This window comes from Enhygromyxa salina (genome assembly GCF_002994635.1).
Taxonomy (GTDB): Bacteria; Myxococcota_A; Polyangia; order Nannocystales; family Nannocystaceae; genus Plesiocystis; species Plesiocystis salina_B.
The window spans coordinates 1-57,671 of the sequence record NZ_PVNL01000101.1; the positions used below are offsets into that span (position 1 = coordinate 1).

The 57,671-nt window shown below is 68.4% G+C and carries 50 protein-coding genes and 1 tRNA gene (1 of these 51 running past the window's edge); 26 read left to right on the plus strand and 25 right to left on the minus strand.

Annotated features, from left to right (window positions below; all coding sequences use genetic code 11):
• From ENSA7_RS24960 to ENSA7_RS24970, 3 genes are all read right to left on the minus strand, one after another.
• Positions 1–539: hypothetical protein (locus ENSA7_RS24960; RefSeq protein WP_219908053.1), on the minus strand; the 539-nt coding region annotated here is incomplete at its 3' end.
• Entirely contained in the window at positions 536–1,630 is a 1,095-nt protein-coding gene (locus tag ENSA7_RS24965) for a hypothetical protein (RefSeq protein WP_106091853.1), read from the minus strand. The genes ENSA7_RS24965 and ENSA7_RS24960, both read right to left, overlap by 4 nt.
• A gap of 93 nt (positions 1,631–1,723) precedes the next feature.
• Complete coding sequence (locus ENSA7_RS24970; protein ID WP_106091854.1) at positions 1,724–2,683, minus strand: hypothetical protein; 960 nt, start codon at positions 2,681–2,683, stop codon at positions 1,724–1,726.
• A 161-nt stretch (positions 2,684–2,844) separates the two neighbouring features.
• Here ENSA7_RS24970 and ENSA7_RS24975 point away from each other — a divergent pair, with 161 nt between their 5' ends.
• The 3 genes from ENSA7_RS24975 to ENSA7_RS24985 all read left to right on the plus strand — a co-directional run bounded on the left by ENSA7_RS24975 (position 2,845) and on the right by ENSA7_RS24985 (position 5,603).
• Positions 2,845–4,593 carry a serine/threonine-protein kinase gene (locus tag ENSA7_RS24975; RefSeq protein ID WP_106091855.1) on the plus strand — a complete coding sequence of 583 codons (1,749 nt, stop codon included), beginning with the start codon at positions 2,845–2,847 and terminating at the stop codon, positions 4,591–4,593.
• A 16-nt stretch (positions 4,594–4,609) separates the two neighbouring features.
• Positions 4,610–5,107, plus strand: coding sequence for a hypothetical protein (locus ENSA7_RS24980; RefSeq protein ID WP_106091856.1), 498 nt, complete (start codon positions 4,610–4,612; stop codon positions 5,105–5,107).
• 136 nt (positions 5,108–5,243) lie between these two features.
• On the plus strand, positions 5,244–5,603 hold the full coding sequence (locus ENSA7_RS24985) for a hypothetical protein (protein ID WP_106091857.1): 360 nt from the start codon (positions 5,244–5,246) through the stop codon (positions 5,601–5,603).
• A gap of 15 nt (positions 5,604–5,618) precedes the next feature.
• On the opposite strand, the gene ENSA7_RS24990 is transcribed toward ENSA7_RS24985, so the two are convergent.
• The gene (locus ENSA7_RS24990) at positions 5,619–6,149 is read right to left on the minus strand and encodes a shikimate kinase (RefSeq protein ID WP_146158102.1); all 531 of its coding nucleotides are present in this window, start codon (positions 6,147–6,149) and stop codon (positions 5,619–5,621) included.
• Positions 6,150–6,173: 24 nt separating this feature from the next.
• On the opposite strand from ENSA7_RS24990, the gene ENSA7_RS24995 reads away from it, so the two are divergent.
• Positions 6,174–6,887 carry a hypothetical protein gene (locus tag ENSA7_RS24995; protein WP_146158103.1) on the plus strand — a complete coding sequence of 238 codons (714 nt, stop codon included), beginning with the start codon at positions 6,174–6,176 and terminating at the stop codon, positions 6,885–6,887.
• Positions 6,888–6,902: 15 nt separating this feature from the next.
• Here the strand turns inward: ENSA7_RS24995 and ENSA7_RS25000 are convergent, their stop codons facing one another.
• The 6 genes from ENSA7_RS25000 to ENSA7_RS25025 all read right to left on the minus strand — a co-directional run bounded on the left by ENSA7_RS25000 (position 6,903) and on the right by ENSA7_RS25025 (position 14,504).
• Positions 6,903–10,481, minus strand: a complete 3,579-nt coding sequence (locus ENSA7_RS25000) for a type IV pilus secretin family protein (protein WP_181234079.1) — start codon at positions 10,479–10,481, stop codon at positions 6,903–6,905.
• Positions 10,482–10,695: 214 nt separating this feature from the next.
• Positions 10,696–11,334 (minus strand): hypothetical protein, encoded by a 639-nt coding sequence (locus tag ENSA7_RS25005; protein WP_106091861.1) that lies wholly within the window; start codon positions 11,332–11,334, stop codon positions 10,696–10,698.
• The gene (locus tag ENSA7_RS25010; RefSeq protein WP_106091862.1) at positions 11,334–11,972 is read right to left on the minus strand and encodes a type IV pilus inner membrane component PilO; all 639 of its coding nucleotides are present in this window, start codon (positions 11,970–11,972) and stop codon (positions 11,334–11,336) included. The genes ENSA7_RS25005 and ENSA7_RS25010 overlap by 1 nt, the downstream gene beginning before the upstream one ends.
• Before the next feature lie 4 nt (positions 11,973–11,976).
• A complete protein-coding gene (locus ENSA7_RS25015; protein WP_181234080.1) occupies positions 11,977–12,711 on the minus strand; it encodes a PilN domain-containing protein in 735 nt (244 codons plus the stop codon).
• A 13-nt stretch (positions 12,712–12,724) separates the two neighbouring features.
• Entirely contained in the window at positions 12,725–13,780 is a 1,056-nt protein-coding gene (gene pilM, locus ENSA7_RS25020; RefSeq protein ID WP_106091864.1) for a type IV pilus assembly protein PilM, read from the minus strand.
• 202 nt (positions 13,781–13,982) lie between these two features.
• The gene (locus ENSA7_RS25025; RefSeq protein WP_244923903.1) at positions 13,983–14,504 is read right to left on the minus strand and encodes a helix-turn-helix transcriptional regulator; all 522 of its coding nucleotides are present in this window, start codon (positions 14,502–14,504) and stop codon (positions 13,983–13,985) included.
• 369 nt (positions 14,505–14,873) lie between these two features.
• On the opposite strand from ENSA7_RS25025, the gene ENSA7_RS25030 reads away from it, so the two are divergent.
• Positions 14,874–16,316, plus strand: a complete 1,443-nt coding sequence (locus ENSA7_RS25030; protein ID WP_280524036.1) for a sigma-54-dependent transcriptional regulator — start codon at positions 14,874–14,876, stop codon at positions 16,314–16,316.
• On the opposite strand, the gene ENSA7_RS25035 is transcribed toward ENSA7_RS25030, so the two are convergent.
• The 3 genes from ENSA7_RS25035 to ENSA7_RS25045 are packed head-to-tail and all read right to left on the minus strand — an operon-like array spanning position 16,313 to position 21,299.
• Complete coding sequence (locus ENSA7_RS25035; protein WP_106091866.1) at positions 16,313–17,854, minus strand: TolC family protein; 1,542 nt, start codon at positions 17,852–17,854, stop codon at positions 16,313–16,315. The two genes, ENSA7_RS25030 and ENSA7_RS25035, sit on opposite strands and share 4 nt — an antisense overlap.
• A complete protein-coding gene (locus tag ENSA7_RS25040) occupies positions 17,851–19,185 on the minus strand; it encodes an HlyD family secretion protein (RefSeq protein WP_106091867.1) in 1,335 nt (444 codons plus the stop codon). The genes ENSA7_RS25035 and ENSA7_RS25040 overlap by 4 nt, the downstream gene beginning before the upstream one ends.
• Entirely contained in the window at positions 19,182–21,299 is a 2,118-nt protein-coding gene (locus tag ENSA7_RS25045; RefSeq protein ID WP_146158104.1) for an ATP-binding cassette domain-containing protein, read from the minus strand. Before ENSA7_RS25045 ends, ENSA7_RS25040 begins: the two co-directional genes overlap by 4 nt.
• 113 nt (positions 21,300–21,412) lie before the next feature.
• Between ENSA7_RS25045 and nhaR the strand changes: the two genes are divergently transcribed.
• Entirely contained in the window at positions 21,413–22,312 is a 900-nt protein-coding gene (nhaR, locus tag ENSA7_RS25050) for a transcriptional activator NhaR (RefSeq protein ID WP_106091869.1), read from the plus strand.
• Positions 22,313–22,495: 183 nt separating this feature from the next.
• Here nhaR and ENSA7_RS25055 read toward each other — a convergent pair whose 3' ends face one another.
• The 3 genes from ENSA7_RS25055 to ENSA7_RS25065 form a co-directional block, all read right to left on the minus strand.
• Positions 22,496–24,220: an ATP-binding protein gene (locus ENSA7_RS25055; RefSeq protein WP_106091870.1), complete on the minus strand. Its 1,725-nt coding sequence runs from the start codon at positions 24,218–24,220 to the stop codon at positions 22,496–22,498.
• Between the two features lie 464 nt (positions 24,221–24,684).
• Positions 24,685–25,008, minus strand: a complete 324-nt coding sequence (locus ENSA7_RS25060; RefSeq protein WP_106091871.1) for a hypothetical protein — start codon at positions 25,006–25,008, stop codon at positions 24,685–24,687.
• A 55-nt stretch (positions 25,009–25,063) separates the two neighbouring features.
• Positions 25,064–26,383, minus strand: coding sequence for a UDP-glucose dehydrogenase family protein (locus ENSA7_RS25065; protein WP_106091872.1), 1,320 nt, complete (start codon positions 26,381–26,383; stop codon positions 25,064–25,066).
• A gap of 131 nt (positions 26,384–26,514) precedes the next feature.
• On the opposite strand from ENSA7_RS25065, the gene ENSA7_RS25070 reads away from it, so the two are divergent.
• From ENSA7_RS25070 to ENSA7_RS25095, 6 genes are all read left to right on the plus strand, one after another.
• A complete protein-coding gene (locus ENSA7_RS25070; RefSeq protein WP_106091873.1) occupies positions 26,515–28,470 on the plus strand; it encodes a hypothetical protein in 1,956 nt (651 codons plus the stop codon).
• Positions 28,471–29,173: 703 nt separating this feature from the next.
• The gene (locus ENSA7_RS44130) at positions 29,174–29,521 is read left to right on the plus strand and encodes a hypothetical protein (RefSeq protein WP_181234081.1); all 348 of its coding nucleotides are present in this window, start codon (positions 29,174–29,176) and stop codon (positions 29,519–29,521) included.
• A gap of 337 nt (positions 29,522–29,858) precedes the next feature.
• Entirely contained in the window at positions 29,859–30,845 is a 987-nt protein-coding gene (locus ENSA7_RS25080) for a nucleotidyltransferase family protein (protein WP_106091875.1), read from the plus strand.
• Positions 30,846–31,082: 237 nt separating this feature from the next.
• The gene (locus ENSA7_RS25085) at positions 31,083–31,508 is read left to right on the plus strand and encodes an Hsp20/alpha crystallin family protein (protein WP_106091876.1); all 426 of its coding nucleotides are present in this window, start codon (positions 31,083–31,085) and stop codon (positions 31,506–31,508) included.
• A 28-nt stretch (positions 31,509–31,536) separates the two neighbouring features.
• Positions 31,537–31,860 carry an Hsp20/alpha crystallin family protein gene (locus ENSA7_RS25090; protein WP_181234082.1) on the plus strand — a complete coding sequence of 108 codons (324 nt, stop codon included), beginning with the start codon at positions 31,537–31,539 and terminating at the stop codon, positions 31,858–31,860.
• Between the two features lie 1,057 nt (positions 31,861–32,917).
• A complete protein-coding gene (locus ENSA7_RS25095) occupies positions 32,918–33,790 on the plus strand; it encodes a response regulator (protein WP_181234083.1) in 873 nt (290 codons plus the stop codon).
• 9 nt (positions 33,791–33,799) lie between these two features.
• On the opposite strand, the gene ENSA7_RS25100 is transcribed toward ENSA7_RS25095, so the two are convergent.
• A complete protein-coding gene (locus ENSA7_RS25100; RefSeq protein ID WP_106091879.1) occupies positions 33,800–34,969 on the minus strand; it encodes a hypothetical protein in 1,170 nt (389 codons plus the stop codon).
• Between the two features lie 128 nt (positions 34,970–35,097).
• On the opposite strand from ENSA7_RS25100, the gene ENSA7_RS25105 reads away from it, so the two are divergent.
• Positions 35,098–35,487, plus strand: a complete 390-nt coding sequence (locus ENSA7_RS25105) for a DUF952 domain-containing protein (RefSeq protein WP_181234084.1) — start codon at positions 35,098–35,100, stop codon at positions 35,485–35,487.
• Positions 35,488–35,526: 39 nt separating this feature from the next.
• Here ENSA7_RS25105 and ENSA7_RS25110 read toward each other — a convergent pair whose 3' ends face one another.
• On the minus strand, positions 35,527–36,732 hold the full coding sequence (locus ENSA7_RS25110) for a class I SAM-dependent rRNA methyltransferase (protein WP_106091881.1): 1,206 nt from the start codon (positions 36,730–36,732) through the stop codon (positions 35,527–35,529).
• A gap of 67 nt (positions 36,733–36,799) precedes the next feature.
• On the opposite strand from ENSA7_RS25110, the gene lysS reads away from it, so the two are divergent.
• Positions 36,800–38,419 (plus strand): lysine--tRNA ligase, encoded by a 1,620-nt coding sequence (gene lysS / locus ENSA7_RS25115; protein WP_181234085.1) that lies wholly within the window; start codon positions 36,800–36,802, stop codon positions 38,417–38,419.
• A gap of 10 nt (positions 38,420–38,429) precedes the next feature.
• On the opposite strand, the gene ENSA7_RS25120 is transcribed toward lysS, so the two are convergent.
• Positions 38,430–39,572, minus strand: coding sequence for an LbetaH domain-containing protein (locus tag ENSA7_RS25120; protein ID WP_106091883.1), 1,143 nt, complete (start codon positions 39,570–39,572; stop codon positions 38,430–38,432).
• Positions 39,573–39,645: 73 nt separating this feature from the next.
• On the opposite strand from ENSA7_RS25120, the gene ENSA7_RS25125 reads away from it, so the two are divergent.
• Complete coding sequence (locus tag ENSA7_RS25125; protein ID WP_106091884.1) at positions 39,646–40,422, plus strand: hypothetical protein; 777 nt, start codon at positions 39,646–39,648, stop codon at positions 40,420–40,422.
• A gap of 119 nt (positions 40,423–40,541) precedes the next feature.
• Entirely contained in the window at positions 40,542–41,144 is a 603-nt protein-coding gene (locus ENSA7_RS25130; protein ID WP_146158105.1) for a hypothetical protein, read from the plus strand.
• 7 nt (positions 41,145–41,151) lie between these two features.
• On the opposite strand, the gene ENSA7_RS44135 is transcribed toward ENSA7_RS25130, so the two are convergent.
• Positions 41,152–42,360, minus strand: a complete 1,209-nt coding sequence (locus tag ENSA7_RS44135; protein ID WP_181234086.1) for a hypothetical protein — start codon at positions 42,358–42,360, stop codon at positions 41,152–41,154.
• 162 nt (positions 42,361–42,522) lie between these two features.
• On the opposite strand from ENSA7_RS44135, the gene moaB reads away from it, so the two are divergent.
• A complete protein-coding gene (gene moaB, locus ENSA7_RS25145) occupies positions 42,523–43,026 on the plus strand; it encodes a molybdenum cofactor biosynthesis protein B (RefSeq protein WP_106091888.1) in 504 nt (167 codons plus the stop codon).
• On the opposite strand, the gene ENSA7_RS25150 is transcribed toward moaB, so the two are convergent.
• The 3 genes from ENSA7_RS25150 to ENSA7_RS25160 all read right to left on the minus strand — a co-directional run bounded on the left by ENSA7_RS25150 (position 43,023) and on the right by ENSA7_RS25160 (position 48,718).
• The gene (locus ENSA7_RS25150; RefSeq protein WP_146158106.1) at positions 43,023–43,892 is read right to left on the minus strand and encodes an MBL fold metallo-hydrolase; all 870 of its coding nucleotides are present in this window, start codon (positions 43,890–43,892) and stop codon (positions 43,023–43,025) included. The two genes, moaB and ENSA7_RS25150, sit on opposite strands and share 4 nt — an antisense overlap.
• Positions 43,893–43,976: 84 nt before the next feature.
• On the minus strand, positions 43,977–45,443 hold the full coding sequence (locus ENSA7_RS25155) for a hypothetical protein (RefSeq protein ID WP_106091890.1): 1,467 nt from the start codon (positions 45,441–45,443) through the stop codon (positions 43,977–43,979).
• A gap of 98 nt (positions 45,444–45,541) precedes the next feature.
• On the minus strand, positions 45,542–48,718 hold the full coding sequence (locus ENSA7_RS25160; protein ID WP_106091891.1) for an MXAN_5808 family serine peptidase: 3,177 nt from the start codon (positions 48,716–48,718) through the stop codon (positions 45,542–45,544).
• Between the two features lie 221 nt (positions 48,719–48,939).
• On the opposite strand from ENSA7_RS25160, the gene ENSA7_RS25165 reads away from it, so the two are divergent.
• The 4 genes from ENSA7_RS25165 (at position 48,940) to ENSA7_RS25180 (ending at position 52,223) form a co-directional block, all read left to right on the plus strand.
• Positions 48,940–49,569 (plus strand): hypothetical protein, encoded by a 630-nt coding sequence (locus ENSA7_RS25165; RefSeq protein WP_146158107.1) that lies wholly within the window; start codon positions 48,940–48,942, stop codon positions 49,567–49,569.
• Between the two features lie 155 nt (positions 49,570–49,724).
• Positions 49,725–50,114: a hypothetical protein gene (locus tag ENSA7_RS25170; protein ID WP_106091893.1), complete on the plus strand. Its 390-nt coding sequence runs from the start codon at positions 49,725–49,727 to the stop codon at positions 50,112–50,114.
• A gap of 88 nt (positions 50,115–50,202) precedes the next feature.
• Positions 50,203–51,450 carry an SPFH domain-containing protein gene (locus tag ENSA7_RS25175; protein ID WP_106091894.1) on the plus strand — a complete coding sequence of 416 codons (1,248 nt, stop codon included), beginning with the start codon at positions 50,203–50,205 and terminating at the stop codon, positions 51,448–51,450.
• Positions 51,451–51,509: 59 nt separating this feature from the next.
• Positions 51,510–52,223 (plus strand): AgmX/PglI C-terminal domain-containing protein, encoded by a 714-nt coding sequence (locus ENSA7_RS25180; RefSeq protein ID WP_146158108.1) that lies wholly within the window; start codon positions 51,510–51,512, stop codon positions 52,221–52,223.
• A 22-nt stretch (positions 52,224–52,245) separates the two neighbouring features.
• Here ENSA7_RS25180 and ENSA7_RS25185 read toward each other — a convergent pair whose 3' ends face one another.
• A complete protein-coding gene (locus ENSA7_RS25185; protein WP_106091896.1) occupies positions 52,246–52,821 on the minus strand; it encodes a Uma2 family endonuclease in 576 nt (191 codons plus the stop codon).
• A gap of 29 nt (positions 52,822–52,850) precedes the next feature.
• Positions 52,851–54,587, minus strand: coding sequence for an alpha/beta hydrolase family protein (locus ENSA7_RS25190; RefSeq protein ID WP_146158109.1), 1,737 nt, complete (start codon positions 54,585–54,587; stop codon positions 52,851–52,853).
• Between the two features lie 22 nt (positions 54,588–54,609).
• Between ENSA7_RS25190 and ENSA7_RS25195 the strand changes: the two genes are divergently transcribed.
• The 5 genes from ENSA7_RS25195 to mrdA all read left to right on the plus strand — a co-directional run.
• Positions 54,610–55,266, plus strand: coding sequence for a 3-oxoacid CoA-transferase subunit B (locus ENSA7_RS25195; RefSeq protein WP_106091898.1), 657 nt, complete (start codon positions 54,610–54,612; stop codon positions 55,264–55,266).
• A gap of 61 nt (positions 55,267–55,327) precedes the next feature.
• A tRNA-Lys gene (locus ENSA7_RS25200) sits at positions 55,328–55,400 on the plus strand.
• 159 nt (positions 55,401–55,559) lie between these two features.
• Positions 55,560–56,639, plus strand: a complete 1,080-nt coding sequence (locus tag ENSA7_RS25205) for a DNA adenine methylase (RefSeq protein WP_106091951.1) — start codon at positions 55,560–55,562, stop codon at positions 56,637–56,639.
• Positions 56,640–56,802: 163 nt separating this feature from the next.
• Complete coding sequence (locus ENSA7_RS25210) at positions 56,803–57,351, plus strand: hypothetical protein (RefSeq protein WP_106091899.1); 549 nt, start codon at positions 56,803–56,805, stop codon at positions 57,349–57,351.
• Positions 57,348–57,671, plus strand: the 5' end (the start) of a protein-coding gene (gene mrdA, locus ENSA7_RS25215) for a penicillin-binding protein 2 (protein ID WP_106091900.1). Its footprint extends 1,932 nt past the window's final position; 324 of the gene's 2,256 nt are visible here — the first part of the coding sequence; it begins with the start codon at positions 57,348–57,350; its stop codon lies off the right edge, out of view. Before ENSA7_RS25210 ends, mrdA begins: the two co-directional genes overlap by 4 nt.

The window sequence follows — 57,671 nt, forward strand, 5'->3', positions numbered from 1 at the left end:
CCACCAACAATCGCCCCCATCCCAGCAAACCCAACCGGCCCGAGGTCCAGCCTCACCCGCGGTCCCATCTGATCCACGACCACCTCCGGCTCAGGCGGCGGCACCACCACCACCGGATCGGGCACCCGCGTCAGCGCGTCGGGCAGCTTCGCCAGGGCCAGCTCGACCACCTGCGTCTCCGTGCAGGTGTCGCACGGCTCGGCGTCGGCCACCAGCTCGCTCTCACCATTGACGATCACCTCCACGGTGACCACATAATCTCGCAGCTCGACGTTCGGCATCTCCACGCGCACCGCGATCATCGACTCCATCGCGTCATCGACCACGACCACCCCCTCCTCGCGCAGTCCATCGCGCAGCTGCTCGTCCAGCGCGACACTCAAGCGCTGCGCCAGCACGACCTCGAGCGCCCCAACATCCACGACCAACCTGACCTGCCTGCCCGTCGCCTCTGGCGACGCAGCCCGTGCTCGCGTCGCCGCACCAATCAGCAACACCGCAGCCAACAACGCCGGGTACCAACGCAGGCAGCGTTTCATCTTTGAGCGAGTGTGCATCGTTTCCTCAATGTGACGATCCTCGGGTGACTGCTCCCCTGCCCCACCTTTACGCACTCCCCCGACCGCTGCAGCTCAAACAGCGCAATCATGCGCGCGGCCTGAAGGTCGACCTTATCCGCCTTCGACCAACACTTGCTCTTGCTGGTCAGCGTCATGACGAGATTCCAGTCTCCAGCGGTCGTCGCGTTCACGGTCTGCTCGCGCGTGTCCACGCACTGCTTGCCCTCGTGGGGCTGCGCCTTGCGCTCGCGCGCGACCACAGGCGCCGGCTCTTCAACGACTTGCTCGGGCTCGATCTGCTCAGCAGGCGGCGGCTCGACCTGAAGCACCTCGACGAGCTCGCTCGGCGCGACCCGCTCCGGTGGAGCCGGAGACGGCTGCGACTCCTCGCTCACAGCAACTGGCTCCTGAACAACCACAGCAGCCGGCTCCGGCTCCCCGCGCCCTGCAACCCAACCAACCCCGACCAACACCAATCCAAGCACCAAACCAACGCCAACCGCCCACTTCTTGCGTGAAGCCGGCTGCGGCTGCTCATCGACCTGCTCTGCCGAGTCCTCGCGCTCGCGCACGGCAACCGGCGCCGCGAGCTCGCGGCCCGGCAACCCAAGCGTCGCCGTCGGCATCTCCACGTCGCTCGATTCAGGCGCAGCGGCGCCATACGCCAGCGTCGGCGCCCACTCCAGCTCGCCAACCCGCGCGACCGGAACCCCGTCGTCATCCACCCCAGGAGCCGGCGGCCCCCAGCCCTCGGTACCCAATCCCTCAGCCTGCGGGCTCACAATCGGCGCCCCCGACAACGACCGCGACGGCGCGCGCAACAACGCCCGCTCGGGCACCCCCTCCACGCCGGCCCCACAGCTGCCAACCACCGACGCCGAGCTTCGACACGTGATCATCCCCGCCGGGGTCCCAGCCTCACCAAAGTGGGCAAACCGCTCGAGGTTCACTTTGAACTCCCGCCGCGGCACTGGACCGCTGCCGCCCTGCCGCCCGCTGGCGACGAGCTTGCGCATGTCGTCGATCTGCGCGTGCGTGTATGGCCGCGTCGACTCATCGAGGTCGTCCACGCGAAACGATGGAAGGGGGTGCGACATGCGAAGGTGCGTTCGTGACAGTCAGTCGCTGGCCACCGCGCTGCGTTCACGCCGGGCACGAAGGTCTCAGCTCGGGTCACGGCTGCGCGTGCACAACCTCATCCACTTCTTGATCTCGGGGTGACTCGAGCCCGCGCCCACCCGCACACACTCGTCAGTTCGACCAAGCTCGAACAGCGCGTTCATCCGCAGCACCTTCGCTTTGCGACTTGGCCTCCAGCACTTCGACTCGCGGCTCAGCTCCTCGAGCCGATCCCATTCGCCCTTGCGCAGGGCGTCGTCGGCGTGCTCACGCTGGGTCGCACAGCGCTCGGTCTTCCACGGCTTGATCTGTTCGATCTCGGAGGGGCCCTCCACGCTGACGCGACCCACGACAGTCTCCACATTCTCAGTAGGTTCGGGCGGCTCTGCGTCAAACTCGTCCTCTTCGTAGTTGGTCACGACAGCGGCGATGAGCTCGGGCGGCTCCGGGGGCGGCGCGCGCTCGGGCAGAATCACCCACCACACAATCGAGCCAAGACCGCAGGCCAACAGCAGCGCGAGCCCAGCAACGAGCCCGGTCCGACTTCGCAACCCAGCCCTGCGCAGATCCTCCTGCCCCGCGTCATCCCGATCAATTGACGCGACCGCGGCGACTGGCGGGGTGACCGGTTCGGGCAAGCTCCACGGAACCGGCGCTTCACTCACCGCCTCCGGTGCGCCGCCGAGCTCGGCTGGCGCGGGGCCCCATGGATAGAGATCGAGGTCGGCCAGGATCGACGCCTGCGGGGCCCGTGCCTCCACGCGTGGCGGCCGAGGTCGATCACCACAAAACCCGGAGACCGCCGGCCCCCCATGATTCGCGTGACTCCCGATCATTCCGGTGGGGGTCCCAGCGTCGCCAAACCCCAGAAAATAGTCGAGATCAACCGGGTACTCCCGCTGAACGGGCGGGCGCTCGGCCTCGTTGAGCATCTCGCCGATCTGCGCGTGCGTCAATGGCTTCGTTGAATCGTCGAGGTCGTCCTCTGCGTCGGTCTCTTTCATGATCAGCCTGTCGGCAGCGTTTGCGCGCTGACGATGGTCGACGCTGAGTCGCCGACCCCAGCGCTGTGTTCAGCGCCAAGCCTTGGCCGTCAAACGAACACTCGGCCCCGCGCCGCGACTGTCCCCGCGAGCACGCAAGCGCGTGATTACGTCGGGAGCAAATGTCTGAGTTCAACAAACAGCTGGGCGACTACACGCTGAGCCACAAGATCGGCTCGGGCGGCATGGCCGAGGTCTGGATGGCCCAGCGCCACGCAATGGGGGCGTCCAAGACGGTGGCGATCAAGCTGCTCAACGGGGCGTCACGCGAGAAGCCCGAGTACCGCCAGATGTTCCTCGACGAGGCGCGGCTGTCGATGTCGCTCAACAATTCCTCGATTGTGCAGGTCTTTGACGCGGGTGAGTGGGAGGGCGAGTGCTTCATGGCGATGGAGTGGGTCGACGGGATCAACCTGTCGCAGCTCAACCAGACGCTGTGGGACCACGGCGAGTGGCTGCCGCTGGACGTGGTCGCGTACATCGTTGGCGAGGTCCTGCGGGCCCTCGATCACGCCCACAACGTTCGCACCCCCGAGTCTGCGTCGATCGTTCATCGTGATGTGTCACCGCAAAACGTGATGGTGTCGGTCGCTGGCGAGGTCAAGCTGATGGACTTTGGGGTCGCGCGATTCTCGACCGAAGAGACCGCGGGTACCAACGTCAAGGGCAAGCTGCGCTACATGCCACCCGAGCAGCTGCAGGGGATGTCGCGCGAGCCCACCGTCGATCTATTCGCGGTCGGGGCGGTGTTTCACGAGATGCTCGAGGGTCGCCGGTTCCGCGATGACTGGGATGATCTGCAGCTGCTCACGATGATCATGAACGGCGCGATCCCGCCGCTCACGAACGCACAGAACCTGCCACCGGAGCTGGTGAAGCTCATGCACGGGCTGCTGGAGCCCAACGCACATCTGCGGATTGGCACGGCCCGCGGGGCCCTGCGCATGCTGACCGAGTGGCCAGGCTATCGAAACGCTGCCATCACGCTCGAGTCCTACGTGACGCGCGTGCGTGACCTCGTCCCTCCGCTCGCGCCAGCCATGAGTCCCGGATCGGGCGGGGACGCGCAAGCACGGATCGCGGCGCGGGCTGCCGCCTACGCGGCCGCCCACGCAAGCTCGGGGAGCCAGCGGAGTCAGCGAAGCCAGCGCGGGGTCAACCCCTCGACCGACACCACCCACGATCACCTCGAGGGCGAGGCGGTCGACGACACCAACGTCGGGAGCCTGTGGCCGGAGCGGACACCACAGCTCACGCGCGCGCTGGCGGCTTCGATCGCCGCGCTGGCCCTCTCGCTCGGCGGCATGACTGTCTATTTCGCAATGGACAGGTCCCCCGCGGACGCCGACGCTGACTCCGACCCCGCGCCGGACCTGGTGGCCGAGGCCACTTCACCGCCCGCAAGACCGAGCCCGCAGCTCGACCACGAGCCCGAGCCCGAGCCCGAGCCCGAGCCCGAGCCCGAGCCCGAGCCCGAGCCCGAGCCCGAACTCGAGCTCGAGCCAACCCCGCCGCCACCTGAGCCGGACCCGCCACCCGAGCCACCCGAGCCGCTCGTGCCACCCACGCCAGTCGAGCCCGAGTCGCCCGAACCGACCGAGCACACCGAGGTTCAAGCACCCAAGCAGAAGGTCAAGGTCCTGTTCTTGGCCAACGCCTTCACCTTCGTCTACCTCAAGGTTGGGCGGACAGAGCTGGTGCTCGAGCCAAGGCGGGAGCTCGAGCTGCGCGAGGGCAGCCACACGATCTCCATGCGCACCAACAAATCAGATGACTACAAGAAGGTCGGGCGGCTTCGCCTGCGCCCCGGTCACGACTATCAAGTCCTGATGACCAAGCCCGGCGGCTTTCAGGTCGTGCAAGTCAACTGATCCGTCCAGGCTCCACATGACCATCGAGAGCGTCGTCATCATCATCGTCGGATTCGCGGCGACGGTATTTTTGTTGAGCTTCTCCTGGCGGCTGTGGGTCCAGGCACCCGTGCCCCCGGCCCAGACCCAGGGCCCGCGCGTGGAAGGACCCCCGCTCGGGCCGCCGCCCGGCGCCGAGCACTGGATGGCCTGGGCCCAGCCTGGCGCACCAACGGCGCCGCCCTCCCCCGAGCGAGAGCTGTTCGAGCAGTCTCAGCTGGTGCCCGTCGCCGAGCTGATGCCCAACGCCGACGGCGAGCTCGACATGGCCCGCACCATGTTCTTCTTCAAGAAGGATCCCGAGAAGACCGAGATCCTCACCGAGGCGCTCGATCTCGAGAGCGTCGAGCCCGACGCGCCGATCAGCTCCCACAGCAGGGTTCAGACCACGCCGGTTCGCAACGCCGGTGGAACGCGCCGCCCCGGTGTTCGGGCGCGGCGCGGCCCACCTCCCCCACCCGCGGTCTCCAAATAACAGCAATCACGACGAGTTCGGGCCTCGTCATGGGGTGGGAGATCAACAATGGTGGTCGCCTTCCGTGCCTCACGCTCCATGGCGAGTGCTCGTTTTATCGGTATGTCGACATGACAATAATTGAGGACCCGAAGTCTTGAGTCACGCGAGCATGTTCATCTTCGTCGGCGCGTCGCTGGCCGTGATCGGCTGCGGCGTGTGGTGGCTGTGGCTGTGGCGGCGACGCCGGCTGAGTGCGGCCGTGGCCGCGGCGGCCCCCGTCTACTGGGAGGACGAGCGGACGCTGTACTCGACCTACGAAGATCTCGGGATCATTCAACCAGGCGGCTCGCCGCCGCAACCCGCAGCCGACGCGACAACCTCTCTCGACATGGAGCTGATGGGGATGGACGCCGCCGAGCTCGTCACGCTGGACGCGAGGACCACCTCGATCGACATGAGCGAGTTCATGGATGTCGCGGCGGCGCCGAGCAGCACCCGCGCGAGCGAGCGCTGACCTCGGCGAGGGTGTTCAGGCGAGCGCGCGCTCGACCAGGGTTGCGACCGCGTCGACGCTGGCGCAGGCATCCACGCTCACCGCGGCCTCGCCGTACGCGGCCTCGCGGGCGCTCAGCAGCTCGGTCAGCTGCTGGGCGAGCGCGGCTTCACTGGCAGCGAGCAGCGGCCGAGCGGCTCGCTCGCTCGGCGCCGCCAGCCGTCGACTCAGGGTCTGCACGTCGGCGCGCAGGTACACGAGCTGCCCGACCGCCGACATCGTCGCCAGGTTGGCGCGGTCCGTGACGATCCCCCCGCCGGTTGCGACGACCGCCGGCGCTATCGGAAACCCCGGCTCGCGCACCAGCGAGTCGAGCGCGGCCCGCTCACACGCCCGAAAGTAAGCCTCCCCCAGCTCGAACAGCTGGGCCACGCTGGCTCCGAACACACGCTCGATCCGCAGGTCCAGATCAATGAAGGTAGCCGCGTGCCGACGGGCGAGCTCGCGGCCTACGCTGGATTTGCCGGCGCCCATCATCCCCAGCAAGAACACGGGTCGCGTGAACACGAGGACCCCTCTACCATGGACCGGATGGCCCGGCTCCTCCGCCTGACCGCGCTCGCGAGCGTGCTCGCAGCGCTCGCGTGCGCCAACAAGCCCGAGCCCGGCGGCGGGCCGTCGGCCGACGCGCAGACCGGGCTATCCGCGAAGGGTCACCCCGTGAAGCCGGCGAAGGCGACCGAGCCCCCGGGTCAGCCCGACGCGCTGGTCCCCCTGGCGAGCGCTCCGGAGGGCGCGCGACCGTGCGAGCGAATGTGCGGCCGGGTCGGCGACTGCCTGCGCGAGCGCGGCGACAAGAGCGACGCCAGCCACCTGCGCGACGCCGGGCACCTCGAGCTCACCTGCCTGGATCTGTGCGTCAACGTCAGCCCCACCAGCGACGCCGGCAAGCGGTTTCGTGGGTGCGAGAGCCGCGATAGCTGTGATCCGCTGCTCGACTGCACGCGCCAGGAGTGGGACGCCGCCGCCAAGGCCCGCACCGTCATCGTCACCCAGATCGACGCGGCGCCGTCCCACTACGGCACCTGCGAGCTCGTGTGCGGTGGCATGTATGCCTGTCACCACTACGACCGCCCGCTGCACCAAGTGGACAGCCGCAGTCAGCAGTTCGAGCAGGACGTCCGATCGTGCATGTACGGCTGCGACCCGGGCGCGGAGGCGATGATGGAGTACGCCGAGTGCGCCCGCGAGCACAGCTGCAACGCCCAGTGGGAGTGCTGGAGTCGAGCCAGCTCCCGCCACTGAGCGCTGGAGCGGAGCTCACCCGCCGATTGATGTCGAGCGATTCACGATCCGCGGCGTCAAGAAGATCAGCATCTCCGAGCGATCGTCCCGCTCGACCTTGTTCTTGAAGAACCACCCGATGATCGGGATATCCGCGAACCACGGCACCTTGCTGTGGTTCATCGCCTGGTTGCGCGTGTAGATCCCACCGATCACCGCCGTGTCGCCGTCGACGATCAACAGCTGGCTCTGCGCCGACTTGGTCAAGATCGTTGGATCACCCCGCGCGCCGGTGTTGACGAAGTCGGCCTCGTTCTTCTGGACCTGCACTTCGAGCATCACGGCGCCCTCGTTGGTCACGTGCGGGGTCACGCGCAGCCCGAGCGTCGCGTTGACGTAGCGGGTGTTGACGCCCTGAGCCGAGACCTGCGAGATCGGGATCTGCACGCCCTGCTCGATCTGCGCCTCGGTGTTGTCGAGGGTCACGATCTTCGGCGCCGAGATGATCCGGACCTCGCCCTCGTCCTCGGCCGCGGACAGCCGCAAGTTGGTGTTGAGGTTGCCCGAGAGGCTGCCGAAGCTGAACCCGATCGCGCCACCGGTGCCGGTCGAGACCGGGGCCGGCAGGTCGACCGCGTAGTTCGGATTGGCCGCTGCGCCGGGCAGGATCAAGCCGCCAACTGGCGACTGGTTGCCGCCCGAGCCACCCCCGACGCCGATCGCGTTGGGAAACAGCAGCCCGGTCGGGTTGCCGGTTCCGGGGCTGGCGATGAAGTCGAAGCCCCACTGGATGCCGAGCTGACGCAGCCAGTTGGTCCGCGCCTCGACGATCCGCGCCTCGATCAAGACCTGCGGGGTCTGGCTGTCGAGCTGACGCACGAGCGACTCGGCCAGCGCGATGTTCTCGGCCACGTCCATCACGATCAGCGTGTTGGTGCGGGTGTCCGGGGTCACTGATCCGCGCGAGCTCATCACGCTCTGGACCTTGGGCAGCATCTCGTCGACCGTCGCGTACGACAGCGGGATCAGCCGGGTCTCGAGCGGCTTGAGCTGAACCGCGGCGTTGGCCTCTTCGATCGCCTTGCGCCGCTCTTCCTCGAGCTTGGTCTGGGTCGAGACCCGGATCACGTTGCCCTCTTGGATCATCCCCAGCGTCAGCGAGCGCAAGATGATGTCCAGGGCCTGATCCCACGGCACCGCGGAGAGCTTCATCGTCACCGTGCCCGAGACCTCGGGACCCGCGATGATGTTGACCCGGCCGATGTCCGAGAACAGCAGCAGCACGTCCTTGATCGGGGCGTCCTGCAGCTCGATGTCGATCCGCTCACCCCGCCAGCGCGAGCGATTGCCGACCTTGGTGCCAGGTCGCGCGGCCAGGACCGTCGGGGTCGAGAACCCGGACACCTTGTTGCCGCCCAGGCTCACGACCTCGGTCCGCTCGGGGGTGGTGTCGCTGGCGACCAGCGGGGCCGCATCGCGGGCGCTGGCGAGCTTGGGGAACTTCCAGATTAGCCGATTGGCGGCCCGGTCGAGCTCGATCCCCGCGGGGTCGCCCAGCGCCGAGGCGACCACGATCTTGACGTCGTTGCCCTCGCGGAAGCTGGTGATCCGGTCGATCGGCCCGTGGAAGCTGGTGGTGTCCAGGCTGCGCTCGAGCCCGGACGGAATCCTGGCGCCGCGCAGCTCGAGCATGGTCATGTTGGGCGTGAGGCTGCTGGCGTCGTAGACGACCGGGCCGTCGAGCTCGACGATCACCCGGGCGCCGTCGGCCCCGTCCTCGAACCGGACGTCGCGGACGGTCGCGTGGCCGGCCGCCTCGCGCTCCTGCTCCCACTGCTGGGTCAGGGAGCGGCGCTTTTGGGTGGCCGCCAGGGTCTCGCCGAGCTGCTCGCCAGCGACAGCGACCTGATGTTGCAGGGCCTCGAGCTTGCCCTGCTCGAGCTCGGTCTGCTTGCGCAGCTTGCCGAGCTCGGTCTCGGCCTTGGCGAGCTCGGACTTGGCCTTGCGGTGCGCTCGCTTGTCGCCCTCGCTGGGGCCCTCGTCGCCGCCGAGCTTCTCGTACTGGACTCGGGCCTGGCGGACCTGGTCGTTGACGGTTGCGAGCTCCGACTGCTTGGTCTCGAGCTCGCCACGCAGCTGCTTGGCCTCGGCCTGCTTGGTCTCGAGCGCGAGCGAGAGCGCGTCGTGATCGCGCTGCAGCTCGGCGAGCCGACCGTTGGCTTGATCCTCGCGCTGCTTGGCGGCTGCGGTCGCGGCCTCGGCCTGCGCGACCGCCCGCTGCAGCTCCTCGCGCCCGCTGTCGTCGTGCTTGCCGAGCTTGCGCGCGGCCTTGCGTGCGTCGCTCAGCGCCTGCTTGGCGTCGGCGTGGGCCTGCACGGCCTGCTCGCTCTCTTCGGTGGCCTGGTGCATGGCCGACTCGGCCTGGCTCAGCAACAGCTCGGCCTGCTTGGCCTTGGCCTCGGCGCTCTGGCGCACGCGGCTGGCGTAGAGTTCGGCGGCCTCGGCCTCGGCCTTGGCCTCGGCGGCGCGCTCGTCGGCGTGCTTGGCCTTGCGCTCGGCCTCGCTCGCGGCCTTCTCGGCGTCGCTCGCCGCCCGCTCCGCGCTGGCCAGCGCCGACCTGCGGGCGTCGGCGAGCCGCTGGGCTTCCGACAGCTTGGCCGCCGCGGCAGCCTCGAGCGACGACGCCCGAGCCTGCGCCGCGCTCTCGAGCGAGGACGCGGTCGCCTCGGCCTCGCGCTCGCGCTTCGACGCGGCTGCCTCGGCGCGCGCGCGAATGCTCTGAGCTTCGCTCTCTTGCTTGGCCGCGACGGCCTCGGCCTCGCGCTGTCGCTGGGCCGCCGCGACCTCGGCCTGGGCACGAATCTTCTCGGCCTCGGCGCGGATCCTGGCGGCGTCACGGTCGGCCTCCTGGGCCTTGGCTGCCGCCTGCTGAGCCCGCTTCTCGGCGCTGCGCGCCCGCTGCTCGGCGTCGGTGGCCTTGGCTTCGGCGTTGCTGGCCTTGGCCTCGGCGCTGCTGGCCTTGGCCTCCTGCACGTCGGCCTTGGCCTTGGCGCTGGCCTCGATCGCGCTGGCCTGCTTGCGCGCGTCGGCCTTCATGGTCTCGATCTCGGCCTGACGCTCGCCGGCGCTCTTGCGGGCGAAGTAGGCCTCGGGCGCGACCTCGCGGGGCGTGAGCGTGATCGCCAGATCGCGACCCTTGGGCACCACGATGTAGCTCGACTCGCGCTTGAGGTTGACGACCACCCGCGCGATCTTGCTGTCGTGCTCCTCGACCGAGCTGATCGTCACGCGGCCAACGGCCCACGAGTCGACCGGCACGTGCGGCACGGCCTTGCCGCGCTCGCTCTTGGCGATATCGACCACCAGCCGGTCGGGATCCGACAGCCTGTACACATTGAAGGTGGGCTCGACGTGACCGAGCAAGCGCAAGATCGTGGTCCCGTCGTCGAGCTCCTCGACGGTCAGGCCGTCGATCTGATTGACGGCCTTGCGGACCTCGAGCTTGGCTTCGGGCTGGACCTCGGGCGTGCTGGCCTTGGTCGTCTTGCTCGAGCTCGACTTCTTGGACTTGGGCGGCCCAGCCGAGGCTGCGCCGGGATCGAGGGCCAACAGCAAGAGCGCGGGCAGAGCAACGACCCCGAGCGGGGACCACTTGCGTGAACGAAGGGTCCGTTGGAGCGACCAGCGGGTATGTGGGGGCTTATGAGGCTGGGAGTTCATGGTGGTCTCCAGTCGCCGGCTTGGTTTCGAGGCGCGCGGGGTCCCGGTCTCACCGGCACGGCCGGCGAGGTGGATATCGGTTCAGTTGGCTGAGGGAGCTACAAACGGGCTAGCGCTCTTTGAGGTAGATGACCTTCCGCTCGCCCCGCTCCAGGTTCCAGCCAGGAGTCAGCTCGGGATCGATGATCTCGATCTCGATGTAATCGCGATTGACCGAAGCGAGCAAAACTTCGGCGCTACTGAAGTACTCGCCTTGCTTGACGCTCTTCGACTTGTTGTCGCCGGCCAAGAACAACGCGGTCGGCGGCACGCTGCGGCCGGCGTTGACGATGGCGATGAGACGCAGCTCTTCGAAGGTGTACTCCGACAGCTTGACGGCCCGCTGCTTCTTGACGATCTCAACGGGGACGGGCGCCTCGATGGATTCGGCGGCGAGGTAATTATGAAAGGGATCGCGGGCGCGACCGGAGAAGTCGTCACGCGTCAGGGTTGGGCGCGGGCGATCGGGCCGCTCGAGCTCGGGCTCGGCCTCCGGGGCCCCTTTGCCACCACTGCCGCCGCTGCGACGGGTTCCAGCCCCGGCGCCAGCTTTCCCGCCGCCCTGGACGATCGGCTGCTGGTTGGGCATGCCGCGCTGCTGGGTGACCGTGGCCTCGTCGCCGCCACACCCAGCGCTCGGAAGCCCGAGCAACACCAGCGCCAGCGCCGGCAGCCCCGCGAGTCGGCCAGAGGTCTTTACGCCGTTCATCACTTGGCTCCCTTACCCTTGCGTCGGGTTGCAGCTTCGCCTCCGCCGCCTTGCTCGTCCTCGGTCAACAACCGAAAGGTGCTGGCCGTGAAGCCGACCTTGAGCTGCGGAAACCCGCTCTCGTCAAAGTCCTTGCCGAGCCTGATCTTGACGTCCTCGATGTTGACGATCTGCTTCATCTCGGAGACGCGGCGGAAGAACTCGCCGACCTCGTGCCACGAACCGAGCGCGATCACCTCGACGGGGATCTTCGCGTAGAAGTCGTGAAACTGCTCGGCCTGCGGGCTCCAGGCCTCGATGCCCAGACCGACGCCCCGCGCCTCACGCTGAAAGGTGCTCATCAGGTGGTCGATCGTCGACGAGTCGACGGGCACGACCTCGAGCGTCTTCTTGAGCTCTTTGTCGCGCTCGGCCTGCTCTTTGACGCGCTGCTCGTAGTTCGAGAGGTTGTCCTTGGCCTTGGCGAGACCGGCCTCGGCCTGGGTCACCCCGGTCGCGGCCGCCGTCTTCGCGGCGAGGATGTCGGAGAAGTACAAGAAGTACCAGCCGCCAACGACGAGCCCTGCGCCTAGCACCCAGGCCAGGCCCAGCTGCCAGGCCGGGTACTTATCGAGTTGATCGAGCGCAGATTCAGCCATTGTCTCAATCCCAGTAGCGAACCTGAGCGTTCAGCTCGAAGGTGTAGTGGTTGTGGAGCGCCTCGCCGGGCCTGAGCGGCTTGGGGGCCCCGCTGGTCGTCGGTGGGGTGACCTCCTCGAGCGCAAACTCGGGGTGGGAGACCCGGGCGAACCGAGCCGACGCGCGCAGGCGCTTGACGAATTCGCTGAGGTCGTCGGGGTCGCGGGCGCTGCCCGTGATCTGCAGCAGGTTGTCGCCGTCCTGCTGCATGCTGGTGAGCCACACGGCGTTTGCGTCCCAGTCGAGCGCGAGCCGGGCCTGCGGATCCAGAGCCACGCGCTTGCGCTGCTCGGCCTCGTCGATGTCCGGCATCCGGCCGGTCGTGAGCACGTTGGTCAGCTCGTGATAGACGTAGACCGGCGTGCGCCGCTTCTGTTGCAGGGCCTCGGCCGCGGCGGTCAGCTCTTCGTAGCGATTGAACCGGGCCTGCAGATCTTCTTCGTCGATCTTCTCGTTGATCGCCCGGGTGTCCTCGACCAACACGCTGGCCTTGGCCTTGAGTCGCTCGGTGTCCTCGACCACGCCGCTCTGCAGCACCCACGCGCCAACGCCAACACCGACCCAGCCGACCAGCATCAAGACCGCGTAGATGCTGCCCTTCGACACGTTGGTCGAGGGCACGACCATCTGCACGGCCGTGATCGCCCGGGTCGACTGAGGCTTGCGCTTGACGGTGGGCGAGAGGTTGATGCGGATCATTGTTCGGCTCCCATCACTTGTCCCCCGGACGTCGCAGCGACAGGCCAAAGGCCACCGTGGCCACCGGCGCATTTGCGCGCAGGTACTCGACATCGAAGCGCTTGGCGTCGACCGCGATACTGGCGAAGGGATCGAAGATGGCGACCGGCACCCGAGCACGATCTTGGATCGCCTTGGGCAGCTGGGGTACCAGCGCGCTTCCGCCCGTCAGGAACACCCGGGCGAGGTTGGCGCCGACCGCGTCCCCCAAATAGAAGTCGATCGTGCGCTGAAATTCGCTCGAGACCTGCTCGGACACCTGCGCGAGCACCCGGTGGACCTCCTGCGGGACCACCTCGGCCGCGCCCATCGATCCCCCACCGCCAACTTTGTAAGCCTCAGCACCATCCATACCGACGGCCAACCGATGGCGAATTGCCTCCGTGAAGGTGTCGCCGCCGGCCGCGAGGTTGCGGTGAAACACCGGCTTGCCGTTGCTGACGATCACGATCGTCGAGAAGTGAGCGCCGATGTTGATGACCGCGACGGTCTCGTTGTCGGTGAAGCCGGTCGCGCTCTCGATCGCGTTCTGCATGGCGAACGCGTCGGTGTCGACGACGACCGGGTTGAGGCCCGCCGCCTTCACCGCTTCGAAGTACTGCTCGACGATCTCGCGCTTGGCCGCGACCAGCACGACCTCCATCTGGCCGTCCGACGTGCGCGGGACCAAGACCTCCCAGTCGACGATGACCTCGTCACGCGCGAACGGGATGTTCTGCTTGACCTCCCACTCCATCTGCTCGGCGAGCGCGGGGCCCTGCATCGCCGGGATGTGGAGGCGACGAACGATCACGCTGTTGCCCGACACCGCGAGCGCGATGTCCTTGCCGCGCAGGTGAATGCGCTTGCTGAGGTTGCGGATCGACTCCGCGACCGCGCCGTGGTTGGCGATCGCACCGTCGACGATCGCGCCCGGTGGCAGCGGCTCGATGCCGAAGTTTTGCAAGCTGAACGACTTGCGGGACGCCTTGACCTGCACGAGCTTCACTGAGCTCGAGCCGATGTCGAGGCCGATGCACTGGCGCGCCATCAGCTCCTCGCTCCTCGCTCGAACGAGCGCGTGACGAATTGTGAAACTTCGCTGAATTCGCGTGAATTCGGCATAATTTTTGAGTTTTTCTGACTCGCCGCGGCGTCGCGACGAGCCCTGAACACGAGCGACACGACCAGGCCAGACTCGCGGCCGGATCCAACCCCCGATCCAACCCCAAGCCCCGACTCGATACCCGCGCTCAGCTCTGCGCGTCGATGTCGGGCCAGACCTCGGCGCGGGCCGAAGGCTTGAGCCCCAGCGCCTCGAGGATCTTGCGCTTGGTGTCCATGCGACAGGGACAACCCGCCTCGACGCGATCGATCGTCAGCGGTGAGACGCCAGCTCGACGGGCGAGCTCGGCCTTGCTCATCATCGCTTCCTGGCGAAGCTTGCGTACGTTGTTCGGCTCGATGCCCGAGCGTGAGCGCGCACGCGACTTCTTGCTGGCGCGCTCCGGCTTGGCGACCGGTGCCGGCTCGCGGACAATCTCGGGCGCCGACTCCAGCTTCACACCCGACGTCCCCGACTTCGGCTTCTTTGGCTCCGGGGGAGTCGACGCCGAGGGCTCGCGCTCGGTCGCGCTCGCCTCGGTCTCGATCTCCGACACCGCAGACTGGCGCTGGAACTCCTGTGTGTCGTCCATTTGGGAGTCCGGCGAGTCCTGTGAGTCGCTGCCCATGAGGGTGCGAGCCTTGGGCTCGGGTTTTGCTGGCGACTTCATCGGGACCGCAGGGCTGTGGCGCGAGGGTTGGGCCCAGACCGGCCTCAGCGCGCTCGTGCCCGAACATTGTCGGGGTCCAGGGCGTGGGAGTCAACGTCCACGTGCTGCCCAAATGATGCCTAATTGAGTGCAAGTGATAGGGATTTGATGTGTCTTTTAAGCAGTCAGCCGCACGACCCGTCGCCGGATTGTTCTCGTCGTGGCGACGCACGGCGAATGAGTTTACTGACACGTTCACGAGGCTGGCTCAGCGGGGGAGACCCTGCGTCAGTTAGCTTCCCACGCAGAGCGGGTCCCCTCAAAAAAACCCCGCGAATACCGACCTATAACTGGTTTTTTGAGCAGGTTCGCGGTGGGTAACATGCTCTGGTGAGCGACGACGGTACGAGTGCGGGTTTCTCGCGGATTCTGATCGTCGACGACGAGGAGCCCATGCGCCACATGCTCGAGCTGCTGCTGCGGCGGGCGGGCTTCGAGGTGATCAGCGCGGCGAGCGGCGAGCAGGCCCTCGAGCTAGCCGAGCGCGAGGCGATCGACGTCGTGCTCTCGGATGTGCGCATGCCCGGCCTCGATGGGCTCGCCCTGGCCGAGCGGCTCACGGCCACCCACCCGGAGATCACCCTGGTGATGATGAGCGCGTTTGGGAGCGTGGATCTGGCGCTCGAGGCCATGCAGCGCGGCGCCTACGACTACATCTCCAAACCTTTCAAGCAGGACGAGGTGATCTTGACCCTGCGCAAGGCCGAGGAGCGGCTGCGCTTGCGGCGGGAGAACGCCAACCTGCGCGCCCGGGTGAGCGAGCTCGAGCATGGCGCGGGCGCCGTCGAGGGGATCGAGCTGATCGGGCGGCTGCTGATCCACAGCCGGGCGATGCGCAAGGTCGCCAAGACCGTCCGCAAGGTCGCGCGGTTCGAGACCACGGTGCTCGTGCTCGGCGAGTCCGGCGTCGGCAAGGAGCTGGTCAGCCGCGCGCTGCACGATCTCGGCAGCCGCGCGGCCGGACCGTTCGTCGCGGTCAACTGCGGGGCGATCCCCGAGGGCCTGCTCGAGTCGGAGCTGTTTGGCCACAGCAAGGGTGCGTTCACCGACGCGAGCAGCGACAAGCCCGGCCTGTTCGAGGCGGCCCGCGGCGGCACGATCTTCCTCGACGAGGTCGGCGAGCTCCCGATCAGCGTGCAGGTCAAGCTGCTGCGCGCGCTGCAGGAGCGAGAGATCCGCCGGGTCGGGGAGAACACCCAGCGGCCGATCGACGTGCGGGTCGTGGCCGCGACCTCGCGCGCGCTCGAGGAGATGGTCGAAGACGGCGAGTTCCGCGAAGACCTGTTCTACCGGCTGGCCGTGATGCCCCTGCGGATCCCGCCGCTGCGCGAGCGTCGGGAGGACATCGCGATGCTCGCCGAGCACTTCTTGACCACGATCAACCGCAGGCTCGGGACCAACGTTCAGGGGCTCGACGCCGAGGCCAAGCGGATCATGCTCGCCTACGACTGGCCCGGAAACGTGCGCGAGCTCGAGAACAGCCTCGAGCACGCGACCGTGATGACCGAGGGCGCGGTGATCGGGCCCGACGAGCTGCCCGAACGCCTGGGCCGCCAGCGCCGACCGACGACCGACGAGCCGTCCGAGCTCGGGTTCACGCTGCGCTTCTCCGCCGATGATCTGTCCGTCAAGCGTGCGCAGCGACGGGCCGAGCGCGAGCTGATCTTGCGGGCGCTCGAGCAGACGACCGGCAACCGGACCCACGCCGCGAAGCTGCTGGATCTCAGCCACCGCGCCCTGCTCTACAAGATCAAGGACTACGACATCGGCTAGGGAAATTTGCCCTGGGCGACCTCGAGCTGGGCCTTGGCGATGAAGTAGGCGGCGAGCGCCTCGACCTGCTCGCGCGCGGCCGTGGCCGCGGCCAGCTCGCGCAGGTTGACGAGCAGGAGGTCGCCCGCGCCGAGGCTGAACCGGCGCAGCTCGGCGCTCGCCAGGGTCTGGGCCAGCTCGACTTGCTCGTCGGCGAGCTGGGCTTGTTGGTAGGCGGCGGCCACGGCGGAGTGCGCGTCGCGGACATCCACGGCGACCTGATCCCGGGCGAAGCGGAGCTCCGCGTCGATCCCTCCGAGCTCGGCCCGCGCAGCCTGAAGCTTGCCCCGGGCCCCGCGAAGCGGAATGGGGATCTGGATCTCGATCATCGCGGCGAGCTCGACGGGCAGCTGCTCGGGGGCGCCCGGCCCGATGTCCTTGGCCGCCCACGCCGACAGATCGATCTCGGGGCTGCGCAGGTTCTTGGCCAGGCGGACCTCGACCTCGGCTTGCTCGCGCGCAGCGTGAACCGCCGCCAGATCCGGGCGCCGATCCAGCGCGGCCTGGATCTCGGCGTCGATGTCGACGAGCTGCGGCGGGACGACCGGGGGAAACGCGAGCGGCAGCCGCTCGGCCCCGGCCAGCTGCGGCTCGCCGCCCACGTCGCGCAGGAACAGCGACAGCTCGAGGGTCGCGGCCTGAAACTTGCGCTCGGCCCCGACGACCCGGGCCTCGCGGGCCAGGATCACCCGGCGGTTGTCGGTTGCGACGATCGCTTCGATGTCGCCGAGCTCGACCTGGCGGCGCAGCCCAACGTCGCGCGACAACGCGATCTCCAGCAGCGAGCGCTCGATCTCGAGGGCGAGCCCGGCGGCCACCCAAGTCCAGTACGCCTGGGCCGCCTTGGCCCCGAGCTCGAGCTGCTTGGCGTCGCGCTCGAGCTCGGCGCGCTGCTGTCCGATCCGCGCCTGCTCGATGTCGGCGCGGGTGCGATCGATCGGGCCGCCCTGCCACACGGGCACGCTGACCCCAGCGCGCAGCTCTCCGCCGTCGGCGGTCGGCAGCTTGGCGTCGTAGACCGCGAACTCGCCCAGCCCGACTCGCCAGCCCGCCCACACACCCAGACCCCACAGCGGCGTCGGCTGCTCGACCCGGACGTCGACGATCCCATGCCGGTAGTAGCCGAGCGGCTGGATCAGCCCGCGCATCGCAACCTTGGTGTCAAAGCCTCCGCGCGCGGCGAGCAGCTTGCCGTCGGCGACGGCGATCTTGGCCTGCGCGGCGACCAGCCGGGGATCCGCCCCGCCGAGCGAGCTCAGGACCTCGCCCAAAGTCAGGATGTCTGCGCGGGGCTGCGCGGCGCTCAGATCGTTGAGCCCCGAGCTCTCGGCGACGGGCCCGAGCTCGGCCTCGGCGGGATCGCTGCGGCGAAAGTCGTCAGCGGGACGAGCCGGGGCCGGCTTGGGTGGTGCAGTCGCCAGCGCCTCGCCGGGCGCGAAGCCGATCGCCAGACCGACCGCCGCCGACGCTGCCAGGCGCCCCCACGCTCGGCGAGTCATGTCCCCTCCTTGCCTGCGCCATCCATGGCGAGCGGCTCCACCACCGGTGGAAACCCGTTGAACTGGCGCCACAGCTCGAACCCCAGCCGCACGGTATCGAGGAGGATCCACCCGTTGACGCGGACGCCCTGGCGCAGCCAGTGAGCGTCGGGCCACGGCTCATCGCCGCCCGCGGGCGAGACGACCACGCGAAACCGACCGTGCTCGTCGGCGGTCGCGTCGACGAATTCGACGACGCCAGGGAAGGTCCCGACCGCGGCCGACGGCCACCCGACGAACTGGACCGCCGGCCAGCCCTGAAACTGCAGACGAACGTGGCGACCCGGCGTGATCAGCGGGCCGTCCTTGCCGTCGACCCACAGCTCGACCGCGCTCGCGGTCAGCTCCGGGACGAACACCGCCACGGGATCGCCAGGTTTGAGCATCTGCGCGTCCTGTTTGGCGATGATGCGCAGGATCGTCCCGTCACGCGGCGCCTCGATCGACATCCGCTGCTGGCGGGCCTGGCGAGAGTCGATCTTCTGGACCTCGGCCGTGGCCTTGGCGAGCTCGGACTCGGCCTTGCGCAGCGAGGCCCGGGCCTCCTCGATCGACGCGCTGGCGTCGGCTCCGACGTGCTCACGATCCGCCCCGAGCGCCCCGACCTCGCGCTTGGCCGCGGTCAGGCTCGCGCGGGCGCGGCCGTGCTCGGCCTGCTTGGTCTCGAATTCCATCTGCGCCAGCTCGACCTGGCGTTTGGAGGTCAGCCCCTCATCAAATAGCGCGCGCTGGCGCTCGAGGTTGAGGCTGGCGGTTCGCTCCGCGGCCGCGGCCGCGCTGACGGCTTGCTCGGCCGCGTCGAACCGGTTGCGGGACATGTCGACGCGCAGCTCGGCGGACATCCCCTTGGCCTCGCGCGCGAGCTGAAGCGCCGCGATCTTGGCCTCGGCGACCTCGACGGCCCCCTCGGCCGCGATCGCCTGGGCCAGCACCGCGTTTCGCTCGCGCTCGATCCTGGCCAGGATCTCCGGATCGTTGTCGGAGATCTCGGCGATGACATCTCCGGCGCGCACGCGCTCCCCCTCCTGCACGTGCCAGGTGCTGACCCGCCCTTCGATCGGGGCCTCGATCACCTGCTGCCGCTCGAGCGGTGCGTAGGCGATCACCCTTCCCTGCCCCGCGACGCTCTGGCGCCACGGCGCGAACACCAGCGCGAGCACCACCAGCGCAAACCCGACGCCGAGGATCCGCGCGAACACCCGGGCCGCGCGGGGCGAGCGGCTCGCTAGCAAGCTCGGCCGCGCGTGGTCGAGCGGCGAACCAAAGGCGTAGTGGTCGATGTCGGCGTTCATGGTTGGCTTCGCTCCAGCAGCGCAGGATCTTCGGTGATCACCAGCAGGGTCCACGGCGCGTCCGCGCCGAACAGGTGGTCCAGGAGCCGCGCGCGGCTGTCGGCGTCGAGCCCCAGACCATCGAGGCTGCCGTCGAGCACCAGCAGGCGCGGGCGTCGAAGCAGGGCCTGCGCCACCATCAGACGCCGGGCCTCGAGCTCGCGCAGCGGCCAGCCGTTGGGCATCAGCGAGGTCCGCAAGCCGTGGGGCAGCGCGTGAATTCGGTCGCTGAGACCGACGATCTCCAGCACCCGTCGGACGGTCGCGGGCTCGCTGGGGCTCAGCTGCGGATCCAGGTTGTCGTGCACCGATCCGGCGACCAGATCAATCCCACGGACCAGCACCACGGCGGCGCGGAGCGCCTCGAGATCGAGCTCCCGGACCGGACTGGCGTCAATCCGAACGTCGACCGTGGATGGATCGCCCAGTCCGAGCAACGCGTCGCAGAGATCGGAGCGGGCTGCCGTCCTTCCAACCAGCACGCGCTTGTCCCCGGGCGCGAGGGCGAGCGGCTCCACCCCACCCGCGGCCGTCGGCTCACGAACCTCGACCGCGAGCGGACCCGCGCCGCGCAGCAGCTCACCACCGCTGCGCTCGAGCGGCATGTCGACGACCTTGCCGAGCTTGGCCGCCGCGGCCGTCGCGTCGTAGAAGCTCTCGAGCTGCTTGCCCAGCTTGCCCAGCCCGGCCCCGATCGCGGTGACGACCAGCTCCGCCGCGACCAGCTGGCCAAGCGTGAGCTGGCGGCGAATCACCAGCCATCCGCCGATCCCCAGCAACGCGGTGCTCGCCAGGACCTGAAGCCCGACGCCGCCGCTGAGCTGACGGAGCAAGCGTGTGAAGTGCTCACCTCGCGCCACCAGCCACTCGCGGATCAGCAGCTCGGCCCGGGCGTCCGCGAACGAGCGCGAGCGCGAGTCGACGAAGCGCAGCGGGGTCGCGGCGAGGTCTTCGATCCAGGCCGCGACCGCGTACTTGCGGTTCGACTCGGCCAGGCTGCTGGCCACGGCGCCCCGTCCGGCGACGAACACCACGAGCACGACCGCGACCAGCAGCGCGAGGTCGAAGGCCAGCAACATCGGGTGGTAGAACCCGAGCAGGATCATGCCCACGAGCATCTGCAGGCCCAGCGACAAGCCGTCGACCAGCAGAGTCGCGCCGGCTTTTTGCAGGTTCACGACGTCGAAGAAGCGGTTCGCCAGCTCGGGCAGGTGAACCGTGCGGCGGGCCTCGAACGACATCCGCGGGAACCGACGAGCGAAGTCCGCGGCGGTTCGCACGAACAACCTGCGCTGCAGCGCCTCGACGACCATCGCCTGGAGGATCCGCAGGACCGCCACGAACCCGAGCACGACCGCGAGCATGGCGCTCAAGACCACCAGGGGCTGGAGCACCGAGCCAAACGCCACGGTGCTGACCAACGCCTGCACGGCGATCGGGACCGCGAGGCTCGAGGCGCCGATCGCCATCGAGTAGACGAGCGCGACGCCCAGGTCCCCGCGCTCGATCCGGGCGAGCGCAAACAGCCGTCGAATCGCCGCGAACCGGCCCGCGGTGCCGGGCAGCGAAGCGGCCTCGAGCGGCGCGAGCGGCAGCAGCGGCTCACCGCGAAACCACCGGGGCGACTCGACACCGGCGGTCTCGAGCTCGAGCTGCAGCCACTGCGCCAGCCTTCGCGCGCTCGAGCGCCGCCGCTGCTGGCCGCCGAGCTCGTCGATCACCGCAAATTCGACGCCCCGCCCACGACGGCCGAGCACCGCCAGCCAGCGCCCGCCTTCGCCCGCTCGAGCTGCGGGCAGCCAGGTCAGGGCCGGGCCACTGAGTGCCAGCAGCTCCGCCGGGTCGCAGGGCCAGCGCAGGTGGACGCTGCCCAGGCGGAGCCCGGCCCGCCGACCCGCGAGCCCCAGGCTTCGCAGCCGATCGTCACCCCCGAGCGCGAGCCCGTCGGTCGCGGCCTCCCAGGCGACCCGCGGCGCGAGCGTGACCCCAGCCGAGTCGGCGACCAGCTCGAGCACCTGGGTCAGCGCCTGCACGGGCGATACCCCCGCGTCTTCGAGCGTATCAGCTTCGGTCACTGGCAGCATTGCGAACTCGCGGATGATCTAGCCTCGAACTGACTTTCAGCAAATAGAAAATAGAATACAATCACTTAGTTTTTCTGAAAGTCAGCCGAGCGCCCAGCATCGCCATGCAGTGGATCAACTACCACCACCTGCTCTACTTTTGGACCGTCGCCAAGGAAGGCAACATCGCTGACGCGGCCAAGCGCCTGCGGGTGTCGCAGCCGACGATCAGCACCCAGATCCGCACGCTCGAGCAGGCCCTCGGCGTCGAGCTGTTCGATCGCTCGGGTCGGCGGCTGGTCCTGTCGGAGCTGGGTCAGGTCGCGTTCCGCTACGCCGAAGACATCTTCAGCCTCGGCCGCGAGATGGTCGACGTGCTCCACGAGCGCCCCACCGGTCGGCCCCTGCAGATGGTCGTTGGGATCACCTACGTGATCCCCAAGCTGATCGCCTACCGGCTGCTCATGCCTGCGCTCGGGCTGTCCGAGCAGCTCCACGTGGTCTGCCGCGAGGACCGCTTCGATCGCCTGCTCGGTCAGCTCGCCCGCCACGAGCTCGACCTCGTGCTGTCCGACGTGCCGATCGGACCCGACATCTCGGTCAAGGCCTTCAATCACCTGCTCGGCTCGAGCGGCGTGACCTTCTTTGCCGAGCCCGCGCTCGCGTCCAAATACAAGCGCGGGTTCCCCAAGTCGCTGGACGGCGCGCCGTTCCTGTTGCCGATGACCGGCAGCGCGGTCCGCCGCGAGCTCGATCGCTGGTTTGACGAGCACGATCTGCGCCCGGAGATCGTCGGACAGTTCGACGACAGCGCGCTGCTCAAGGTGTTTGGCCAGCGCGGCGTCGGGGTGTTCGCCGGACCCACCGCGATCGAGACCGAGATCAAGCAGGACTACGGCGTCCGGGTCATCGGGCGAACCGACACGATCCAGGAGCGGTTCTACGCGATCACCGTCGAGCGCCGGCTCGAGCACCCCGGCGTGGTCGCCGTGTCCGAGTCGGCCAAGCGCACCCTGTTCGGATAATTGCGTCTACTAGATTTCTCCGCACGTCGTGCACCCCATGGACACGGGAAAGCGAGCCAGAGCCCCCTTTCAGGGGGCCACACATGCGCCTGCGAACAAACAGCCCCGAGGAGCGAAGCGACCAGACGCGCCAGCGGCTGCAGTCGGCGAAGGGCCAAGGTGTCTGTGGGGGTCTAAAACCAGCTAGTCGACCAGCGGCAACAGCACGAAGAACTGGCTGCCCTCGCCGACCTCGCTGGTGAGCTTGACCGTGCCCTCGCACCGCCGCGCGATGCTGTACACCGTTGCGAGCCCGAGCCCGGTGCCCTCTCCGGCGGGCTTGGTCGTGAAGAAGGGCTCGAACACCCGGGCCTGGATCTCGGGCGGCATCCCGACGCCGTCGTCCTCGACCGACAAGCTGGCGTAGCGACCAGCTGGCACCGACTCCGGCAGATCGCTGACGTCCTCGCTGAATTCGACGACCTCGACCTCGACCTCCACGCGGCCGTCGTGACGGACCGCGTCGCGGGCGTTGACGACGAGGTTGGTCAGCAGCTGCTGGATCAGCCCCTCGGTCGCGTTGACGATCACCGGCTCGTCGGGGAGGTTGACGACCAGCTTGACCCCGCGCCCGAGCGAGCGCCGAAGCATGCGACCGAGCTTGCGAACGGCCACGCACAGATCGATGTTGTGCAGGGCCAGCGGCTGCTGACGCGAGAACGCGCGCAGCTGCTCGGTCAGCTCGCCCGCGCGCTTGCTGGCGCCGATGATGTCCTGCGCCGAAGACCGCAGCGTGGCGTCCTCGAGCCGCATCTCGAGCAGCTCGGCGCTGCCGCTGATCGCCATCAGCAGATTGTTGAAGTCATGCGCGACGCCCCCCGCGAGGCGCCCGAGCGCGTCCATCTTCTGGCTGTAGAGCAGCTGCTCTTGCAGGAGTTGCTCACGGGCCTGGGCAGCGAGCCGCGCGCGGTTGTGCAGGCCCAGCGCGAGCTGGTCGGCGATCTCCCCGGCGAACTCGATCTCGTGACGCTGCCAGATCCGCGGCTCGCCGACCTGCTCGAGGCAGATGATCCCGACGACCTCGCCGCCAACGCGGATCGCCGCGTCGAGCAGCCCCACGATCTGGTTGGGCAGCAGGTAGGTCTCGGTGAATTCGAGCGTGTGCGGATCCCGGACGGCGTCATGCGCGACCACGGTCCGGCCGCTGTTCAGCGCCGCGAAGTAGTTCGGGAAGTCAGCCGCCGTGATCGTGGCTCCGCACTCGTGGGTCTCGGGCGTGCGCAGGTACAGATCGACCAGCTCGAGCTTCGTGCGGCGCTCGTCGAACATCCACACGCCGGCGCGCTCGACCAACGCCGCCTCGGTCACGAGCTCGTTGGTCAGGGCCACGAGCGCTTCGAAGCGGCCCTCGGCCACCGCCGGGTTGGTCGCCAGCGTCACCAGTGCTCGCTGGTGCCGCTCGAACGCCCCGAGCCGCTCGGCCTCGGCGAGCTGAAGCAGCCGGTGCTCCGTGACCTCGAAGATGAAGCCCTCGAGCCCGACCGGCACGCCCTGGTCATCGCGCACCACCCAGGCCTTGTGCTGGACCCACCGCTCGCTGCCGTCGGCGGTGATCAGCCGGTACTCGAGTTGATCGGGCTGCGCCGTCCCACTCTCGAGCATCGAGCCGAGCAGCTCGATCAGCGGCTCCCGATCTTCGGGATGGACCACGCTCGCCCAGCTGCGCACCGCGTTGTCGATGAAGTCGCCCGCGGGATAGCCAAGTAGGTCGGACACGCCGTGGGTCAGCGCGTGCATCGTGAGCTGCGGATCGGCCGAGCACCGGTACACGACGCCCGGCATTCGGCGGATGATCCACTCGAAGCTCTGCTCACGCCCGACGACCAAACTGGTCACCGGCGCGTCGTCGAGAGTTTGGTTCGCGTTCACGATTGCCGACCCAGTGTCTCGCTGTTCGCGCTCTTCAGCAATCACCGCATATCTAGCGCAAACGCACTTGGACGCTCAAAAACGAGCTTTTTTGCCTCGCCCCAGGCACCACGTGCACAAATTGCCGCCGCCCCCTACGTGATCGACGACATTTATTTTTGCCGGTCGACGACAACTAGAACTGCCGGTGCAGGCCAGCCCGATGGGAGCGAGCGAAGCGAGTGACCGCGAAGTGCGAAGCCCCTGTGGGGGTCATATCGAGCGAAGCGAGTGACCCCGAAGTGCCAAGTCGCCTGTGGGGGACACAACAAGCCCCCTTCCAGGGGGCCACACATGCGGTCGCAAACAGCCAGCCCGATGAGAGCGAGCGAAGCGAGTGACCGCGAAGTGCGAAGCCCCCTGTGGGGGTCATATCGAGCGAAGCGAGTGACCGCGAAGTGCGAAGCCCCCTGTGGGGGTCATAATCACACCCGGTCGGAGATCATGCGGCCTTTTTCGGGGCTGCACGTCCACTCGCCGAAGAACACCAGCTCCCGCTTGCAGGTCACCGTCATCACCCCGTGAGTCGTGTCGAACTCATACCGGTGGCGGAACACGTCGGCCTGACCGACCCGTGGCTTCGCGTCCTTGACGATGCAGCTCGAGTCCAGGTCGCACGCGTGGGCCTTGCCCAGGTCCATGGTCTCGACGGTCAGTTTGGCGTTGGACCAGGCCTGATACGACAGCACGGCCGAGCCCGCGAGGAGCGTAAACGCGAGCACACGACCGAGTGGGTTGCCGTCAGCCATCGCGCAACGGTGGCACGCCCACCCCGGCCGGTCAAAGCCTGTAGCCTATAAAAGGCTAGCGACCGATGCCGGAGTAGGTGAAGCCGAGCGACTCCACGTGGTCGCGGTCCCACTGGTTGCGGCCATCGAACAAGGCCTTGCCGCGCATGATCTCGGCCAGCCGGCGAAAGTCCGGGCTTCGGTACTGCCGCCACTCCGTACACAGAACCAGCGCGTCGGCGGCGGCGGCGGCGGCGTAGGGATCGCTGACCAGCTCGATGTCGAAGTTGCTGGCGGTGTCACCGAGCGCCTCCATGAAGGAGGGCCCGGCCTCGGGGTCACACACGCGCAGCTTGGCCCCGTCACTGGCCAGCGAGCGGACGATCGTCAGGGCCGGGGCCTCGCGGATGTCGTCGGTGTTGGGCTTGAACGCGAGCCCCCAGATCGCCAGGTTCTTGCCGCTGATGTCACCGCCAAAGTGACCGCGGACCTTGCGGACCAAGACCAGCTTCTGCGCCTCATTGATACGGTCGGCCGCGGCGACGATCGACATCGAGATGCCGTGCTCACGGGCGATGCGGATCAGCGCGCGGGTGTCCTTGGGGAAGCACGAGCCGCCGTAGCCGAGCCCCGGGAACAAGAACTTGTTGCCGATCCGCGCGTCGGTGCCCATGCCACGCCGGACCTGCTCGACATCCGCCCCGACCGCGTCGCACAGGTTGGCGACGTCGTTGATGAACGAGATGCGCGCCGCCAGGTACGCGTTGGCGGCGTACTTGGTGAGCTCGGCCGAGCGCGCGCTCATGTACAAGAGCCGCTCACTGGTCCGAAAGAACGGCTTGTACAGCCGGTTGAGCAGCTCGCGCGCGCGCTCGTCCTCGGTCCCGATGATCACCCGGTCGGGGTGCATGAAGTCCTGGACCGCGACCCCTTCCTTGAGGAACTCGGGGTTCGAGGCGACCGTGAACTCGGCGGCGGCGTTCTGCTCGGCGATGATCCGCGTGACCCGCTCGGCGGTTCCAACCGGCACCGTGCTCTTGTTGACGATCACCGTGTAGCCGTTCAGATGCGGCGCGATGTCGCGGGCGGCCTGAAACAGGTAGTCGAGCTTGGGCGCACCATCGCTGCCGCCCGTCGGCGTTCCGACGGCCAGGAACACGACCTCGGCGTGCTTGGCCGCCTCGGGGTTGCTGGTCGTGAAGCGCAGCCGACCCGCGGCCACGTTGCGCTTGACCAGCGGCTCGAGCCCCGGCTCGTAGATCGGAATCACCCCGTTCTCGAGGCCCGCGATCTTGGCCGCGTCGATGTCCGCACACACGACGTCGTTGCCGTGCTCTGCGAAGGCCGCCGCAGCCACGAGCCCCACGTACCCAGTCCCGATGACGCTGACTTTCATTTGGCGGCAGAGGATACGAAAATGTGGGGGCGGCTGCCATGCGAGCGCGCCGTTCCCGAGACACGCCCGTCACTCGAGCCTCGCGCCGAAACCTCCCGGCCCGCCGTCGGTCCGCCAGCCCACCACCAGCGATGCACTCCGAGAACGACGATCAGCCTGGCCTCCAGGATCAAATTGACGCTCCCGCGGCCTGGGTGGGCGCGGCTGGGGTCTCCGGCGACTACGTGATCGGGAGTGAGCGGGCCCCGCGTCTTCACCGGACGCTGATGGTCCTTGGACCACTCGGGCTCGCGCTTGCGATCGTGCTGAGTCTGTGGAGCATGAGCCGCAAGCTCGACCACTCGGTCAACATCCAGGTCGAGACGATCTGGGTCGCGAGCGAGCAGCTGGCGATCCGCACCCAGATCGTCGACGCCGAGCTGGCGCCGCTGGCCAGTGAGGTCGAGGTGACGGCGCGCCTCGAGGACGCCGCGGGTGGCACTCATGAGCTCGGCGCGCTCGAGCTGGTGGGGCCAGGCCTGTCGCAGGGCGTGATCAGCGTGCCCGAGGTCGCGCCGGGTGCCAGCGAGCTGGTCCTGCACGTCTCGGTCCCCAACGCCGACAGCTTCGACGAGCGGGTTCCCGTGGAGATCGTCAGCAAGCGTGGGGTCGGCTCCGGTCGTCAGGTCGTGTCCGAGAACATGCTGCAGTGGGCCGACGACACCGATCCGCAGCCCGAGGGGGTCCGCATCGATCTCCGCCCGGACGGACGCCTGCTCGCTGGCTTCGACAATCGCTTGTTCGTGCGCGTCACGGATCCCAGCGGCCAGCCGTGGGCACCCAAGCCGCCCACGCCCGCCACGATCCAGGTCCTGCTGATCAGCGGTGAATTCAACGACGCCGTCGGGGCGCTCGATCATCCGCCCGTGCTCTACGAGGGCCCCGTCGACGCGCTGGGGCTCGCTAGCTTCCACGGTGTCCTGAGCTCGGATGTGGTCCGCTTCGAGGTGCGGCTGACCGGCGAGACCGAGATCGCCCAGGCGGCCGAGGCGCTCGCCGCTGAGGCTGCGGCCAACGGGGCGAACACGAGCGACACCGACCCCCAGTCCGCCGAGGTCGACCCAAGCGAGGGGCCGGCGGCAGCCCAGCTCCCCAGCGAGCTGCTCCCTGGCGATGGCCCACCAACCACCGACACGCGCTATCTCAGCGGCCCCAAGCGGCGGCTTCGCTTCGTCAGCCATGCTGGCACCGTCCGCATCACCGCGACCACCGACTTCGCCCACCCGGGCGACACGATCACGATCGCCGTCGAAGCCCTGAGCGCGCGCAAGCCCGTGTTCGTCGACGTCCACGGCCCCGCGGGCGCGTGGCTGGACACCATGACGCCGCCGCTGCAGGTGCCCCAAGATCGCGACTGGACCGTGCCCCAGCAGCTCACGAGCGCGGTCAACGACGCGCCCTTCGTTCAGTTCGAGGCGTATCAGAGCATGCTGCGGCCCGAGGACTCGTCGGCGATCGCCCGGATCCAGCTCGCGCCGAGCGGGGCGCAGCGCAGCGCGTCGCTTCGGCCGTTGATCGACCGCCAGCGCGAGCAACTCTCGCTCCCGCGGGTCGACCGAGAATTCGAGATCGGCCGTGAGCGCGCGTACCTGACTCACGTCCAGGCTCAGCTCGACGCGCGGGTCCTCGACGCCGACGCGATCACCCGCGCGCGGGCGTTCTTGATCGGCAGCCTCGAGGCTGTCGTCCACGGCCCACCACAGTCGCTCAACACCCGCAGTCGTGAAGAGCAGACGCTCGCCACGTTCAAGCGCAACTGGACGCTGGGGATCCGCTGGTTTCTGCTTGGCGGCGGCGGGCTGTTCATCCTCGTCATGTCCACGTTGGTTTGGCGCAACCAGCGACGGCTCGAGGCCCAGACCAGCGTCGCGCTGGGGCTGGTCGCGGGCGGGCCGAGCCCGCTCGACGAGGAGACCTACGAAGACCAGTCGCGCGCGATCCTTCAGGCCCGCCGCCAGATGCTCGCGCGCGGGATGCTGACCGTCGTGTTCATGATCGCAACCTTGCTGTTGACGGTCGCGATGCTCGAGAGCCTGGTCTGGGCGTAGCGCTGGCTCGCTGACCAACTTCGGGGAGATCACTCGAACCTGTCTTTATTGCAATGGGGCTGGAGCACGTCAATTTAGAAACCTCATTTAGACACACCGTCAATTGCACGAACCGTCCGAGTCAAATCGCCACAGTGTGCAGCGTTGGCGCACCACTGTGGCGTTATGCGCCATTCACACGAGGTATACAGGGCAATTCCAGATGCACACTTTACGGCATTCAATGGCCACTTCGCCCGATGCCGCTCGTACTCTACCACTGAATTGCGGCTTTCTTTGTGGAAACAACTACGCAATCAACACGAAACGGAGGTGCCTTTGCGCACATTCCGCGGCGATTGGCGGCCAGCTGGCCGCTGGTTTGACGTTGTTCCAGGCTCCGGCGGCCGATCGGCGGCGCATACGCACAGCCACATACGCATCATTGCCAAGTTCAGGTCTACCGCTAGCATTTAGATATCGACATTCACTGACCGGCATTCAAACACAACAATCAGCTCGGGCCAGGCCTCTGGCCCGCCTGCAACCCCATCGATCAACCGCGCACTCAGGGTGCGTCACAAAGAGGTGCATCGTGAACTCATCCTACGCAGTCTTCAGCAGTGCAGCATCCGCCCATCACGCGCAGCGTTGGCTACAAGCCCGACTCGGCACGTCGGCCGTCATTCGAACGGTCGATTCCCCCGATTGGCTGTCCCATCACGTGATCCCCCTGGCCCTGACCGAGTCCCGGGCGGGCGCCTGGGGAGGCGCGCTCGCGGTCGGGTTCGTCAGCGCATTCGCGCTGGCCGCAGGACTGTGGACCGCCAATCTACTCTCGCCCACGTCCCTGCTCGCGCCGTTGACCACGGGCGCTGTGTTTGTCGGTCTCACCGCGATCCTCGGCAGCCTCGCTGGTGCGCTGGCGTTCGCCTCGGACAGCAAGGGGCTCACCCAACAGCTCCGCAGCCACATCGACCTTCACCAGCCCGTGGTCCTCGTCCACGGGACCCGCGAGCTGCCGCTCGGGCTCGCCAAGTTCCGCCCGATCAGCGTCGGCGCCATCAAATAGTTCTTTGTCAGCCAACCAACCCACAACAACGCAAAAGGAGCCAAGGAGTCCACAATGATCATGTCACTCAACACCATCGTCGCCACCGCTGCCTGCTTCGCAGTCTCGCTCTTGTACCTCGGAGCGTTCGAGTGGACGGGTCCCAAATCAGCCGCGCCAGGCTGATCAGAGACCAGCTCACATCCTGCCTCACGGTCTGGGAGGTGTACGTGGAAACAGCCGGGGGGTCGGCGCCATGGATCGGTGTTCGATGTGAGGACCGAACGGGCGCCGACCCCCACCTCGTCATGCTCGGGCTGGTGGCCAGTCGCCAAGTCCCTTGATACCGTCCGCCACGATGACACGCCGACCCCGCGCGATGATCCTCGCCGCCGGCTTCGGGACTCGGCTCGGCGAGCTGACCCAGGCTCGACCCAAGCCGATGTTGCCGATCTGCGGGGCTCCGCTGGTCCGTTGGGCCGCGCTGTGGCTGCGGGCCCAGGGCGTGCGCGAGCTGGTCATCAACCTTCATCACCTCGGTGAGCAGATCGAGGCGGAGCTCGGTGACGGCTCGGCGCTCGGGCTCGCGATCGCGTACTCTCATGAAGACGGGTTGATCCTCGGCACGGGCGGCGGCCTGCGCCAGGCCAAGTCGCTGCTCGACGACGGGCACGACAGCCCGATCATCGTCGTCAACGGCAAGATCCTCGTGGATCTGGATCTGGCCCCCGTGCTCGACGCTCACGCCCGCCGCGAAGCCGAGGCAACCATGGTCTTGCGGGCCGACGCCGAGGGGGTGTGGGGCGGCAGCTTGGCGGCAGATCCCAGCTCCGGCACGCTCGCAACCTTTTTGGGCCGCCAGCGACCCGACGCCCAGCCGGGTCCGGCCATGATGTTCACCGGGATCCACGTGATCCAGCCGCGCTTCATCGATCGCGTGCCGGCGACCGGCGAGCAGTGCATCGTCCGCACCGCGTACCGGCAGCTGTTCGACGAGCCCCGCGGCATCGACGTCCACACCCACGCCGGCTACTGGTGGGAGCACTCGACCCAGCCGCGCTACCTGCAGGGCATCGCCAACGTGCTCGACGGCCGCGCCGCGCTGCCGTGGGCGGAGCGGCCCGTGATCGGGGTCGACGCCTCGGCGACCATCGCAGCCGGCGTCGAGCTCGATGCGCGCATTTTTGTCGGCCCCGGCGCGACGATCGGTGCCGACACCAGGGTCGGCCCGCACGTGCAGATCGGCGCCGGGGCGATCGTCGCGCCGGGTCTCCACTTAGAGCGGGCTGCGGTGTGGCCGGGGGCTCGCCTCGACCACGACTTGATCGACGCCGTCCAGATCTGACTGGTCGAGCGCCAGCTGGTCTTTGCTCGGGCGTGAGCCAGCTCGATCGTCGCGCCCCCCAACTGGGTTGCACGACAGGGGTTGACGTCGTGATCGACGGGCACACGTTCACGGCCGAGTCGGGCACACGCCCACTCAGGCCGCCACCAGGCCGCTCTCACCTCGGCACCGAGGCCCTCTGCGCGAGGGCTCGGACGCCGACACCGGACACCTACGCACCCATCACAGGAGTCGACCATGCTCATTCATCGTTTCAACCCCACCGATCACTTCAGGACCATGGACATGCTGTTTGACGCGATCATGCCGCCTGGGCGCCGCGCGACCCACTTCGTGCGCAAGCCGGCGCGTGTCAGCCTCGACGACAGCGAGCAGGCCTTCACCTTGCGCGCCGAGCTCCCGGGTCTCAAACCCGAACAGCTCGAGCTCTCGGTTGGCGAGGACTGGATTGAGCTCGGAGCCAAGCGCGAGACCCAATACCCCGAGGGCTACACGCCGCTCCGTCGGGAGCGCAACAGCTACGAATTCGAGCGACGCGTCAATCTGCCCAAGCGGGTCGACGCCGAGAACGTGACGGCCCAGCTGCGCGACGGCGTGCTCACCGTCACCTTGCCCAAGCACGCCAGCGTGCAGCCCCGGCAGATCGCCGTCCAGGCCGCGTGAGGCCCCAACCACATCAGGAGCGATGACCATGTCCACGCAGACCACCGAGACCACCACCCCGTCCACCAAGACCGTCGTCCACCCGCTGGTCGACGTCCTCGAGAACGAGCGTGAATTTCTGCTGCTCGCCGATCTACCCGGCGTGAATCGAGATGCCCTCGACATCACCGTCAACGGCGGCCAGCTCGAGATTCACGCCGAGAGCGAGACCCTCGAGTACCGACGCAACTTCGCGCTCGGTGACGACGTCGACCTCGACGCGGTCGAGGCCCGGCTCGAGCTCGGTGAGCTCGAGATTCACCTGCCCAAGCGCGCCGAGGCGCAGGCGCGGAAGATCGCCATTCAAGGCTGACAGGAAGGAGCGGAAACCATCGGACAACGCCCCGGTCGTGCCCATCACGATCGGGGCCCTCGTCGTTGCGCGAATATGTGCCTGATACCGCGGTCGGCCTTCGGACCGCGAAGACGAATGTCAGGCTGTTGAACGCGTGGCAGGCTCGCGGCTTCAGAAGACGACAGCACCAGACCCGCGCCCCCTTGCGCCGGGCGAACTACCCTTTGCGTGCTACTCCCGGCACGGCGACGCCAGAGTCCTCATGGACGCACGATCGACCCGCGAGTAAATTAGAGCATCGTGACTGCGAGCAGCCCACACCGAATATTTCGCGCCATGAAGAGAAGCGCGGACGGCAGCCCTGCCTGCGGCGCGTCGGCAAACCAACTTGCCGTGGAGCGGCCCATCTGGCCGGTGCCACTTTGGGCTGGGGATGGACCGCGACCTGTCGCATCAATGGCAGCGCGAACTCGCTATCTTGTACCGCGCAGCGCAAGCGCTCCGGCTCGCGCACCGACGCTGAAGGCGCGCGATTGGGCTCCAGCGCTGCCGATCAAGTGCGGCGCTGCGTAGCTCAGGGCTCGCTCGAGCGCCGACCAGTTTGGCGTCGCGTCGTCAGGTGCGTCTGGGGGCGCTCCTGGCTAGGTGCGAGGCCGAAGCTGTAGCGCGGGCCGGCTCTCACTCATCGCTGCGCGGCTGCGCGAATATGTGCCTGATACCGCGGTCGGGGTCGGGTGTGCCCTGCCGCGGGACCCTCTGACCTGCGAGCTTGCTCGAGCTCCAGCGCCCTCGCCCCGCCGCGGGCCGCGACGACGCCCGACTCGAGACTGGTGAATGATCGCTCGTTTGCATCACAGCGCGAGCGATTGTGTGCACTTGCAGATCGAGCAGCTGCTCGGCCTGCGCTGGCTTGCACGGCTCGTGAGCGATGTTCGACCCGAGGATCTGCGCGTGTCAGCGGTCCGCGTGGCCGCCCATCGTGGGTTGAGCCAATCGCGCGAACAGGATGACGAGGGCGCGGGGCAATGGCAGACACACCCTGCGGACGATCCCCACCGCAAGCCGAGCCCCGCGCATGACCGCAACACGTCACCGCCCTGTCGCCCTGGTCGTCGACCACGATCAACAGCAGCGCGAGCTGACCGCCGAGGCTCTCGAGGCGCTCGGCCACCGGGTCGAGCTGGCGTCGTCGCAGCACGAAGCCGAGCTGCGCCTGGAGGACACGCTGTACGACTATGCCCTCGTGGATCTCGAGATTCCGTGGGCCCGCGGCCGCTCGCCGCGGATCGAGCGGGGGCTCAACCTGATCCACCACGCGTCCACGCTCCCGCCCGCGCGCCGGCCTGGGTTGATCGCCACGACCGCGCTGGGGGCCGATCACGACCTGTGTCGGCGGGCCTTCCACGCGGGCGCCGACGACTTCCTCAAGAAGCCCTACGCGGTCGAGTCCGAGTGGCCGGCGCCGCGGGTCCGTCGGCTGCTCTCGGATCACCCCCGGCTGCGCTCGATCGCGCCAGCCGCGTCAATGAACCGCTCATCGCTGACGCTGGTGCCGGATCCCAGCCATGGAACCGAGATCCACTTGATCGGCAACGAGCACCGACGCCGCTGTGAGCTCGAGATCGACAGCCACCGACTCGCGCTCGCCCGCCAGCAGTTTCACCTGTTCGCGCACCTGTGCGCCCACGCCCAGCGACGCCCGGGCGAGTTCCTCTCGCCACGCGAGATCCCCGGGCTCGGCAGCGGCCACCGCCAGGCGCTGGGCCGGGTCCGCAAGTCGCTCGAGCGCCAGCTCCCGGGATTCTGGCCGCAGGTGTGCGAGCGCGACGGCGGCGGCGGCGTACGCCTGCGCGTGCGGCCATCGGACATCAGCATCGACCCTACCTTGCAAGACGACCTGGCCCAGCTGTTCCAGCGCTCGCTGCCAGCCGCCGCTGCCGCCCGCTGAGCCTGCCTGTCAGTGTTGATCGTGCTCGAGCCAGCGTCGCATCTCTTGCTCGGCTTGCAGCTCGGCGCGCCGATACTCGGTCCAGCGCTGCAGCTCCGCCGACCAGCTCGCGAGCTCGGCGAAGTTCGCCCGCGGGGGCTCGGACGCGTAGCCGCCGTACCCAGCCCAGTATCCGGTGTCGCGCATGCCGAGCCGGCTCGCTCGCATGTCCATGCACAGCTCGATCTGACCGATGTTCCCGTCCATGCCGTTGGTCCCCCGACGGGACTCGGGCAGCATCGGGTTCACGACCGAGGGCAGCAAGAACAGTCCAAACGCGACGATGCCCGAGACCACCGCCAGGACCCGCAGCGGGTAGTCCTGAACCCGGCAGGCCCGGCGCAGGAACCCGCGCAGTCCCGGGATCAGCTGAGCGAGGCGCACCAACAAGCTCGAGCCCAGATACAGCCACACCCAGAACGAGGTGAAGAAGCTGGAGAAGATGTAGATGCCCGAGACGTCGTAGTTGATGGTCCCAGGCGGGGTCGAGAAGGTCAGGCCGGCGATCGCGATGTCGACCATGCGATCGAGGTCGAAGCTCTCGCGGGTGAGGCAGCCGACCGCGTAGAGCGAGTCCTCGGGGACCAGTGGCAACAGCAGGTAGGCCGAGCCCCACAAGAAGCAGAACACGATCGCCGCGGTCGCGACCACGTCGACCGCGAGCCAGGCCAGCTTGCCCACCAGCGAGCGGGTCTGACTCATCTTGCCGAGCACGAACCGACTCTCGACCAGCGACAGGTAGTCCGGGATGATGTTGGTCACCACCGTCGCGCCGCCGTAGAGCAGCAGCAGCAGGCTGAGGTTGGTGGACGACGTGGGCGGCTGCGAGAATCCCCCCTTGTTCGCGACCCACACGACCGACGCCGCGCACAGGGCCAAGAACGAAGCCAGGGCTGAGCGCCAGAAGCTCGGCAGCTGCAGCGAGGCCCCGAACACGCGGACCGAGCGGGTCCGAAACAGCTGATCGAACCACTCGATGAAGGCCTTGGGCAGCGCGTCGACCCGGACCTCGGCCGGCAGCTCGTCGATCAGCCAGCCCCCGAGCTCGCGCTTGCGGTCACCCGCCAGCAGCCGGTCGCCAAAGAAGAACAGGACGACGACGAAGCCGACGACGGCGAGGCAGGCGATCAACTGGTCCACCGCCGCAGTCTACGCGCTGGCCCGCAGAGCCGCACCGGTTGCGCGCGCTCAGGCACGAACGACCCATCGGGACGCGGTTTTCCGCCGATCCACTCGCGTCGGGCAGCCGAAGCTGCCACCTTCTCGACGTGCCTGACTGCGTCTATCGCATCTGTGCGGCTTCGGACTGGATTCAAACCACGGCCGAGGGGCGGCTGCCGCTCAGTCGCCTCGATCAGCGCGACGGCTACGTACACTTGTCGACGGCGGCGCAGGTGCCCGACACGCTCCGGCGCCACTTCGCCGGACGCGAGGATCTGGTGCTGCTGAGCATCTGCGGGGATCGTCTGGGCGAGGACCAGCTCCGCTACGAGCCGGTCAGCGTGGGATCGGGCCGCGAGCTGTTCCCCCACTTCTACGGGCAGATCGGGCTCGACGCGATCTTCGAGGCCGCGCCGCTTTCGCTCGACGAGACCGGCCAGCACCGACTGCCAGCGGCGCTGGTCCAGGCGATCGCCAGCGCTGGCGATCCGGCCTGAGCCACAGCGGTCGGTGATCGCGACGGGGCGGGTCCAGGATCACCGCGAGACGCGACACAGCGTGGCGACCAGATACTCGCCCTCGGGGAACCCGAGCGGGACCGGGTGATCGAAGCCCGCGCTGCCCCGCTCGATCACCGCGAGGTCGACCCGCGCCGCGCGAGCGGCCGCGCGCAGGGTGTCTTCGAAGCTGGCGCGATCGACCTGGCTCGAGCACGAGGCCGCGAGGTACAGCCCGCCGTCGGCGACCCGAGGCAGCGCCGCGGTGTGCAGCGCTCGGTAGGCAGCCAGCCCGCGATCTCGGGTCGCCCGGCTGGGCGCGAAGCTGGGTGGATCCGCGACGATCAGATCGAAGTCGCGGCGCTGCTCGGCCAGCCACCGCTCGACCTCGACGGCCGCGCCGTGATGGCTGCCCAGCTGAAGTTGGTTGCGCGCCCACGCCTGCTCGGCCAGCGCCAGCGCTGGCGCGGCGACGTCGACCGTCACGACCTTGGCCGCGCCACCGAGTCCAGCCGCGAGCGAGAACCCGCCCGTGTACCCATAGAGATTGGCGACCCGCGGCGCGAGCCCGGCCGCGACCAGGCTGGTGACCAGCTCGCGCACGCGCAGGCGGTTGGGCCGGTGATCCAGGAACATCCCGGTCTTCTGCCCGTGGACTAGATCCACGAGCAGGCGCATGCCGTGCTCGCGGATCTCGAGCGGTGCCTCGGGCAGCACGCCGACGACCGGCGACACGCGCTTGTGCTCGCCGCGACCGCTGCGGCGCAGCAAGGTGTGCACGCCCAGCCCGGGCAGACGCTCGGACAACAGCGCCTCGATCGTCGGGCGCCAGCGCTCGATCCCCTCGCCGTCACAGCGCAGCACCGCGTGGTCGGCATAGCGATCCACGACCACGCCCGGCAGCCGATCGCCCTCGCCGTGAACCAGCCGCAGGGCGTCGGTGCTCGGGGGTGCCAGGCGCGCCCGCAGCTGCAGCGCCTGATCCAGGCGCTCGCGCACCAGCTCGCGGTCGAGCGCTCGATCGACGGTGGTGAACACCCGCACGCCGATCGGCCCGCGCTCGACCAGACCCCGGGCCAAAAACCGCCCCTTGCGATCCAGCACGGTCACCACCTCACCGGGCTCGGCCAGGGCGCCGTGCTCGACCTCGACCAGCGCGTCTCGAAAGATCCACGGGTGTCCACCGCTCACCGCTCGCTCGAGCGGCTTGGTCAGTCGCGCGCGACGGGTGCGTGAGGCGGACATGGGCGGGCCCAGTCTTGGCCGACACACGCTCGACAGACAAGGGCCGATCGCTCATGCTTCGCGCCCCATGGCAGCCCCGCCCGACCCGTACTTCTCGCACTGGGCCGATTTCGCGGCCGCACGGACGATCGCGGCCCATCCAGACGCGCAGGTCTACACGGTCGCCGCAGGGATCACGCCGTCGGGCGTGGTCCACGTCGGTAATTTTCGCGAGATCATCACCGTCGACCTCGTCGCTCGGGCGCTGCGCGAGCAGGGCAAGACCGTCCGCTTCATCTACTCGTGGGACGACTTCGACGTGTTCCGCAAGGTCCCCGAGGGCATGCCGCAGCAGGAGATGCTGCGCGACAACCTGCGGCGCAGCATCGCCGACGTGCCCGATCCCTACGGCGACCACGACAGCTACGCCTCGCACAACATCGCCGCGCTCGAGCGCAGCATCGAGCCGCTCGGGATCGACTGCGAGTTCATCCGCCAGTCCAAGCGCTACCGCGCGGGGGCCTACGCCGCGGGCATCCGCAAGGCGCTCGAGCACCAGGACGACATCCGCAAGATCCTCGATCAGTACCGCCGCGAGCCGCTGCCCGCGGAGTGGCTGCCGCTCGCCGGGTTCGACGCGGAGACCGGCCGCGATGATCTGTCGTTTCGCTGGGACGGCGACTGGACCGTGACGTACACGGTTGCGAGCACCGGTCGCGAGCAGGCCGTGGACCTGCGCGAGGGCGGCGACATCAAGCTGCCGTGGCGGATCGACTGGCCGATGCGCTGGTCGGTCGAGGGCGTGATGTTCGAGCCAGGCGGCAAGGATCACAGCTCCGACGGCGGCAGCTACGACACCGCCAAGCAGATCGTCGAGCAGGTCTACGCCGGCTGGGCCCCGCAGTACGTCGCCTACGACTTTGTCTCGATCAAGGGCATGGGCGGCAAGATCTCCAGCTCGTCGGGCAACGTCGTGACCGTCAGCGACTGCCTGCGGGTCTACGAGCCCAAGCTGCTGCGCTGGCTGTTCGCCTCGTATCGGCCCAACACCGAGTTTGCGATCAGCTTCGACCTCGACGTGCTGCGGATCTACGAGGAGTACGATCGCGCCGTCGCCCTCGCGCACGAGCCCGACGACGGCGGCCGCAAGGACAAGAAGCGTCAGGTCGCGCGGCGGACCCTCGACCTGGCCGACCCCGCGGGTGAGCGCGTGGTCCCTGGCACCACGCCGCCGTTTCAGCCCCCGTTCCGACCGCTGTCGATGCTGCTGCAGATCTACGACGGCGACATCACCCGCGCGCGGGCCCACTACGAGTCCACTGGCGAGCTGGTCAGCGAGCGCGAGGGTGTGCTGTTCGAGCAGCGCGCCCAGTGTGTGTGGAACTGGATCGACGAGTTCGCCCCGCCAGACTTCCGCTACCGGATCCGCAGCGTGCCCGCCATGCTCGATCTCGAGGGCGAGCAGCGGATCGCCCTTCAGCGCCTGGTCGCCGCGCTCGAGCAGCACCCGCAGGCCAGCGACGCCGAACTGGTCCCGCACATGAAGCAGATGTTCGAAGGGCTCGAGCTCGGCCCCAAAGATTTTTTTCCGGTCGTCTACGAGCTGCTGATCGACCGCCCCAAGGGGCCGAAGCTCACGACCTTGATCTCGGTCATGGGCAGCGAGCGCGCGCTGCCGCTGCTGCGGGCGTCGCTCGCCGACGCCTGAGCGACCGAGTTCAAGACCCGGGCGAGCGCTCGGCCCACGCGACCACGCAAGCGACGATCTCGGCCAGCCACGCCTGGCCGACCGCGACCTGCTCGGCGCTCAGCCCCTGGACCCACTCGACGTGCTCGGGCCCGCCCGGCGCCAGCGACCAGGGACAAGCCGGCAGCTCGACCCCGTCAAAGTCGGGCGCCCGGCCGTCTCGCTCGACCACGAATCGATCGACCTGCTTGCGGCGCTCGGCGATCGCCAGCTCGATGATCTCCGCGCCCGCGGCGACGGGGATCCGGCCCGGGTCGTCGGCAGCCAGCCGCGCGAGCCGAACGCTGCGATACCACTCGCGCAGCGCGAACAGCTGGGCGATGTAGGCGATGTTCTGACGCTGCCGCGGCTGCAGTCGATCGGTCCACCCGGGTCGCAGCTGACGCTCGACGTTGCGGGTCTGGCGGAGCACGAACGAGCCGTCGTCGACGTCGCGGCGGACGATCTGGCCGGCCCCGACCACCGAGCCAAACCCGACCTGGGTCGGCCCGACCAGCCCCGCGAGCCCGCCCAGGAAGATCCGATGCTCGCGCAGGAACACGCCGCGGACGACGTCGCCGATCAGCGAGGGCGTGGCCTTGTCTCCGCGCTCCCCCCACGGCGTGAAGTTGAAGTGGATGAAGCCCGAGCCGACCTCGGAGTGATCGCTGCGCGAGGTCCCGCCGGCCATCAGGCAGTCACAAAAATTGATCACGCTGCCGAGCGTGACGAACGAGAGCAACAGCGTGTGCTTGAGCCCCACGCAGTGGGCGGTCGACGCCTGCTCCTCGAGCAAGGTGCCGGGCCGCACGTGGGCGTTTGCCCCCAGCTGGGCGCCACGCAACAACGCCGCGCCCTCGACGTATCCACTCGCAACCGATGCACCCTCAGCCAGCGCGCTATCGACGATCACCGCGGGCCCTTCGCGGCCAAGCTCGACGCCTGCGCCGACGAAGCAACGCGCCCCGTGCAGCCGCGCACCCGGATGCAAAACCACGCCGGGTTGGACCCGGTCCAGCGCCACTTCTGGACCCACGAAGGTCTGGCGGGGATCGACGATCGTCACGCCCTGGGCGCGCAGGGTCGCTAGCCGGGCCTCGAGATCGGCGACAGTGTCGGACAGTGCCTCGCTCACAGCTCACCGCTATATCACGCCCGGCTTGGAGCCGCCGTGCAGCCGCCGTACTCTAACGCGGGTCCGTCCGAGCATGAGCCAGCTGTCCGACACCGAGATCGAAGAGGCGGCGGCCGAGGCCGGGATATCTCCCGCAGAGCTGCGCGCAGCGCTGGCAGAGCAAGCGGGCAGTGGAGCCATCGCGCGGCGCGGTGCCACGGGCATGCAGGGCGCGGGCATGGTTCCTCCCTCGCCGCGTGGGGTCAGCGTCGCCAACGCCGAGACCCGCCTGCCCTACCCGCCCGAGCAAGCCGTCCGCAGCCTCAAGCGCCAGATCGAGCGCGAGATCGGCAGCACCGGGCACATGATGGGCTCGACCGAAGCCGACATCTACGACGAGGTCGCGGGGATCATCTATCGGGTCCAGGCCGAGAGCGACGGCGGCCAGGGTTCGATGGTCCGCGTCGACATCGATCCGACCCCGCTGCGGAGCCGCCGAGTGCTCACCAGCATGGGCCTCGGCGCGACGGTCGGACTGTTTGCGATCTCGGGGCTGATCATCCCGGGGCTGATCGGCTGGGGCCTGATCGCGGGCGCGATCGGTCTGACCGCGCTGGGCAGCACCAGCATGGTCGCGCTCCGACAGCGCGCGATCCGAGACGCCCGCGCGGTCACGGCCAACGCCATGATCGAGGCTGACCACGGCTCGCCGGTCGCGATCGGCGAGTACATTGGCAGCGGCGAGGCCGACGGCAGCGGCGAGGCCGACGGCAGCGGCGAGGCCGACGGCAGCGGCGAGGCCGACGGCAGCGGCGAGGCCGACGATCGACAAAAGGCCCTGCCGGCTGCGCGCTCGCCCTACGAGCGCTGAAGGTAGACGCGAGTCGTTCGCCAGTCTGGTAGTCTCACCAGCGCGGTGTTCCGATCACGCGTGTGATCGAATTGTTCGCCGCGCTTGCCTCGGCCCTGCAATTTGACCACATTCAAGACATGACTTGCCACGTCCGTCTCGCCAGTGGCGCCTGCGCGTCGCTGTTGGCTCTCGCCACCCTCGCGGCCTGCGATCCCTCGCGCCCGATCTTCGACGGTGGCAACGACGACAGCGCGGACACCAGCAACGACTCCGGCAACAACCCGCCGGGCAGCTGGATCGCCATGGGCCAGGGCGAAGCGGGCTGGAACCCCGTCGAAGATGGCGACGAATTGCTGATGGTGCTCGGCGGCCAGGGGCTCTTGATGTTCCCCATGCCGCTGCGGGGCGCCGGGTTCACGCTGGCCCCGGATCCCAGCGACTACACGGACCCCCGCACGCCCAAATTCGACATGTATCTCGACATCGATGGCTTCGATCTCGACTTTGGCGGGCACTTCAAGCGGCTGTCGAACTACCCGGTCCCGTTCACGGTGCTCAGCGATGGCACCTACGAGTTTGTGTACATCACGTTGTTCGTGCCCGATGAGCTGACCAACCCGTGCGACATCCACGGTCTGACCGGTGAGCTGCACGCCGAGCTCGACGTCGTCGACGGCTACACGCTGACCTGGGACCGCACGGTGACGATGGCCGTCCCGGACGAGCTGTGTAACCCCTAGCAGGCTCTCACTCAGTTGGTGCAGTACTGGCCGCAGGCTTTTTCTTGCGCCCGCCGAGCAGCTTGGGCGCGGCAAAGTCCAGGCGCAGCGACCACCCGGCGCTGTAGTGCAGGCCCTTCTCGGCCGTCACCTCTTCGACGTTGGCCGACCACAGGTAGTGGTAGCCGATCAGCGCATACGGCCCCGTGTACAGCGGCCCGACCAGCTTGATGTGGAGGTCGACCATGCCCCGGCCCTCGACCCCGAGCGTGCCGATGTTGACCGCCTCGGGGTTTTCCTTGTCGTAGTAGAGGTCCTCGAGCACCGAGCCCAGAAACACATGGTTGAGCCCGCCCGCGACGCCAACGTCGAGGCGCAGTCGCTTGCCAAACCCAAACTCGTGATCGTAGCCAAGCAGCAAGCTCCACATCCCGCCGGGGTTGAAGAACTTGTGGAAGTCGAGCCACACGTTGATGCCCACGACCTCGGCGTCGAGGATGAACCCGTAGTCGAACCCGCCAAAGCGGGTCTTGCCGAGATCCCCCGCCCCGGAGGTGGTGACCATCATGTTGTTGACCGAGTCCTGAATCGACTTGTCCCGATCGAACAGCCCGTTCTTGGCGCTGGTTCCGTGGGTGTAGCCAACCCGGGCGGCGAGGCCGAGGCGGATCAAGCGAACGCCGCCGAGCGGCCTGAAGGACTGTTCCTCGGGCGGGTCGGCCTCGGGCTCCGGCTCGACGGCCGCGCTGTCGGGCTCGGCAGCGGGCGCGGGGCCCTCGACGCTCGACGTCGGTGGCGTTGGTGCTGGCGCGACGGCGGCCGGAGCAACAGGCGTTTGCACGGCGGGCTCCTGCACCGCCGGGCCAGCGCCCGCGTCGCTCGGTGCGACCTCGACCGCGTCCGTGGTTGGCGCCGGATCCTCAGGCGCGGCGGGTTCGTCATCGGGCTCGACCTCGATCGGCTCGTCCTCGAGTGGTTGCTCGGGCGCGCCAGCGTCGTCGGCCTCAGCGGTGTTTACGTCCTCGCTCGGCGGTGAGACGTCCTCGGCCGGCGGCGCCGCGTCCTCGCTCGGCGGCGCCGCGTCCTCGCTCGGCGGCTCCACATCCTGCGTGGGTGGCAGGTCGCCGATGTCTGGGGGGAGCACCGGGGGACCGAACACCGACAGACTCCAGAGCGCGACCGCAGCGACGAGCATCCCCCAGCCATGCCACGCCGTCGCGCGCAGCGCAAAACTCACCGGGCCCCCGCTCGTGCGTTCGTCGCTGCGCGCAGCTCTCGCGCCACGTAGCGGCCAATTGAACGATCTTGCGGCCCAATCGCGACCTGGAGGCAGACCGGGCCAGCCGCGCCTCAGTCGATTTGAACCGGCAGCCTCGTGCTGGCGAGATATGGTCCAGCGGTGAGCGAGCGCGAATTCATCCCGGTCCGCATCGCGGTCATGACCGTGTCCGACACTCGCACGATCGACGACGATCGCAGCGGCGCGATCCTCATCGAGCGACTCGAGGCTGCCGGCCACTCGCTGGTCGCCCGCGAGATCATCCGCGACGAAGTCCTGCTGATCCGCGCCCAGCTGTCCGCGTGGATCACCGACCCCGAGGTCCAGGTCGTGCTCGCCACTGGCGGCTCGGGCCTGACCGCGCGCGACGTCACCCCGGAGGCCCTCGCCCCGCTCGTGACCAAGCCGATCCCCGGGTTTGGCGAGCTGTTTCGCTGGCTGTCCTACGCGGAGATCGGGACCTCGACGATCCAGAGCCGCGCCGAGGCTGCGCTGTGCGACCAGACCCTGGTGTTCGCGCTCCCCGGCTCACCGGGCGCGTGTCGAACCGCCTGGGATCACATCCTCGCCCAGCAGCTCGACAGCCGCCACCGCCCCTGCAACTTTCCCGAGCTGTTGTTCTAAACGGGGCTCACGCGCTTGCCCGAGACCAAGTCGTAGACGTGCCCGGGCAGCCCGATCCGAAATCCGAGCCCCTCCACCAACGCGCGATGCACCTCGATGTCGTCCTCGTGATGCATCAGGACCATCTTGCGTCGGACCGACTCCGGCAGCTTCTCGAGCAGCGAGAACGCCCCGTGAACCTGCCCGGGGTAGTCCGTGAACGTCGAGTCGTGAAAGTACACGCTGGTCCGGGCCTCAATCGAGACCAAGAAGTCCGCGTCGACGGTGCAGTCACCGCTCCACCACGCGATCCGATCCCCGTGGCCAACCTCGATCTCGAGCGAGCACGACGGCTTGCCCGGCACGTGTTCGCTCTCGCGCGCGACGATCTGATGCCCGTTGCAGTCGAATCGCTCGCTGTGGCGCCAGGCGTTGGCGCCGGGCTCCTCCCAGCCGTTGGGCTCGACGATCTCGAAGTAGGAGTCCAGCGTGCCCGCCCGGGGATTGTCGCCAACCTTGAGGTAGCGAAGGGAAGCCGCGAGCGACTCCCACACCTCGTCTCTCACCGCGCGGTGCGCCAGTAGCTTGGGCCGCCGACCGCCGGTCATGATCGCCCGCGCGCCGCCGCAAGCCTGGTAGTAGCGCTGGAACGCGAAGTCCTCGAGCCCAAAGATGTGATCACCGTGGACGTGGGTGACGATCTGGCCGTCGATCTGGTGCCAGTTGATCCCCGCGTCCCACAGTTGATCCGGCGCCTGGCGGCCACAGTCGATCAACCACCGCTCGCCGTTGGGGAAGCTCACCATTGAACAGGTGGTCCCGTAGCGGCGCGAGAAGGCCCCCCCGGATCCGAGGAAGCGCAGCGTCATGGGTAAGCCGTCGACCACGGCCGTGGCAGTGTACAGCGTCCGGCGCCGATCTAAAGCAGAACCAGTTTTTATGGCCGCGTCCGTGCGCTGCGGCCGGGGCGACTACGCGTCCGCCAGTTGGTCACGCCGTCGGCGCAGGGCAGCCGCCAGCGCCCAGCCGTTGAGCAGCACCACCCCGAAAACGGCCCCAAACATCACCGCTGACGGCCAGACATCCCGAGGGTGCTGATCCACCATGAGCAGGTAGCCGTCGGGGTCCGCAGCCAGCGGCCGCTCGGTCCGCACCGCCACGATGTCGGCCGTCGGGACCGTCAGGCGCCCGTCGCGAAGCGCCACGGGCTCCAGTTGCTGGGTGCTGGGGTCGACCTGCCAGCCGGTTCCAGCCGTGTTGTCGCCATAAGTGAACGACAGCTCAGCACCGGACGCCGTCAGATCTTTGAAGTCGAGCAGATAGGTCGCGCGACGCGGGAGCACCAGACCACCGACCTTTGGATCAGCGCTGGCGAGATCCTCGCCGTTGTTCAGCGCTCGGGTCAGCTGTTGGTAGAGTTCGACGTTGGCGTTGGCGCCCCCGCTGGAACCGAGCTCGACTGCATACACCCACACGGTGTCGCGCTTCTCGACGAACGCCCACGGCTTGCCCAGCACGCCGATGATCTGATCCGCGGCCTCGCGCGTGGGCCAGGTCGTGCGGCCAAGCTGAACCATGGCGGCCGACTGCGCGACCACGACGCGGAGCCGATCGTTGGCGCCCAGCTCGACCTCGCCACCGCCCGCGAGCGCGGCCTTGTTGGTGCCCCCAGCGACCGCGGCGACCACCGCCGCGGGCTCGAGATCGACGATGTCGATCAGCTCTTCGGCGTTGAAGAAGGTCTGCAGCTTCTCCCACTGCGGGACCTCGTCGATGCGGCGCATTCGGCCTTCGAAGCGGCCAGGAAACTCGTTGTCGACGTTCTGCGTGGCCCGGGGGATCGCCACGAACAGGCTCGCGTCGGCCTCGATCAGCCGCATGAAGCCAATCCAACCTTCACGGCCCTGCATGCGCGCCGCGTGCTGAACGTCTGGATCACCCTCGAGGACGACCCAGGTGTTGTCGTAGCGCTCGACGAACTCGCCGTCCACGTAGATGTCGCTGACGAGGCCCAGGTCGCGCGGCTCGGACTGGAGGCTGCGCAGGAAATATCGAAAGTCGCTCCACGTCGCGGCCAGCAAGAACAACCCGACGACGACGACCGCTGCCGAGACGATCGGCGAGCGACCCCATCCGACCTTGCTGCGGATCCCCGCCTCTTCGACGGTGTAGGGGCGCTCGCCGCGATTGGGGTCGAGCTCCCCGTCGAGCTCGGGGTCGTATTCACCTTCGTCTGCTGGCTCCGCCGCCTGCGCGCGCGCCTGCGCGACCACCCGATCAAACCCGTCACCGTCGAGCGCCTCGAGGTCATCGTCCTCGTCGTCCTCGGTATCAGGTCGATGCTCAGCTCCGGCCCCGTCCGCCTCCTCCCCCTCGGATGGGTTGGTGGCGGTCGGGGACATGTCGTCCTCGCGGTCCGGATCCTGTTCGTCGCTCACGGGCACCTCGCTATACCACGGGTCGGACTGACTAGCTGCGCGCACCGGGCCATCGACGCCAGACCCCAATAAAGGTTCCAGAACGCGCGAGCCGGCCGCTACTCCCGGAACACCCAGATATCGCGGCGCCGCTCGACCTTGTCCTGGTCCCGGACCAAGACCGTGATGCGATTGCTCCCCGGGCTCAGCTCGACGGTCGCGCTGAACTCGAGGGACTTGGCGGGCTCACCCTCGAGCGCCCGGTTGGCCAGGTAGAACACCTTGCGCTCGGGCTGGGCGGGGCCCGACGCGCGGACCGTCACGACCACGTCGCGCACGCGCTGGTGGTGACGCGCGATCCCATGGATCTCGACGGTCTCTCCGGTGACGACGCCGGCGATCTCCCCGAGCGACACGACCGGCGGATCGACCATGCGGTGGTCCCGTGGCACCCGGGCCAGCGCGCCCTTGCCCCCGACCGCGACCAGATCCCTGGGGATCCACAGGCGCCGGCCTTCGCCGCGCTCGCCACGGATCGCCAGCCACTCGCCAGCCACGTCCGTGACCTCGACGACCGCGCCCGCGGCCAGCTCGGCGACGATCGGGGTCGACCCATCGGCACCATTATAGACCCGCAGCACCCCGTCGCCCGGGCCTCCGCCCCGGCCCTGCCCATCGCCCCGAAAGCTGCGTCGGGGATCGCCGTCGATCTCGACCACGCCGTCGCGCCCCGGGATCACCCGGAACCGCAGCTTGTCGTCGACGCTCTCGTGCAGCACGCCATCGCCGACGATCAGCTCGAGCTCCAGCGGCAGCGCCGGATCGGCCTTGGGCGAGATCGAGACCCCAAACGCGCCGACGAAGGACTCGCCGTCAGCCAGCGCGCCGCCCACGTACAGGCCCTCTTCCAGGAGGCCCTGGCGGCCCGACAGATTGCGCAGCAACACCCGGGCGTCGGGCGCCGCGCCGCCGGCGTTGTGGGCCAAGAACCCGAGCAACACCCGCTCGCCCGGCTGCAGCAAGCCATCGCCGTTGCCCTGGACCGTGAACGGCTGCTCGCCCGGGAACGGCTGCTGCTCGGGGCGCTTGGGCCCCTGCGCGACGAGCCGCGGATCATCGATCACCCAGTAGTCGTAGGAGAAGCTCGGCCGCGGCGCCCCGCTCACCGCGAACTGCAGCGTGGCCTCGCCGTCGGGCGTGGGGCCGGGCTCGCCGACGTGGGCGTGGACCGCCAGCGTGTCGACGAAGCTCTCGTGCCAGGCCATGACCTGCAGATCGATGTTGCGGCTGTGGACCGCGCCGGGCTCGAGCCGACCGATCAACAGCTCGATCCCGTCGAGCTCGTCACGCGCACAGTCGGTGATCAGGTGGACCCGCTCGAGCGCGCGATCACTGGGGTTCTCGACCTCGATGTGGAGGCGAAACGGCTGGCCAGCCGGGTGCGGGCCGTCGCCCTCGATCGAGACCGCGACCCCGAGCGGGGCGTCGACGTCGGCTGGATCGTCGATCCCGGTCCAGTCGATCTTCCATGGCGCGATCGCCTCGAGGATCCGCTGATCCTCGCTCTGCGCCAGGCTCTGCACGATCCCAGGCAGCGCCTCGACCTGCGCCCGGCGCCCGACCTTGCCACGCAGCGCCAGCGCGACCGCTCGCGCGAGCCGGATCTCGGGATCTTGCAGCTCGCGCGGACCGGCGTCGCCCGTCTCCGGGGTGCTCGGCGTGCTCGCGCCGCCAAAGTAGCGCAGCGACAGCTCGCTGCGCGACATCGCCAGCTCCGCGTCCACGTGCGCGTCGTGGACCGCCGAGGGCAAGTGCGCCGTGCGGGCCCGCTCGCGCTGACGCTCGAAGCGCTCGACGTCATACATGCGAGCGATGCCCTCGAAGCTGCTGAGATCGACGGGCAGCAGGCGCAGATCCGGGATCACCCCGACGCTCTGGATCCGGCGATCCCCGGCCACCCGGTACTCCGCGATCGTCAGCTTGAGCGCGACCTCGCGGCCGTAGGGGGTGGCCTTGCGCAGCTCTTGCACGGTGCCCTTGCCGAAGCTCGCGCGGCCCAGGATCACCCCACGGTCGAGGTGCTTGAGCGATCCACCGACGATCTCCGAGGCCGAGGCCGCGTTCTCGTCGACCAGCGCGACGATCGGCGCCTCGATCGGGATCACCATGCCCTCGGTCGCGTCCTGGTGCTCACGACCGTGCGCCGAGCGGACGATCACGAGCTCGCCGCCGGTCACGAATTGGTCGAGAATTCCGACCGCCTGGGCCAGCAGACCGCCCGAGTTGCCGCGCAGATCCACGACCAGGCCGGCGAGCTCGCCCTCGGCCAAGAACCCCTCCAGCGCCTCTTTCAGCTTCTGCGCCGTGTCCTCCTGAAAGGTCGTGACCTGCACGTAGCCGACCCGGTCCGGCAACATCACGGCGCTGATCGTCGGGATCGCGATGAGCCCGCGGGTGATCTCGATCCGCTTGACCTCGCTGCCACGCCTGACCTTGAGGATCACCGCGCTGTCGATCGGCCCGCGCAGCAGCGAGCGCGCGTCGTCGGTGCTGAGGTTGACCGTCGACTGATCGTCGACCTCGAGGATCACGTCGTTGTCGAGCAGCCCGCCGGCCTCGGCTGGCGAGCCCGGCAGCACCCGCACGACCAGGATCCGTCGCTCGTTGGCCGCGATCTCGGCCCCGATCCCGCCGAAGCTCCCGCGGGTCTTGACGCCCAGCTCCGCGCTCTCTTCGGGCGTGAGCAGGATCGTGTGGGGATCGAGCGAGGCGAGCAGCCCGTTGATCGCGTCGTACTCGAGCTCGTGCAGCGGCTCGTCCTCGAGCGAGAGCACCTCGGCCGCGAACTCGAGCACCTTCTCCATGACATCGGCGGCGGCGTCGAGATCGTCGACGTCGGCCAGCGAGAACCGCTGGGTCCGCGACCGCACCGTGACCTCGAGCTCGTCACCCTCGCGCTTGCCAAAGAACTCCGGGGTGTTGAGCCCGATGTAGTCCATCGCCGTCGCGAGCTGGCCCTTGGGATCGAACCGCTCCTTGTCGAAGTAGTCGACACGAACCACATGGGCCGACCAGATCAGCAGCGGGAAGCTGCGCTCGTCGAGCCGCAGCTGCGCGAACATTTCTTCGCCGGGGCTCGGATCCGGCTCGATCTCGGGCTTGGGGTCCGTCGCCGACCCACTTCCCTCGTCCTCACTGGCCGCCTTGCTCTTGCACCCACCCGCCAACACAAGGAGCGCGAGCAGGCAGATCAGGGCTTGAAGTTTCGCGCCAGACCAACGTCGCAGCGTGCGCATTCGGGCGCATCATAGCTCGTAATGCGACCCCAGCTGGCTTCGCCCCCGCTCAGCTGACTGGGGTGCTCCCGACCCCACCTCTGGCTGTGTAAAGGTCCGGCAAAGATAGGTTTTGGAGCAACAATGCAGTGAATCGTGTCAAAATCATGATCTCCAGGCTCGTAAGCTGTTGAGATCATCGAGTTTGGCATGTGGCATGAGAACCGCATATGGGGGCCGCAGTGCGTACCTCCTTCTTGGCCGCCGCGATCGTGTTCTCTGGGGTCTTTACCGCGGGTTGCGCGGACGCTCCAATTACCGCCGCGGACCTGCAGGCCGACGGGCAGCTCCGGGAGCAACCAGCTGACTCCCAGCAGAGCGTCCACGCAGCGAGCGAGACCAATCGGCCCAAGGCTCAGGTCGCCGAGCGACTGCAGGTCACTGGCCTGGTCGCCGCCCAGGCCGAGGGCGCGCTCGAAGACGCGACCCGGTTCGCGCTCGACAGCGAGTCCATCTATTTGCACCTGCGCGCGGACGGGCTCACCCAGCCCCGCCCGGTCACCTTCGTGTGGCTGCATGGTGACCAGCGCCGCGAGACCATGGGCTTCCTGCAGCCCTCCGAGACCCTGACCTTGGCCGCCAGCTTGCCCCTCGCCCGGTTTGTGGAAGAGGGCATGACCCCGCCCGCCCAACGGCCAAACCCACGGGCGGACCAGCAGCCAGACCAACAGCCAGACCCGTTGGCGCAGACCGGGGTCTGGAAGGTCGAGGTCTACGGTGCGGACCCCGGCGGCCCAAACCTCGTGTTCGAGCGCGAATTCGAGATCCTCACGGTCGAGGCGCTCGAGGCCCTCGCCACCCACCACTCCTGAGTTCCCTTCTCGTGTTCTGATCCGTCCTGAGTCGAGTCGAGTCGAGATGATTGCGCCCGTGGCCATCTGGCCACGGGCGTAAGCTTTTTCTCACACCGAGCTCGTAACGCGAGGCGCTCTAGATCCGAACGCACCTGGGCCGTAGCATTCAGGCGATGGCGGACAACAACGACAGCGGGCTACGCCCCCAAGAGGTCGAGGTCTTCGCCCGCGGGCTCTGGTACCTCGCCACGATCGACGGCGAAGCCGAGGCCCGCGAGCAAGCGCTGATCCGGGAATTTCTCGACGAAGCCAACAGCGACCTGAAGTGGGACGAGGTCACCCGCGGTGACTTCGCCCCGATCGAGGCCGCGACCGTGCTCGAGACCACGTTCTTGCGGCGCATCTTCATGAAGGTCGCGGTCGCCCTCGTTCACGCCGACGGCGTCTACACCGACAACGAGCGCAACGCGATCGGCGAGTTCGCCGACGTGTTCGGCATGAGCAACGCCGACTTCGGCGCGATCGAGCAAGAAGGCAAGAAGGTCGGGCTCGCGGCGGAATGACGCTTCGTGATCGCAGTTGGGGGGCGCGCCGAACCCCTCACCCACAGACGCAGGCACACCAGGCACGAGAGGCAGGACAGGAGAGTCAATGGGACGGATAATGGATTTCATCCGCAACGAGCTCATCGAGATCATCGAGTGGCTCGACGACACTAACTACACCCTCGTCTGGCGGTTCCCCGACGAGGATCACGAGATCAAGAACGGCGCCAAGCTGGTGTGCCGTCAAGGGCAGGCGGCGGTGCTGGTCAACGAGGGCGTCATGGCCGACGTGTTCGGCCCCGGCACCCACACCCTCTCGACTCAGAACACGCCGATCCTGTCGACCCTCAAGGGCTGGAAGTACGGGTTCGACAGCCCCTTCAAGGTCGAGATCTACTTCATCAACCTCAAGCAATACATGGATCAGAAGTGGGGCACGCCAAACCCCATCATCATTCGTGATCCAGAGTTTGCCGTCGGCAACCGGCCGGGGCGGGTGCCGATCCGCGCGTTCGGTAGCTACAACTTCCGCATCGCCGACCCGGGCACGTTCTTCAAGGAGATCGTCGGGACCAACAGCATGGTCACCACCGACGAGATCGAGCGCTTCATCAAGAGCCGGGTGCTGCAGGCGTTTGGCAAGGCGGCCAACCAGGCCAAGGTCAGCGTCGGCGACATCGCCGGGCACGTCGACATCCTCGCCAGCGAGGTCAAGAACGGGATCCAGGCCGACGTCACCGGCATCGGGATCGCGCTGACCAGCTTCATCATCGAGAGCATCACGCTCCCGCCAGCGATCCAAAAAGCGCTGGAAGACGCCGCCGCTCAGGCAGCTCGCGGGGTTGACAACACGATGGCCTGGGAGGGCATGCAAGCCATGCGAGACGTCGCCGCCAACGCCCACAAGGGCTCGGGCAGCGGGGTCATGAACGCCGGCATGGGCATGGGCATGGGCTTCGGCATGGGCAACATGATGGGCAACATGATGGGCCCGCAGAACATGGGCTACCCGCAGCAGCAGGGCTACCCGCCTCAGCAGGGCTATCCGCAGCAGGGCTACCCGCCCCAGCAGCAGGGCTACCCGCCTCAGCAAGGCTACCCGCAGCAACAGCAGGGCTACCCGCCTCAGCAGGGCTACCCGCCTCAGCAGGGTCAGTACCAGGGTCAGCCGCCCCAAGCTCCGCCGCAGCAAGCCGGCTGGAACCCGGCGCCTGATCAGCAAGCCGCACCTGCGGCGCCCGCTGCCGACGATCTGCAGAGCAAGCTGCTCAAGCTCAAGGCCGCCTTCGAGGCCGGGCTGCTGACCGACGAAGAGTACTCGGCCAAGAAGGCCACGCTGCTCGACAGCTTCTAGCGCGGAACGACGGGGAACCGTTCTGCGCGATCGCTGTCAGGGGCCAGCGAGTGCGCCCCATGCCAACGCAGCGACTGTCTTGGCCTCCCCGCCCCCGCCTGACCGGCGCCTGGATCTCTCGTCCGGGCGCCGATTTTGTCTTGTCCGTCGCGATGGTCGGGTGCACGCCCCATGGCGCCGAGATCGACGACAGCCTGGCGAGCGTCCCTCATCAGACTGATCAGAGCGAGCCGGTCGAGGCGATCGACGGCCAGCTCGAGGGCATCTACACGCGGCCGCCCGACGACGATCGCACGCAACCGGTCGTGCAGCCGTTCGCCAACCTCGTCGGCGAGTCCCAGCGGATCGGCGAGCTCGGACTGATCGGCACGGGCAACGGTTGTGGCTACGGCCACGGCACCCCCGAGGGGCTCGGCGCGGCGCTCGGCGGACGCGAGGTGCGAGCGCCTCGGGTCCGGCAAGCCCGGCCCGAGGTCACGGGCAGCCTCGACGAGGACATCATCCGTCGGATCGTTCGCGCCCACATCAACGAGGTGCGCAGCTGCTACGACGCCGGCCTGGCCAGGGACAAGACCCTGTCCGGCCGGGTGACGATCGAGTTCCCGATCACCAGCGAAGGCGAGGTCAGGGGCGCGATCGTCAACAGGAACGACACGGGCGACGAGGCGGTCGGCGCGTGCATCGCCAAGGCGGCCGAGACGTGGCAGTTCCCCGAGGTCCCCGATGGGGGCGAGATGAAGGTCCTCTACCCCTTCAACCTCAGCCCCGGCTGAGCCGCGCAACGCGAGGCGGCGCTCAGCAGATCGCGCTCGCGCGGTAGACTTCGTCGATCGTCAAGGTCGTGCCCAAGCTCCGCACTTCGACGGCGCCGCCGCGAACACCGACGGTGGCTGTCCACCCCCGGTCTGGCGCTCGGCGATGAACGGTGATCCGGCGCTCGCGGTGAGAGACGACCACGTACTCTTCGAGCGAGGGGATGCTGCGATAAGCCTCGAGCTTGAACCCGGTGTCGTAGTCCTCCGACGAGTCGCTCGTGACCTCGAGCAACAGGGTCGGGTTGAGCGCCGTAGAGGTGGGGCTGGGCTCGTGTTGCGAGAGCGGCCCGCAGATCACCGAGCCGTCCGGGAAGGTCGCCAAGCCGGCCGACTCGACGTAGACGCGCAGGTCGGAGGTGTGAACCCGACACGGGCGATCACCGATCGCGTTGCCGAGCAGGCGCAGGACCTGTGCGCACAGGGCCGAGTGCTCCTCTGAGCCGCCGGCCATCGCGTAGATCTCGCCGTCGAGGAACTCGTGCTTGGTAGAGCTCGTCTGCTCGAGGGCGACGTAGTCCGCGTAGGTGTAGCGGTGCAGTCGAGTCGGGCCGATCACTGCGTCAGATTAGCACCCCGGAGGGCCGACTACTTGGTCGGCTGGGCCTTGGACTTGTTGGGCTTGTTGGGCCTGGACTTGGCGCCGGCCTTCGCGGCGATGCCCTCGGTCCACTGCACCAGCGCGGCGAGGAAGTCTTTGTCGACCGGTCGGGGGTCGAGGTAGCTGGTCTGATTCGAGACGCCGTCTTCGTGCTTGAAGTGGTGGTCGAGGTCGGGAAACCGCTCGATCGTGGCGTCGCGCTTGTACTTGCGCACGGCGGCGGTCAGGGCCGCGAGGTCTTTGACCGGATCGGTCTCGAAGTCCTTGCCGCCCTGGGCGATCCACATGGGCACCAGCGCGCGAAACACCAGCGCCTCGGGGTCCTCGACCAGAATCTCGCCGTACCAGTCGGCCATCGGCTGCAGCTGCTTGGGCAGTCCCTTGCCGGTCTCGAGCGCCTCGAGGATGTCTTTTTGGGCGGCGAACAGCTCGCGATAGCTGCGCCCCAGGGTCGCCAGCAACGCCACGCCGATGACCTCGCGCGGTCGCTCGGCCGCCAGCGAGAGCGCGCGCCAGCCACCCTCGGCGTGGCCCACGGCGATGATCCGATCCGGGTCGACCTCGGGCTGGACCAACAAGGTCCGAAACGCCCGGCGCGCGTCGGTCCGCTGGCCGACCCAGCTCGGCTTCGCGTCCTCGCTCTGACCCGCGCCGCGCTCGTCGTAGCGCAGGACCACGAAGCCCGCGTTGGCGAGCGCGTCGGTGATCTCGTGATAGCCGAGGTCGACCGCGGGCGGCCCCGCGAACCCGTAGCGATCAGCCGAGACGCTGCCGCCCAGAAACACCACCCCCGGATGCGGCCCCGGCCCGTGAACGGCGGGATCCGGGACCAAGACATCGCCACGCAGGACCGGATCGTCGGCCTGGCCCGGCAGCTCGACCTCGCGGATCGAGAAGCTCGCGCCTGGTGGCGGCTTGTACGTCAGCGCCGTGGGCCCGGTGACCTCCCAGTCCGGCCACTGCGGATGCGCCATGCTGGTGACCACCAGCTCGTCGTCGGGCACTTCGATGCGGGTGATCCGTCCGTTCTCGAGCCAGATCTCTTCGCCCAAGCTGGTGTCGAGCACGACCGTGTCGCCCTGCCGCTCGACCTTCGCGGACCACGGATCCGCGCGCCCGGCCGACAGGCTGATCAGCCGCCACTCGTTGTCGCCGACCCGGAGCTCGCGCAGCGCCAGCATCAGCTCCTCGTGGATCGTCGACATGTAGCCCATGTAGGCGGTGCCCGGCTCGTAGCTGAGCTCGGCCTGCTCGACCGCGCTGAGCCCGGCGTCGGCCTGGATGTGGAGCAGCGACTGCTCGGGCTTGACCTCGAAGCGCAGCTCGGCGGCCATCGATCGCTCCCAGCCCTCGACGAGGTCGCCGCGCTCATCGATCAGGAGCTCGGCCGCGAAGCGCAGCGGCTTGCCGCCAGGTGGGAGCAGCTCGACCTGGGTCGTGAACCGATGCAGCGTCTGACCGTCGCGCTCGACTGGGCCGTCGTAGCGCCCGTACGAGCGGCCGATCTCGTCACCGACCTGGATGAACGTGAACCCGCGGATCTCGCCTGGTTTGTACAGCCCGGCCAGCGCGCGGGCCGGCTCGACGAGCTCGCCCGCCTCGCTCACCGTCTCCTGCGGCGTGGCGACCTGGGTGCCAGACGGCGGCGTCGCCAGACACCCCGACAGGCACAGCCCGATGGCTCCAATAATTCGAGCGGCAATCCCTGGCCAAGCGCGACGCATCCGTCGGACTATATAGCTCGCAATGCCCTGGGACCGAGATCAGATCGCCACTCGCGCTGCGCAAGAACTGCCCAGCGACAGCGTCGTCAACCTTGGCATCGGGATCCCCACGCTGATCAGCAACCACCTGCGGCCCGAGCAGAACATCTGCTTGCACTCGGAGAACGGCCTGCTCGGCATGGGGCCGTTCCCGCGTGAGGACGAGGTCGACGCGCAGATCATCAACGCGGGCAAGCAGACGGTCACGATCAACGAGGGCGGCAGCACCTTCGACTCGGCGCTCAGCTTCGCCATGATCCGCGGCCGCCACGTCGACGTCGCCGTGCTCGGGGCCATGGAGGTCAGCCAACGCGGAGATCTCGCCAACTGGATGGTGCCCGGCAAGAAGGTCGCCGGGATCGGCGGGGCCATGGATCTCGCGACTGGCGCACGCAAGGTCATCGCCGTCATGCAGCAGCGCGACCGCAAGGGCCGCAGCAAGCTGCTCGAGGCCTGCACGCTGCCCCTGACCGCCGTGCGCTGCGTGGATCTGGTGATCACCGAGCTCGGCGTGGTCAAGGTCGACCGCACGGGCGACGCAGGCTTCGAGCTGGTCGAGCTGGCGCCTGGGGTCAGCGAGGCCGAGTTCATGGACGCGAGCGGAGCCAGCGTCCGCGTCGGGTCACCCGCGACTGCGTGAGCTACCGCAACGCCGTGGGGGTTTCATCGGCGAATGGTTCGTGTAGGTTGCGACTCCTTCCGGGCTCGTAGCTCAATTGGCAGAGCAGCGGACTCTTAATCCGCGGGTTGGAGGTTCGATTCCTCCCGGGCTCATACACAGGCCGCCGATTTGGCGGCCTTTGTATTTGGTTGACGCGCATTCATACAACGTCGCATTGCTATGAATTCGCTGGCCACGATCAATTCGTGGCCAATACACGCACTAGACGCGACCAGGCTTCCTTCGTAGCCTTGGCGCCAAGCGGGCGGCTCGTGATCAAGTACATCGGCTCCAAGCGCACGCTGCTGCCGGTCGTGCTGGACGCCGTCGCAGCGGTCACTAGCGCGACCTCGGTCATCGACCTGTTCTCGGGCACCTCGCGGGTGGGGCACGCGCTCAAGCGCGCGGGCTACCGGGTGCTGGCCAACGATCACAACACCTACGCCGCGACGCTGGCCCGCTGCTACGTGGCGGCGGATCTCGAGCAGCTGCAGCGCGACGCGACCCGCCTGCTCGCCGAACTCGACGCGCTGCCGGGCCAGCCTGGGTGGTTCACGCACACCTATTGCGAGCGCTCGCGCTTCTTCCAGCCCAAGAACGGCGCCCGAGTCGACGCGATCCGCGACGCGATCGCGGCCAAGCAGCTCGAGCCGGAGCTCGAGGCCGTGCTGCTGGTCTCGCTGATGGAGGCGGCAGATCGGGTCGACTCGACCTGTGGGCTACAGATGGCGTACCTCAAGCAGTGGGCGGCGCGATCGCACAACGACCTGAGCCTGCGCCTGCCCGACCTGGTCCCGCGCGCGCCCGCGGGCAAGAGCGAGGCCCACCGCATGGACGCGCTCGAGGCCGCGCGCACGCTCGCGGCCGACGTCGTGTACCTCGACCCGCCCTACAACCAGCACAGCTACTTGTCGAACTATCACGTGTGGGAGTCGTTGGTCCTGTGGGATCAGCCCGAGGTCTATGGCATCGCGTGCAAGCGGGTCGACTGCCGGACCCGCAAGAGCCCCTACAACTCCAAGCGCAAGTTCCACGCGGCGCTGGCCGAGCTGATCGCGGCGGTCCAGGGGAAGGTCCTGCTGGTCTCGTTCAACAACGAGGGCTACATCGAGCGCGCGCAGATGGAGGCGATGCTCTCGACCCGCGGGCGGGTGACCGTGCTCAGCCACGACTACAAGCGCTACGTCGGCGCGCAGATCGGCATCTACAACCCGAGCGGCGAGAAGGTCGGCGCGGTCAGCCACCTGCGCAACCTCGAGTACCTGTACGTGGTCGAGACCGACGCGCTCGACCAGCCGCTGGAGATCGACGGCGGGTCCCCCGAGCCGCCCCAGTCGGATCTGTTCGAGTAACCTGGAACCACGCGCGCGAGCGCGCCAACGGCGGCGGGAATCCCGAGCGAGGCTCGGACGTCGCCCCCCTCGCGCGCCAGGATCCCGCACTCGACGCCACCCGGCGCGGTCGTGTTTCGACTTTTGGGGCGCCCAGCCTAAGATCCCGCCGCGAAGCCTCGACATGTTCTTTCGTGCCCTCGCCTACATCGTGCTCGGCTGGCTGCTGCTGGCAGCCGTGGCTGGGCTTGGGCATGTGTTCGAGCTGAGCATCATGCTGCCGTCGACGACGGCGGTGCTGTTGGTCCACCTCGCGTTCTCCCGCGAGGGCGAGCTGCCGGCCAAGCTCGCGATAGCGACGGTGCTGGGCTACCTCGAGGACCTTCACCAGGGCGGGCCGCTCGGCACGTTGATTTTAGCCCATCAGCTGTCGTTCTTGGCCCTGTACTGGGCCTCGGGTCGGCTCGCCCTGCACGGCTGGCTGTCGCGGGCGGCCGCGGCCATGGTCGCGGTCGCGGTCATCGATCTCGCGACCTGGGGCACGCTGATGGTGCTCGCGGATCCGATGCGGATCCCTCGTGACGCGCTGATGGTGTCGCTGTGGCAGGCCCGCTGGCACCTGGCCGCCACGTTCTTGGTCGCGCACCCGGTCTGGCTGCTGACCACGTGGCTGCTCCGCCGCCTGCGACTCGAGCAGGCCCCGACGCCCGAGCCAACGGAGGCCGCTCGGTGAGCCGCGACAAGGAAAAGCCGCGCAAGGGGTTCTCGAGCAAGGAATTTCGAGCGGCGATCGCCCGTCGCGCCCAGCGCTTGGCGGAGGGGTCTGGCTCCGTGTCCGGCTCCGGCTCCGGCCCCGACTCGGGGTCTGGCGCTGGCTCGGGCTCCGGCAGCGAGCGCAAGCAGCTCTCGCGGCGCAGCCCGTCCGACGACGTCCGCGTGCTCAAGCGCCGGCTGCAGGTGTTCGTGATCGTCGGCGGCCTGGTGTTCCTCAGCCTGATCGTCCGCCTGTTCCAGCTGCAGATCTTGGAGGGCGTGCACTTCGCCCGCCGGGCC

Excerpts from the sequence above, each read along its gene's own strand:
- ENSA7_RS24980 (WP_106091856.1), top strand. The coding sequence starts at position 4,610 with ATGACCATCGAGAGCGTCGTCATCATCATCGTCGGATTCGCGGCGACG.
- ENSA7_RS25175 (WP_106091894.1), top strand. The coding sequence starts at position 50,203 with ATGGGACGGATAATGGATTTCATCCGCAACGAGCTCATCGAGATCATC.
- ENSA7_RS25170 (WP_106091893.1), top strand. The coding sequence starts at position 49,725 with ATGGCGGACAACAACGACAGCGGGCTACGCCCCCAAGAGGTCGAGGTC.
- ENSA7_RS25110 (WP_106091881.1), bottom strand. The coding sequence starts at position 36,732 with ATGTCCGCCTCACGCACCCGTCGCGCGCGACTGACCAAGCCGCTCGAG.
- ENSA7_RS25125 (WP_106091884.1), top strand. The coding sequence starts at position 39,646 with ATGAGCCAGCTGTCCGACACCGAGATCGAAGAGGCGGCGGCCGAGGCC.
- ENSA7_RS25095 (WP_181234083.1), top strand. The coding sequence starts at position 32,918 with ATGACCGCAACACGTCACCGCCCTGTCGCCCTGGTCGTCGACCACGAT.
- ENSA7_RS25080 (WP_106091875.1), top strand. The coding sequence starts at position 29,859 with ATGACACGCCGACCCCGCGCGATGATCCTCGCCGCCGGCTTCGGGACT.
- ENSA7_RS25085 (WP_106091876.1), top strand. The coding sequence starts at position 31,083 with ATGCTCATTCATCGTTTCAACCCCACCGATCACTTCAGGACCATGGAC.
- ENSA7_RS25195 (WP_106091898.1), top strand. The coding sequence starts at position 54,610 with ATGCCCTGGGACCGAGATCAGATCGCCACTCGCGCTGCGCAAGAACTG.
- ENSA7_RS24995 (WP_146158103.1), top strand. The coding sequence starts at position 6,174 with ATGGCCCGGCTCCTCCGCCTGACCGCGCTCGCGAGCGTGCTCGCAGCG.
- ENSA7_RS25010 (WP_106091862.1), bottom strand. The coding sequence starts at position 11,972 with ATGGCTGAATCTGCGCTCGATCAACTCGATAAGTACCCGGCCTGGCAG.
- ENSA7_RS25040 (WP_106091867.1), bottom strand. The coding sequence starts at position 19,185 with ATGAACGCCGACATCGACCACTACGCCTTTGGTTCGCCGCTCGACCAC.
- ENSA7_RS25065 (WP_106091872.1), bottom strand. The coding sequence starts at position 26,383 with ATGAAAGTCAGCGTCATCGGGACTGGGTACGTGGGGCTCGTGGCTGCG.
- ENSA7_RS25160 (WP_106091891.1), bottom strand. The coding sequence starts at position 48,718 with ATGCGCACGCTGCGACGTTGGTCTGGCGCGAAACTTCAAGCCCTGATC.
- ENSA7_RS25070 (WP_106091873.1), top strand. The coding sequence starts at position 26,515 with ATGCACTCCGAGAACGACGATCAGCCTGGCCTCCAGGATCAAATTGAC.
- ENSA7_RS25190 (WP_146158109.1), bottom strand. The coding sequence starts at position 54,587 with ATGCGTCGCGCTTGGCCAGGGATTGCCGCTCGAATTATTGGAGCCATC.
- pilM (WP_106091864.1), bottom strand. The coding sequence starts at position 13,780 with ATGGCGCGCCAGTGCATCGGCCTCGACATCGGCTCGAGCTCAGTGAAG.
- ENSA7_RS25090 (WP_181234082.1), top strand. The coding sequence starts at position 31,537 with ATGTCCACGCAGACCACCGAGACCACCACCCCGTCCACCAAGACCGTC.
- ENSA7_RS25130 (WP_146158105.1), top strand. The coding sequence starts at position 40,542 with ATGACTTGCCACGTCCGTCTCGCCAGTGGCGCCTGCGCGTCGCTGTTG.
- lysS (WP_181234085.1), top strand. The coding sequence starts at position 36,800 with ATGGCAGCCCCGCCCGACCCGTACTTCTCGCACTGGGCCGATTTCGCG.
- ENSA7_RS25035 (WP_106091866.1), bottom strand. The coding sequence starts at position 17,854 with ATGACTCGCCGAGCGTGGGGGCGCCTGGCAGCGTCGGCGGCGGTCGGT.
- ENSA7_RS25210 (WP_106091899.1), top strand. The coding sequence starts at position 56,803 with ATGTTCTTTCGTGCCCTCGCCTACATCGTGCTCGGCTGGCTGCTGCTG.
- ENSA7_RS25060 (WP_106091871.1), bottom strand. The coding sequence starts at position 25,008 with ATGGCTGACGGCAACCCACTCGGTCGTGTGCTCGCGTTTACGCTCCTC.
- ENSA7_RS25005 (WP_106091861.1), bottom strand. The coding sequence starts at position 11,334 with ATGAACGGCGTAAAGACCTCTGGCCGACTCGCGGGGCTGCCGGCGCTG.
- nhaR (WP_106091869.1), top strand. The coding sequence starts at position 21,413 with ATGCAGTGGATCAACTACCACCACCTGCTCTACTTTTGGACCGTCGCC.
- ENSA7_RS25180 (WP_146158108.1), top strand. The coding sequence starts at position 51,510 with ATGCCAACGCAGCGACTGTCTTGGCCTCCCCGCCCCCGCCTGACCGGC.
- ENSA7_RS24975 (WP_106091855.1), top strand. The coding sequence starts at position 2,845 with ATGTCTGAGTTCAACAAACAGCTGGGCGACTACACGCTGAGCCACAAG.
- ENSA7_RS25015 (WP_181234080.1), bottom strand. The coding sequence starts at position 12,711 with ATGATCCGCATCAACCTCTCGCCCACCGTCAAGCGCAAGCCTCAGTCG.
- ENSA7_RS25025 (WP_244923903.1), bottom strand. The coding sequence starts at position 14,504 with ATGAAGTCGCCAGCAAAACCCGAGCCCAAGGCTCGCACCCTCATGGGC.
- ENSA7_RS24970 (WP_106091854.1), bottom strand. The coding sequence starts at position 2,683 with ATGAAAGAGACCGACGCAGAGGACGACCTCGACGATTCAACGAAGCCA.